This is a genomic window from Aliidiomarina sp. (assembly GCF_022565475.1).
In the GTDB taxonomy this organism is placed as follows: domain Bacteria; phylum Pseudomonadota; class Gammaproteobacteria; order Enterobacterales; family Alteromonadaceae; genus Aliidiomarina.
In genome coordinates, this window is sequence record NZ_JAIUMR010000005.1 from 115,344 (window position 1) to 173,014 (window position 57,671).

General features: G+C 49.7%; 51 protein-coding genes and 1 CRISPR repeat array (2 of these 52 cut by a window edge). Of the genes, 38 read left to right on the top strand and 13 right to left on the bottom strand.

The window, feature by feature from the left end; all coding sequences use genetic code 11:
- From htpG to LAT77_RS06230, 8 genes are all read left to right on the top strand, one after another.
- Positions 1-1,488, top strand: partial view of a molecular chaperone HtpG gene (gene htpG / locus LAT77_RS06195; protein WP_290563690.1) — the 3' portion only. Its footprint begins 429 nt before the window's first position; the window shows 1,488 of its 1,917 coding nt (coding positions 430-1,917); the start codon falls outside the window, past its left edge; the stop codon is at positions 1,486-1,488.
- A 149-nt stretch (positions 1,489-1,637) separates the two neighbouring features.
- Positions 1,638-2,282 (top strand): adenylate kinase, encoded by a 645-nt coding sequence (gene adk, locus LAT77_RS06200; RefSeq protein ID WP_290563691.1) that lies wholly within the window; start codon positions 1,638-1,640, stop codon positions 2,280-2,282.
- A 184-nt stretch (positions 2,283-2,466) separates the two neighbouring features.
- The gene (locus LAT77_RS06205) at positions 2,467-2,853 is read left to right on the top strand and encodes an MAPEG family protein (RefSeq protein WP_290563692.1); all 387 of its coding nucleotides are present in this window, start codon (positions 2,467-2,469) and stop codon (positions 2,851-2,853) included.
- A 12-nt stretch (positions 2,854-2,865) separates the two neighbouring features.
- The gene (locus tag LAT77_RS06210) at positions 2,866-3,642 is read left to right on the top strand and encodes an alpha/beta hydrolase (protein WP_290563693.1); all 777 of its coding nucleotides are present in this window, start codon (positions 2,866-2,868) and stop codon (positions 3,640-3,642) included.
- A gap of 3 nt (positions 3,643-3,645) precedes the next feature.
- On the top strand, positions 3,646-4,836 hold the full coding sequence (locus LAT77_RS06215) for an aminotransferase class V-fold PLP-dependent enzyme (protein ID WP_290563694.1): 1,191 nt from the start codon (positions 3,646-3,648) through the stop codon (positions 4,834-4,836).
- Positions 4,837-4,858: 22 nt separating this feature from the next.
- A complete protein-coding gene (locus tag LAT77_RS06220) occupies positions 4,859-6,241 on the top strand; it encodes an MATE family efflux transporter (RefSeq protein WP_290563695.1) in 1,383 nt (460 codons plus the stop codon).
- A gap of 131 nt (positions 6,242-6,372) precedes the next feature.
- Complete coding sequence (locus LAT77_RS06225; protein WP_290563696.1) at positions 6,373-8,901, top strand: DUF305 domain-containing protein; 2,529 nt, start codon at positions 6,373-6,375, stop codon at positions 8,899-8,901.
- Positions 8,902-9,014: 113 nt separating this feature from the next.
- On the top strand, positions 9,015-10,247 hold the full coding sequence (locus LAT77_RS06230) for a hypothetical protein (protein ID WP_290563697.1): 1,233 nt from the start codon (positions 9,015-9,017) through the stop codon (positions 10,245-10,247).
- 64 nt (positions 10,248-10,311) lie between these two features.
- On the opposite strand, the gene hisIE is transcribed toward LAT77_RS06230, so the two are convergent.
- From hisIE to LAT77_RS06275, 9 genes are all read right to left on the bottom strand, one after another.
- Positions 10,312-10,941: a bifunctional phosphoribosyl-AMP cyclohydrolase/phosphoribosyl-ATP diphosphatase HisIE gene (gene hisIE, locus LAT77_RS06235; RefSeq protein ID WP_290563698.1), complete on the bottom strand. Its 630-nt coding sequence runs from the start codon at positions 10,939-10,941 to the stop codon at positions 10,312-10,314.
- Between the two features lie 103 nt (positions 10,942-11,044).
- Positions 11,045-11,818: an imidazole glycerol phosphate synthase subunit HisF gene (gene hisF, locus LAT77_RS06240; RefSeq protein ID WP_290563699.1), complete on the bottom strand. Its 774-nt coding sequence runs from the start codon at positions 11,816-11,818 to the stop codon at positions 11,045-11,047.
- On the bottom strand, positions 11,800-12,537 hold the full coding sequence (gene hisA, locus LAT77_RS06245; RefSeq protein ID WP_290563700.1) for a 1-(5-phosphoribosyl)-5-[(5-phosphoribosylamino)methylideneamino]imidazole-4-carboxamide isomerase: 738 nt from the start codon (positions 12,535-12,537) through the stop codon (positions 11,800-11,802). Before hisA ends, hisF begins: the two co-directional genes overlap by 19 nt.
- Positions 12,531-13,154: an imidazole glycerol phosphate synthase subunit HisH gene (gene hisH / locus LAT77_RS06250; protein ID WP_290563701.1), complete on the bottom strand. Its 624-nt coding sequence runs from the start codon at positions 13,152-13,154 to the stop codon at positions 12,531-12,533. Before hisH ends, hisA begins: the two co-directional genes overlap by 7 nt.
- Complete coding sequence (hisB, locus tag LAT77_RS06255) at positions 13,151-14,224, bottom strand: bifunctional histidinol-phosphatase/imidazoleglycerol-phosphate dehydratase HisB (RefSeq protein WP_290563702.1); 1,074 nt, start codon at positions 14,222-14,224, stop codon at positions 13,151-13,153. The genes hisH and hisB overlap by 4 nt, the downstream gene beginning before the upstream one ends.
- A gap of 2 nt (positions 14,225-14,226) precedes the next feature.
- Positions 14,227-15,384, bottom strand: a complete 1,158-nt coding sequence (hisC, locus tag LAT77_RS06260; protein ID WP_290563703.1) for a histidinol-phosphate transaminase — start codon at positions 15,382-15,384, stop codon at positions 14,227-14,229.
- The gene (hisD, locus tag LAT77_RS06265; RefSeq protein WP_290563704.1) at positions 15,384-16,739 is read right to left on the bottom strand and encodes a histidinol dehydrogenase; all 1,356 of its coding nucleotides are present in this window, start codon (positions 16,737-16,739) and stop codon (positions 15,384-15,386) included. The genes hisC and hisD overlap by 1 nt, the downstream gene beginning before the upstream one ends.
- A gap of 3 nt (positions 16,740-16,742) precedes the next feature.
- On the bottom strand, positions 16,743-17,639 hold the full coding sequence (hisG, locus tag LAT77_RS06270) for an ATP phosphoribosyltransferase (RefSeq protein WP_290563705.1): 897 nt from the start codon (positions 17,637-17,639) through the stop codon (positions 16,743-16,745).
- Positions 17,640-17,976: 337 nt separating this feature from the next.
- A complete protein-coding gene (locus tag LAT77_RS06275; RefSeq protein WP_290563706.1) occupies positions 17,977-19,941 on the bottom strand; it encodes a YfiR/HmsC family protein in 1,965 nt (654 codons plus the stop codon).
- Positions 19,942-20,004: 63 nt separating this feature from the next.
- Here LAT77_RS06275 and LAT77_RS06280 point away from each other — a divergent pair, with 63 nt between their 5' ends.
- The 10 genes from LAT77_RS06280 (at position 20,005) to LAT77_RS06325 (ending at position 29,731) form a co-directional block, all read left to right on the top strand.
- Positions 20,005-21,930, top strand: a complete 1,926-nt coding sequence (locus tag LAT77_RS06280; RefSeq protein ID WP_290563707.1) for an ATP-dependent DNA helicase — start codon at positions 20,005-20,007, stop codon at positions 21,928-21,930.
- Positions 21,927-22,646 (top strand): tRNA (adenosine(37)-N6)-threonylcarbamoyltransferase complex dimerization subunit type 1 TsaB, encoded by a 720-nt coding sequence (gene tsaB, locus LAT77_RS06285; RefSeq protein ID WP_290563708.1) that lies wholly within the window; start codon positions 21,927-21,929, stop codon positions 22,644-22,646. Before LAT77_RS06280 ends, tsaB begins: the two co-directional genes overlap by 4 nt.
- A 50-nt stretch (positions 22,647-22,696) precedes the next feature.
- On the top strand, positions 22,697-23,368 hold the full coding sequence (locus LAT77_RS06290; protein ID WP_290563709.1) for a Slp family lipoprotein: 672 nt from the start codon (positions 22,697-22,699) through the stop codon (positions 23,366-23,368).
- On the top strand, positions 23,365-24,273 hold the full coding sequence (locus LAT77_RS06295; RefSeq protein ID WP_290563710.1) for an alpha/beta hydrolase: 909 nt from the start codon (positions 23,365-23,367) through the stop codon (positions 24,271-24,273). Before LAT77_RS06290 ends, LAT77_RS06295 begins: the two co-directional genes overlap by 4 nt.
- A gap of 109 nt (positions 24,274-24,382) precedes the next feature.
- Positions 24,383-26,038: a long-chain-fatty-acid--CoA ligase FadD gene (fadD, locus tag LAT77_RS06300; RefSeq protein WP_290563711.1), complete on the top strand. Its 1,656-nt coding sequence runs from the start codon at positions 24,383-24,385 to the stop codon at positions 26,036-26,038.
- Positions 26,038-27,213: a ribonuclease D gene (rnd, locus tag LAT77_RS06305; protein ID WP_290563712.1), complete on the top strand. Its 1,176-nt coding sequence runs from the start codon at positions 26,038-26,040 to the stop codon at positions 27,211-27,213. The genes fadD and rnd overlap by 1 nt, the downstream gene beginning before the upstream one ends.
- Positions 27,214-27,222: 9 nt before the next feature.
- On the top strand, positions 27,223-27,504 hold the full coding sequence (locus LAT77_RS06310; protein ID WP_290563713.1) for a YcgL domain-containing protein: 282 nt from the start codon (positions 27,223-27,225) through the stop codon (positions 27,502-27,504).
- A gap of 59 nt (positions 27,505-27,563) precedes the next feature.
- The gene (locus LAT77_RS06315; RefSeq protein ID WP_290563714.1) at positions 27,564-28,580 is read left to right on the top strand and encodes a lytic transglycosylase domain-containing protein; all 1,017 of its coding nucleotides are present in this window, start codon (positions 27,564-27,566) and stop codon (positions 28,578-28,580) included.
- A gap of 3 nt (positions 28,581-28,583) precedes the next feature.
- The gene (locus tag LAT77_RS06320) at positions 28,584-29,246 is read left to right on the top strand and encodes a fumarylacetoacetate hydrolase family protein (protein ID WP_290563715.1); all 663 of its coding nucleotides are present in this window, start codon (positions 28,584-28,586) and stop codon (positions 29,244-29,246) included.
- A 2-nt stretch (positions 29,247-29,248) separates the two neighbouring features.
- Positions 29,249-29,731: a YcgN family cysteine cluster protein gene (locus tag LAT77_RS06325; protein ID WP_290563716.1), complete on the top strand. Its 483-nt coding sequence runs from the start codon at positions 29,249-29,251 to the stop codon at positions 29,729-29,731.
- Between the two features lie 5 nt (positions 29,732-29,736).
- Here LAT77_RS06325 and LAT77_RS06330 read toward each other — a convergent pair whose 3' ends face one another.
- Positions 29,737-30,279, bottom strand: a complete 543-nt coding sequence (locus LAT77_RS06330) for a disulfide bond formation protein B (RefSeq protein ID WP_290563717.1) — start codon at positions 30,277-30,279, stop codon at positions 29,737-29,739.
- Between the two features lie 138 nt (positions 30,280-30,417).
- On the opposite strand from LAT77_RS06330, the gene fadR reads away from it, so the two are divergent.
- On the top strand, positions 30,418-31,128 hold the full coding sequence (gene fadR / locus LAT77_RS06335; RefSeq protein WP_290563718.1) for a fatty acid metabolism transcriptional regulator FadR: 711 nt from the start codon (positions 30,418-30,420) through the stop codon (positions 31,126-31,128).
- Between the two features lie 59 nt (positions 31,129-31,187).
- The gene (locus LAT77_RS06340) at positions 31,188-33,230 is read left to right on the top strand and encodes a S9 family peptidase (protein WP_290563719.1); all 2,043 of its coding nucleotides are present in this window, start codon (positions 31,188-31,190) and stop codon (positions 33,228-33,230) included.
- Between the two features lie 77 nt (positions 33,231-33,307).
- On the opposite strand, the gene sodB is transcribed toward LAT77_RS06340, so the two are convergent.
- Positions 33,308-33,889: a superoxide dismutase [Fe] gene (sodB, locus tag LAT77_RS06345; protein ID WP_290563720.1), complete on the bottom strand. Its 582-nt coding sequence runs from the start codon at positions 33,887-33,889 to the stop codon at positions 33,308-33,310.
- Positions 33,890-34,168: 279 nt separating this feature from the next.
- On the opposite strand from sodB, the gene grxD reads away from it, so the two are divergent.
- The 18 genes from grxD (at position 34,169) to LAT77_RS06435 (ending at position 56,695) form a co-directional block, all read left to right on the top strand.
- On the top strand, positions 34,169-34,534 hold the full coding sequence (grxD, locus tag LAT77_RS06350) for a Grx4 family monothiol glutaredoxin (RefSeq protein ID WP_290563721.1): 366 nt from the start codon (positions 34,169-34,171) through the stop codon (positions 34,532-34,534).
- Between the two features lie 127 nt (positions 34,535-34,661).
- Complete coding sequence (locus LAT77_RS06355; protein ID WP_290563722.1) at positions 34,662-35,267, top strand: peroxiredoxin; 606 nt, start codon at positions 34,662-34,664, stop codon at positions 35,265-35,267.
- A gap of 192 nt (positions 35,268-35,459) precedes the next feature.
- Positions 35,460-36,140 (top strand): GntR family transcriptional regulator, encoded by a 681-nt coding sequence (locus LAT77_RS06360; RefSeq protein WP_290563723.1) that lies wholly within the window; start codon positions 35,460-35,462, stop codon positions 36,138-36,140.
- A 1-nt stretch (position 36,141) separates the two neighbouring features.
- Positions 36,142-37,023 carry a methylisocitrate lyase gene (gene prpB / locus LAT77_RS06365; protein WP_290563724.1) on the top strand — a complete coding sequence of 294 codons (882 nt, stop codon included), beginning with the start codon at positions 36,142-36,144 and terminating at the stop codon, positions 37,021-37,023.
- A 12-nt stretch (positions 37,024-37,035) separates the two neighbouring features.
- A complete protein-coding gene (gene prpC / locus LAT77_RS06370) occupies positions 37,036-38,160 on the top strand; it encodes a 2-methylcitrate synthase (protein ID WP_290563725.1) in 1,125 nt (374 codons plus the stop codon).
- A 74-nt stretch (positions 38,161-38,234) separates the two neighbouring features.
- Positions 38,235-40,823, top strand: coding sequence for a Fe/S-dependent 2-methylisocitrate dehydratase AcnD (gene acnD, locus LAT77_RS06375; protein WP_290563726.1), 2,589 nt, complete (start codon positions 38,235-38,237; stop codon positions 40,821-40,823).
- 60 nt (positions 40,824-40,883) lie between these two features.
- On the top strand, positions 40,884-42,059 hold the full coding sequence (prpF, locus tag LAT77_RS06380; RefSeq protein ID WP_290563727.1) for a 2-methylaconitate cis-trans isomerase PrpF: 1,176 nt from the start codon (positions 40,884-40,886) through the stop codon (positions 42,057-42,059).
- Between the two features lie 145 nt (positions 42,060-42,204).
- A complete protein-coding gene (locus LAT77_RS06385) occupies positions 42,205-43,041 on the top strand; it encodes a WYL domain-containing protein (RefSeq protein ID WP_290563728.1) in 837 nt (278 codons plus the stop codon).
- A gap of 143 nt (positions 43,042-43,184) precedes the next feature.
- Positions 43,185-45,875 (top strand): CRISPR-associated helicase Cas3', encoded by a 2,691-nt coding sequence (cas3, locus tag LAT77_RS06390; RefSeq protein ID WP_290563729.1) that lies wholly within the window; start codon positions 43,185-43,187, stop codon positions 45,873-45,875.
- A 507-nt stretch (positions 45,876-46,382) separates the two neighbouring features.
- Positions 46,383-48,005: a type I-E CRISPR-associated protein Cse1/CasA gene (gene casA, locus LAT77_RS06395; protein ID WP_290563730.1), complete on the top strand. Its 1,623-nt coding sequence runs from the start codon at positions 46,383-46,385 to the stop codon at positions 48,003-48,005.
- Positions 48,002-48,574 carry a type I-E CRISPR-associated protein Cse2/CasB gene (gene casB / locus LAT77_RS06400; protein ID WP_290563731.1) on the top strand — a complete coding sequence of 191 codons (573 nt, stop codon included), beginning with the start codon at positions 48,002-48,004 and terminating at the stop codon, positions 48,572-48,574. Before casA ends, casB begins: the two co-directional genes overlap by 4 nt.
- A 33-nt stretch (positions 48,575-48,607) precedes the next feature.
- The gene (cas7e, locus tag LAT77_RS06405; RefSeq protein WP_290563732.1) at positions 48,608-49,642 is read left to right on the top strand and encodes a type I-E CRISPR-associated protein Cas7/Cse4/CasC; all 1,035 of its coding nucleotides are present in this window, start codon (positions 48,608-48,610) and stop codon (positions 49,640-49,642) included.
- Positions 49,643-49,654: 12 nt separating this feature from the next.
- The gene (gene cas5e, locus LAT77_RS06410; RefSeq protein WP_290563733.1) at positions 49,655-50,398 is read left to right on the top strand and encodes a type I-E CRISPR-associated protein Cas5/CasD; all 744 of its coding nucleotides are present in this window, start codon (positions 49,655-49,657) and stop codon (positions 50,396-50,398) included.
- A 2-nt stretch (positions 50,399-50,400) separates the two neighbouring features.
- Positions 50,401-51,102, top strand: a complete 702-nt coding sequence (cas6e, locus tag LAT77_RS06415; RefSeq protein WP_290563734.1) for a type I-E CRISPR-associated protein Cas6/Cse3/CasE — start codon at positions 50,401-50,403, stop codon at positions 51,100-51,102.
- A gap of 26 nt (positions 51,103-51,128) precedes the next feature.
- Complete coding sequence (locus LAT77_RS06420) at positions 51,129-51,962, top strand: KilA-N domain-containing protein (RefSeq protein ID WP_290563735.1); 834 nt, start codon at positions 51,129-51,131, stop codon at positions 51,960-51,962.
- On the top strand, positions 51,962-52,882 hold the full coding sequence (gene cas1e / locus LAT77_RS06425; RefSeq protein WP_290563736.1) for a type I-E CRISPR-associated endonuclease Cas1e: 921 nt from the start codon (positions 51,962-51,964) through the stop codon (positions 52,880-52,882). The genes LAT77_RS06420 and cas1e overlap by 1 nt, the downstream gene beginning before the upstream one ends.
- A 12-nt stretch (positions 52,883-52,894) precedes the next feature.
- A complete protein-coding gene (cas2e, locus tag LAT77_RS06430) occupies positions 52,895-53,173 on the top strand; it encodes a type I-E CRISPR-associated endoribonuclease Cas2e (RefSeq protein WP_367118135.1) in 279 nt (92 codons plus the stop codon).
- 83 nt (positions 53,174-53,256) lie between these two features.
- A CRISPR array of direct repeats spans positions 53,257-56,091; the repeat unit is 27 nt; unit sequence CCGTTCCCCGTACACACGGGGATAAAC.
- 403 nt (positions 56,092-56,494) lie between these two features.
- Positions 56,495-56,695, top strand: coding sequence for a hypothetical protein (locus LAT77_RS06435; protein WP_290563738.1), 201 nt, complete (start codon positions 56,495-56,497; stop codon positions 56,693-56,695).
- A gap of 76 nt (positions 56,696-56,771) precedes the next feature.
- On the opposite strand, the gene rnt is transcribed toward LAT77_RS06435, so the two are convergent.
- Positions 56,772-57,398: a ribonuclease T gene (rnt, locus tag LAT77_RS06440; RefSeq protein WP_290563739.1), complete on the bottom strand. Its 627-nt coding sequence runs from the start codon at positions 57,396-57,398 to the stop codon at positions 56,772-56,774.
- A protein-coding gene (gene nth / locus LAT77_RS06445) for an endonuclease III (protein WP_290563740.1) crosses the window boundary here: on the bottom strand, positions 57,398-57,671 show its 3' portion. 362 nt of this gene lie beyond the right edge of the window; only the last 274 of its 636 coding nucleotides appear in the window; its start codon lies off the right edge, out of view — the gene reads right to left on this strand; it ends in the stop codon at positions 57,398-57,400. The genes rnt and nth overlap by 1 nt, the downstream gene beginning before the upstream one ends.

Below are 57,671 nucleotides of genomic sequence, written 5' to 3' on the forward strand. Positions count from 1 at the left end.
ACTCGTACCGCCGGTGCAGCCGCAACCGATGGTGTTGAATGGCAGTCCGAGGGCGATGGGGAGTTTACCATTGCGGCACTGAATAAGCCGACACGGGGAACCGAAATTACTCTGCATCTGCGTGAAGGTGAAGACGAGTTCCTTGACGCATGGAAGTTGAGTTCGATTGTGACGACCTATTCGGATCACCTGAATATTCCGGTACAGATGTGGAAGGACGAAGTACCTGAACAAGAAGGTGAAGACGGCGAAAAGATCGCTGGCAAGCCGGGTGAATGGGAAACTGTAAACGCAGGTAAAGCGCTGTGGCTGCGAGAAAAAGCAGATATCAGTGACGACGAATATAAAGAATTCTATAAGTCAGTCGCTCATGATTTCGATGAACCACTACTGTGGTCGCACAACAAAGTTGAAGGTAAGCATGAGTACACGAGCTTGCTTTATATTCCCAAGCGTGCACCTTGGGATCTGTGGAACCGCGACAACCAAAAGGGCATTAAACTCTATGTTCAGCGCGTCTTCATTATGGACGACGCCGAGCAATTTATGCCGACATATTTGCGCTTTGTGCGTGGTCTGATTGACTCCAATGACCTGCCGCTCAACGTCTCACGAGAAATTTTGCAAGACAATAAAGTCACGCGTGCGATGCGCAGTGCCAGCACCAAGAAGGTCTTGCAAAGCCTAGCAAAGCTCGCCCGCGATGATCAGGAAGCCTATGCCAGCTTCTGGGACAACTTCGGTAACGTCTTAAAAGAAGGACCGGCTGAAGATCAAGGGAATATCGAGCGCATTTGTGAGCTGTTACGCTTTGCCAGTACGCACGAAGACAGTGATAAACAACGTGTATCACTCGACAGCTACATTGAGCGCATGAAAGAGGGTCAGGACAAGATTTACTATATTGTTGCCGACAGTTATGAAGCAGCGAAAAATAATCCGGCCCTGGAAATTTTCCGTAAGAAAGGCGTGGAAGTGTTATTGTTGTCCGACCGCATTGACGAGTGGTTGATGAGCCACTTGGACGAGTACCAAGAGAAGAAATTCCAATCGGTAACTCGCGGTGATCTTGATTTAGGCACGCTTGAAGACGAAGCCGAAAAGAAAGAGCAAGAGCAACTCGAACAAGATTTCGCCACGACGGTTGAGCGTTTTAGCAAAACCCTCGGCGATAAAGTCAAAAAGGTTCGCGTGACCCATCGCCTTACCGATTCACCAGCCTGTATTGTCACAGACGACAACGATATGTCGACGCAGATGGCGAAACTGATGGAAGCGGCCGGCCAAAAAGTACCTGAAACCAAGTACATTTTTGAGCTCAACCCAGAACATCCGTTAGTGCAACGGATTGCCAATGAGCAAGATGAAGCACGTTTTGGCGAGTGGGCGGAAGTTCTATTGGACCAAGCGACCTTGGCCGAACGGGGTAGCTTGAAGGACCCAAGCAGCTTTGTGCGCCGCTTAAACAAGTTGATGTTGGCAATGTAACTTTCCAGTTCATCTGATTAAGGCCGGCCAAGTCGGGGTTTTTAGCCCTATACGACGATGGTCGGCCTTGTTATTTGTGACCTTGAAAGGTAAAGTTGAGCGCATTATTTTTCAGTTTCATTTCATTTTGTAATAACAGGGGAATTACCATGCGGATCATCCTGCTGGGTGCGCCAGGCGCAGGGAAGGGCACGCAAGCCCAATTTCTGATGAATACTTATAATATTCCGCAAATTTCGACCGGTGATATGCTTCGGGCGGCAATCAAAGCGGGCACAGAACTTGGCCAAAAGGCGAAGGAAGTCATGGATGCCGGCCAACTGGTGTCAGACGACATTATGATTGGTTTGGTGCAGGAGCGGATTGCTCAGGACGACTGTAAAAATGGTTTCCTCTTAGACGGCTTTCCGCGCACGATTCCGCAAGCGGACGCAATGCAAGAAGCCGGTATTAAGATTGATTATGTGCTCGAATTTGATGTCGCTGATGACGTGATTGTTGAGCGTATGGCCGGACGTCGTGTTCATCCAGGCTCAGGTCGGGTTTACCATGTGGTTTATAACCCACCGAAAGAAGAAGGTAAAGACGACGTCAGTGGCGAAGACTTAGTGATTCGTGATGACGACAAAGAAGAAACTGTGCGAAAGCGTTTGGCGATTTATCATGAACAAACCGAACCATTGGTTGCCTACTATCAAGATCTGGCCAAGCAAGACGTGGTGAGCTATCACAAACTTGACGGTACCAAGAAAGTTGAAGCCGTAAGCGCGGAGTTAAAAACCTTACTCGGTTAGCAATGAAGGCGAAAATTTTCGCCTGTTAGGACGGTGGTAAGTCACGCTCGTCACTGGCGCCAAGAAAGCGTATTATAAAGCCCGAACAAGTCTTGATTTGTTCGGGTTTATTCTATGTATACGACCCTTGCTGCGGCTCAAATCGCGGCTTCATGCTCATTTAGCGCAAAAGGAAAACAGAACTATGTTGTCGATTACCAGTTTATTTGCCGGTTTACTGACGCTCTTGTTAATGGTGCTGTCGTATCGAATTATTCGACTGCGTTGGCGTGATCGCGTCGGCATTGGCACCGGCGAAAGCTTAGATTTAAAAGTGGCTGTGCGCATTCACGGTAACTTTATTGAGTATGTTCCGCTGGCACTGATTTTACTCGGTTTGTTAGAAATGAACGGCGTCAGCCCGCAATGGTTGTATGCGCTTGGTGGCCTGTTGTTTGTCGCCCGGATCAATCATGCGATTGGCTTGACCAAAACCGCAGGAGTCAGCATCTATCGCAGTATTGGTGTGCTGGGTACGTTTGCAATGCTGATCATTGCGGCCATTTATTTATTGGTGTTAGTTGTTGATTAAGTTGTGACCAAAATGAATATCGTCGCTTTACATAGTTCCCAAAGTCATTCAGGGCAGTGGCGTGCGTTGAGCAAAGCACTGGCCTTGGAACCTGACTTTACGCTGCACACGCCAGACCTAGTCGGTTATGGCCGTGCTCCAGCATTCGATCAACCGGCGGAGTCGTTTCGCTTTGCCGATGAACTTGCCGCTCTGCAACAACAACTTCCTGCTGACGTTGCGCCCGGTGGTGAGCCGGTTGTTTTAGTTGGGCATTCGTTTGGTGGCGCGGTGGCTTTGCATTGGGCATTACGTTATCCACAGCAAGTTCAAGGTTTGGTCTTGTACGAACCGGTGAGTTTCCATGTTTTACCGGCAGGACATGCGGCACGAGAAGAAATCGTGTCGATTGCGGAGAAAATGGACGCGCTTAGTCTTGAGCAAGCCGCGGCCTGCTTTGTTGATTATTGGAATCAGCCCGGCTATTTTTCACGTTTACCGGAAAAAGCTCGGGCCTTGATGATTGCGCAGCAAGCGAAAGTGAATGCAGACTTTCACGCATTGTTGGATCAGCCAACGCAGTTAGCTGAATACGCCGCTGTAACGGTTCCTGTGGTGCTGATTCATGGCACACAGTCACCGCTTTCGAGCCAGACTGTTGCGCAATTGCTTGCTGCAACCTTACCAAACTGTCTCCATTTAGACCTTGATGGTGGGCATATGGCCCCGTTAACTCAGTCGGCGCAAGTTAATCCGCTGATGTTGAATGGCATTCGCTACATTTGCGAGCAAATGCAGACGACGAGTTAAACCATGAATTTCCGTTCAGACTTTGCGTTATTTCAGCAACAGCCAGAGCTTGTCTACCTGGACAGTGCTTCCTCCTGCCAAGTTCCGGAGTCGGTTGTTGGCGCTATGAGCGATTATCTGCGCGGACATCATGCGAATGTCCATCGTGGTAACTATCGTTTGAGCCAAACTGCAACTGAGCGTTATGAGCAGTCACGACAACGCATCGCTGACTTTTTGGTGACAACCGCGCAACAAGTCGTGTTTACTCAGGGTACCACCGATGGTTTGAACCGACTTGCAGCGGGTCTAGCGGCAAGAGTCCAGCGCGGTGACAACGTTGTCGTGTCGTTGGCGGAGCATCATGCCAATTTGCTGCCTTGGCAACGTGTCTGCCAACAACGCGGTGCTGAGTTACGCGTACTGCCGCTGGATAGCAGAGGTCGAATTGTGGCGGGCACTGCGTTGATCGATGCCAAAACGAAAGTGGTGGCGCTCACCCATGCGAGTAATGTACTGGGGGTCGTGAACCCATTAGACGAGGTCACCTCACGGGCGCGCGAGGTTGGTGCTTTGGTGGTGATTGATGCAGCGCAAACAGCGGCACATTTGCCCTTAGCGCCTGACCGCATGAACATCGATGCCTTAGTGTTTTCTGCCCATAAGGTCTATGGACCGACCGGCGTCGGCGCGTTATGGATGACCCCAGAGTTGGCTGCAACCTTACCCCTATATCAAGTTGGCGGTGGCATTGTTACCCAAGTAACGACACAGCACAGCGACTATGTTAGCGGTATTCAACGCTTCGAGCCAGGCACACCGAATTTAGTTGGCATTGCCGGCTTTGTGGCGGCGTTGGATTACCTTGAACAGGCTCGAGCGCAGGGAAGTGCTGGCTACTTGCAGGGCTTGATGACGGATTTGTTCACTATGTTGAACGAATTTCCAATGCTTCGTTGTTTGCCGCACGGCGATGGACGTGTGCCGGTGGTGAGTGTGACGAGTGACGATCCGGACATGCATCCCAATGACATCGCCATGTTGCTGGATCAGCAGGACATCGCGGTTCGCAGCGGCCATCATTGTGCCCAACCGTTACTACACAGCTTAAGCCAACAAGGCTGCCTGCGCTTTTCCTTGGGTGTATATAATCAAACGGCGGATATCCAACGTTTACATGAGGGCCTCAGCAAGGCACTCGATTTACTTAGCTAGGTCCTTGAGGTAATTAGAACCGATGCGACATTTATGGCCAGAAACGAAAAAACTCGGTTTATTGACCGGTCCGATCCTGATTGCGCAGCTGACGCAAATGATGATGGGTGTGGTCGACACCTTGATGTCAGGCCGAGTGGGGCCGACCGATCTTGCCGCGGTGGCTGTAGGCGGCGCCATCTGGATTCCGCTGACCTTGATCATTTTCGGTTTTGGTTTGTCTTTGGCGCCTGTCGTTTCACATTGTGATGGTGCTGGTGACCGTTCCCAACTCGGTCGCCACCTGCAGCAGAATCTCTATACGTGTATCATTACCGCGCTACTCACCGGCCTACTGATGTATTTAGCACCGTCGGTGCTTGCCGTGATGGACGTCGAGCCAGAATTTCGACGCATGACCTTGGACTATTTGCACTATATTGTTTGGGGTTTACCGGCATTTGTTCTGTATGTGGTGCTGCGCAACTTCTGTGAAGGCTTGTCGCATACCATGCCGTCGTTAGTAATTGGCGTTATTGGCCTGCTCATCAACATCCCTGCAAACTATGTCTTTATCTACGGCAAGCTCGGCATGCCGGCATTAGGTGGTGCTGGTTCTGGTATTGCTTCGGCGCTTGTTCTGTGGGGGATGGCATTGAGCTTGTTGTTCTATGTGGTGTTGTCAAAGCGCTATCGTCCAGTGATGCCGTTTCGTCGCTTTTATCCACCGAATTGGGACGACATGTGGCACTTCACCCGGATCGGTTTTCCAATTTCAATGTCGTTGTTTTTCGAAACTTCATTGTTTGCTGCGGTGGCGATTCTCATCGCGCCATTAGGTGCGATTATGGTCTCTGGCCACCAGATTGCCTTAAACGTATCGTCGATTGTGTATATGTTCCCGCTCAGTTTAAGTATGGCGGTAACCTTGCGGGTGGGCTTTGCACTCGGTTCGCGGCAGCCGGACGATGCCATGAATGCCTATAAAGTGGCTATGCTGCTTGGGCTCAGTTTTGCGACGATTAATGGTCTCGGCATGTGGCTCGGCGGACGTTGGCTGGCAAGCTTTTACACTGAAAACATGGAAATTATCCAGTTAGCGGGAACTTTGCTTGGTTTAGCGGCGATTTTCACCATTTCCGACACCTTCCAAGCGATTTCGATTGGCGCACTGCGTGGTTATAAAGATACCCGTGCGGCGATGGTCGTCACGCTGATTGCCTATTGGCCGTTTGGCTTGACGGTCGGGATCATCTTGGCTTTGACCGATTTGATTGTGCCGCGCATGGGCGCAGCCGGCTTCTGGATTGGCTTTATTTCCGGCTTAAGTGTCGCGGCCGTGCTATTAACCTTGCGCTTGTTCCGCGTCCACTCTGCTTGGGTGGCGAAAAATAATAAGCAGCACGCTCTTACGGATGGCTCTTAATGTTCATGATTCGAATGACTAAAGTCTAAATCATTTTCATCCTGAACTTTCGTTATTTAAACGCAATGTTTTTGGCCTTCTGGCGCACACCCCGTATATTAAATTTTTGTTAAATTTACGGGTCAAGTCTCATGCCACAAAATCGTCGTTCTCGACTACGTTTATCTCCGCTGGTGCTCGCGCTCGCAGCGGCCTCTTGTGTGACAGTCGCAATTGCTGATGTCCCACTTGTGCAACCGGGTGCCCCCGGGCAGTCCAGTCGTCAAATCAGTGCTGAAGATGCAATTCAGCTGGTGTCTGCGCGGTTCACGACTGCCGACGTGAAGTTCATGCAAGACATGATTCCACATCACCAGCAAGCGTTGGATATGACGGCTCTCCTTGTAGAACGAACCAGCAGTAATGCCATGGTCGAGTTGGCTTCGCGGATCGAGCGTACGCAAGTCGATGAAATTGAATACATGACGCAATGGCTTACAGAGCGCGGACAAACTGTGCCGAGTCGCGATTGGAGTGAACATACGGATCACGGTCATCATGGTCACCACGGACATCACGGTCATGAAGAGCACAGCGGCCAGCAAATGATGGAAGGGATGGCAACACCCGAGCAAATGGAGGCGTTAGCCGCTTCGACTGGGCCTGATTTCGATCGGATGTTCCTTGAACTCATGATCAAACACCACGAAGGTGCATTGACCATGGTGGGTGACTTGTTACGCCATCGAGGTGCTGCGGAAGAAGCCGAGCTATTTGAGTTTGTCAATGAAGTTAAAAACGAGCAAGAAGCTGAAATCGGGCGAATGCTTGTCATGCTTGCTGGTTATTCGCCTGATCCACGGGCCGGCCTCGCCGCGGGATTCCGTGATGCTGGTGAAGCCATTTGGAACATGGAATTACTTGCTGCCTTACCGAAGCCAACGGGCTTCTATGATCCAGAAAATCCAGCCGGCCTGCCTGCAAGCCGCTTACGTGAACTTGCCAAAGTCGCTGAAGACAATGATACCGAGAGCACTGAAGCAGCTGCCGAAGTAAATGCTGAAGGAGAAACGCCAACGCGTTCAGGAGGTCCAAGCAATCGCCCGACGTTACTCGATTTCGCGAACACGGACATGGCATTCTCGGATAACACGCTTGTCGTGGGTAGCTATCACGGCTTCAAAATTTATGACATTAGTCGCCATGGTGCACCCGAGCTCATCAGTGCCGTCGTTTGTCCAGGTGGCCAAGGTGACGTATCAGTCGTCGGTGACTTGCTGATTATGTCGGTTGAACAAGGCAGTGGTCGTTTAGATTGCGGATTACGTGGTGTTGCAGGGCAAGTGAGTGAAGAGCGCTTCCGCGGTCTGCGTATTTTCGACATCAGTGACTTGACCATGCCGGTGCAAGTGGGCGCGGTGCAAACCTGCCGTGGTTCACACACCCACACGGTTGTTGCGAACGATGATAATCGTTTGATTGTTTATAACTCAGCCACCAGCTTTGTGCGTGAAGATGAAGAGCTCGAAGGATGTCTGAATAAAGACCCATTCCGCGATGATCGCACAGCGTTGTTCCGCATTGATGTCATCGAGATTCCAATCGATCGCCCACAAGACTCACGCATTATTCATAGTCCAGCAGTTTTTGCGGACCCTAACACCGGTAACCTCGCAGGTCTATGGGAGCGTGGTGACCATGGTCCGGGCACGCAAACGACAAATGAAACGAATCATTGCCATGATATCACCGTATTCCCAGCAGCGAACCTCGCCGCAGGTGCGTGCTCAGGGAATGGTATTCTCTTTGATATCACTGACCCAGTGAATCCAGTGCGTATTGACGATGTGGTTGACCCAGGCTTTGCTTATTGGCACTCAGCAACGTTCAGTAACGACGGCAGTAAAGTGATCTTCACGGATGAGTGGGGTGGTGGCACACGTCCTCGTTGTCGTGCATCCGACCCGATGCACTGGGGCGCGAATGCAATCTACGACATTGTCGACAATCAGCTCGTGTTCCGCAGCTATTACAAACTGCCAGCACCGCAAAGCGACACCGAAAACTGTGTTGCGCACAATGGTTCGCTGTTGCCGGTACCTGGTCGCGACGTCATGGTTCAAGCCTGGTATCAAGGTGGTGTCTCGGTGTTTGACTTCACAGATTCGTCGAACCCGTTTGAGATTGCTTATTTTGATCGCGGCCCTGTTGACGAGAAGACCTTGGTGACCGGTGGCTATTGGTCAACCTACTGGTATCGTGGCCTTGTTTACGGTACTGAAATTGTCCGTGGTTTGGATGTTCTTGAACTGGTACCGAGTGATTACATCAGCGCGAACGAGCTTGCTGCAGCTCTGTTGGTTGATAAGGGCAAGGAGTTTAATCCACAGTTGCAAGAAACGCTGAGCTGGCCGGCTGAACCAGTGATTGCACTCGCTTACAGAGACCAGCTGCAACGTGCTAACCGTCTTAGCGAAGCACAAGTGACGCAACTGACCAGCATGCTTGAAGAAACCGAGCAAGCGCTTGAGCGGGGTCGTCGTAATCGCGGATTATCTAATCGTCTGAATAGTATGGCCGCGGACATGAAGCGTGAGGCAAATTCCCGTGAAGGAATTGATCGCCAACGTTTGAATGGCTTGGGTGAGACTCTAGAAGGGCTTGCTGCTCGCTTACGTTAATCACTAGCGCGGTGCGATGCACCGCGAAGAGTTCTTTTACTCTAAAAAATGCCGAGCAATGCCCTAATGCTTGTCAGTGAAGCATTAGGCGTTGGGTTTAGATGGAGGATAGTTTGAAATCACTACTGTTGATTATCGCTGTACTTGCCAGTTTTAATACCTTTGCCAGTACTCAATCCGCGGAAGAGTATATCGAGGAAGTTAACAAAGCATTTGGTCGCTTTTTTGAAGCAACAAACGGTAAGAGCTTTAGTCAGCAGGTCATAGCTATCGAAGCGCTTTATTTAGAGTTTGAGGATAATGAAGCTGTACAAGATGTTCTTCTACAAAGCCTCGGCGACGTGTATTCGTTTCTAGGCCTGCATCAGCGGGCTTTAATGACAGTTGATAGCCGAGTCATTGAATCCGGAACGTTCTATGATGAAATAAAGCGCTTTGAAGTACATGATGCCATCGCCGCGATTTTGGAAAGATCTTCGGTGCATCAATTCGTGATGATAAATGAAGCACATCATGTTCCTAAACATAGGGTCTTAACGTATCAGTTACTTGCAGGCTTGTGGGAGCAGGGTTATCGCTATTTAGCTTTGGAAGCGTTGGCCGAAAATGCTGAGCAAAATATTACGATAGAGCATATTCCTCTTAATGCTGGTCATTATACGAAGGAGCCAATTTTCGCGAACTTGTTGCTCTATGCGCAAGAGCTTGGCTTCCAATTGGTCTCATATGATTATGGCTTTGAAATTCAAGGCACTATTGCAGAAAGAGAAAAGAGTGGCGCGAGCAACCTCCGTGAAAAGATATTCACTCAAAATCCTGATGCGAAAGTGATCATCCATGTTGGCTATAACCACATCAACGAAGAAAGTAGGCTCGCCCATTATCTGAAAGAGTCACTTGGACTTGACCCTTTAACGATTAACCAAACGGATATTGGCGAAAAAAGCGAGCAACAATATGAATCTGAAAGTTATGCATGGATGATTGCTAACCACGCTTTTGATTTACCAATTGTACTATTGAACGAAGCGGGCGAGCTTTGGTCAGCAAGCAGCAATAAATATGACGTGAATGTAATTTGGCCGAGGACTGTATACATTCAAAACCGCCCTGACTGGGCTTATCTAGGCCGGGTTTTGAAGCTAACTGACCTTGCTTGGTGCCAAGAAATATTCCCCTGTACCGTCGAGGTCTATAACTCGAAATCGGAGGGGGCAGTTCCAACTGATCGCATCTTAATCTTATCGGAGAATGATACCACTGGTGTTTTTATCTCACCTTCGAGTCGTAAAATAAAAGTAACCAACGCGGCTGGCGATAGGTTGCATACCGAGATAATTGATTAAAATGCTGGTGTATCGGTTAGCAAAATCCCGCGTGAATCATACCCATAAAAGGAAGCGCGCAGCGCTATTTTTTGCGTGCGCGCAGTACATCGATGACATCACTTAACTGCAGGTCGCGGGCTTGCAACACCACGGTTAAGTGGTAGAGCAGGTCCGCGCTTTCGTTAAGTAGGGCATCGTCGTCTTGAGCGACCGCAGCGAGAGCCACTTCGACGCCTTCTTCACCAACTTTTTGTGCGCAGCGGCGAATACCGCTCGCGAGTAGCTCGGCGGTGTAGCTGCTGCCCGCATCGCCGTTGGCGAGTTCTGCTTTACGCTGTTTGACGGTGTTTTCCAGCTCGATCAGTTCACTGATGGCTGGAATCTCCGGCGGTAACCAACAGCTTTCAGTGCCTAAGTGGCAGGTCGGGCCGTGTGGCTTGGCCAACACCAACAGCGAGTCTTGATCGCAGTCAGCCGTGACGGATACTAGCTCAAGTACGTGTCCGGAGCTTTCCCCTTTGGTCCACAAGCGTTGCTTGCTGCGGCTGAAGAAAGTAACGTGACCACTCTGCATGGTATGGCTCAGTGCCTCACGGTTCATGTAGCCTTGCATGAGGACACGGCCACTGATGCTGTCTTGCACCACAGCAGGCAAGAGGTCATCCATTTTTTGCCAAGCGAGTTGGTCGAGGTTATTGCCATCAACAATCATGTTGGATCCCTATTAAAGTGAATTCTATTCAGGTTAGGCTCAATATAAAGTGAATCGTATTCATGTTGAGCCTAACTAAGTGTGATCGAGTCGGGCGAATCGACTAAGGCCGAATAATCACGCCGGAGCTGCGCAGCTCAGTTTTTAAATCCGGAATTGCAATCACGCCTTTATGAAAGACCGAAGCGGCGAGCGCACCGTCGACGTTGGCTTGTTGAAACACCTCGATAAAATGTTCAACCGAACCGGCACCGCCTGAGGCGATGAGTGGTACGTTGCAGGCTGCGCGAATCGCTTTTAACTGCTGAATATCATAGCCATTGCGTACGCCGTCTTGATTCATACAGTTCAGCACGATTTCACCGGCACCGCGCGCGATCACTTCTTGCACCCAGTCGGCGGTTTGCCAACTGGTTTTCTGCGTGCGAGTCTCGTCACCAGTGAATTGATAGACGTCGTAGGTTCCGGTCTCTTGGTTATAAAAGCTGTCGATGCCAATGACAACGCACTGTTGACCAAACTCAGAAACCAGTTCGTTAATTAGCTCAGGGCGGCGCAGAGCCGGTGAATTGACCGATATTTTATCCGCGCCCATGGCCAGAATTTCGCGCGCTTGCTCAATCGACTGAATGCCACCCGCAACGGCGAATGGGATGTTAATCACTTCGGCAACGCGGCTGACCCAGGACTTGTCGACCACGCGACCATCGGACGATGCGGTGATGTCATAAAAGACTAATTCATCGGCACCTTCTTCGGCGTAGCGTTTCGCCAGAGGCACAATGTCACCAACAATTTCGTGATTACGGAACTGCACGCCTTTGACGACTTGACCGTCACGAACGTCGAGGCACGGAATTATGCGTTTTGCCAGCATGTGAGTGCCTCCGGTAAGGTGAATTGGCCGGTCAGCAGTGACTTGCCGAGAATGACACTATCGCAATTGGCGCTTTTTAATGTTTCCAGCTCAGCTAAGCTAGCAACACCGCCGGACGCTTGCCAGATAATGCTCGGATAGGCGCGTTTGAGAACGCGGTAAAGCTCGACATTGCTACCCGCTAAGGTGCCGTCGCGGCTGATATCGGTGCAAAGTACATGCTTCAAACCACGTGCTTGGTAGCGGTCGAGCACGTCTTCTAGACGCACTTCACTGGTGCTTTGCCAGCCATGGGTGGCAAGCCAGCGGTTGCCTTGCTCGTCAATATTGATGTCGAGCGCTAAGACAATTGCTTCCGGCCCAAACTCGTCGAGCCAACCTAAGACTTCGTCAACAGCGGTGACGGCTTTTGAGCCAATTACAGCGCGCTGAACACCAGCGGCTAATAAGTTAGCGACGTCGTCGCGGCTGCGAATACCGCCGCCGGTTTGAATCGGTAAGCCAGTGACGGTGACAATTTCGGTGAGTAAGTTCAGCTGGCGCTTGCTCGTATCGCGAGCGCCGTCAAGGTCGACTAAATGAAGAAATTCTGCGCCTTCATCACGATACTGCAGTGCAACAGCCACCGGATTGCTGTGGTAGGTGGTTTGCTGGTTAAAGTCACCTTTGAGCAGGCGAACGACGTTACCGTCAATTAAATCGAGAGCTGGAATTAGCATGTAAACTCCAAGAAATTCTGTAAAACACGCGCACCGTCGGCGCCAGAGCGTTCAGGGTGAAATTGCACACCGAGGAAATTGCCATTGGCGATCGCAGCGGCAAACGGTTGGCCATAGTCACAACTGGCAATGGTGGCGCCGTCAACCGGTGCGGCAAAGCTGTGGACAAAGTAAAACCATGGCTGTTCGAGATCTTGAAACAGCGGGTGATCGCTGACTTCCGTACGGTTCCAACCCATGTGCGGTAATGGCAAACCGACTTGGCTGCGCAGCCGCTCAATGTGCGTCGGAATGACACCAAGGGCAGGCACTGGCTCCGCGGCACGAGTTTCAGTTGAATAACGCGTCAGCATTTGCATCCCCAAACAAATCCCCAATACCGGCTGCGTTAACCCTTGCAAGGTGCTGACTAAGTCGATCTCGTGCAAGGCGCGCATTGCGGCTTCAGCAGTGCCTACGCCGGGTAAAACCACGCGTTCAGCATTGCGGATGATTTCAGGGTCAGCACTAATGACTGGCTCAACGCCGAGGCGACGAAAGGCGAAGGCCACTGAAGCTAGGTTGGCAACCCGGGTATTGACGATGACTAGATTGTTGTTTGCAGCGGACGTACTCATGCCAAAACACCCTTGCTTGACGGCATTTCATTGCCTTGACGCCGAATCGCCTGACGCAGGGCGCGGCCAAAGACTTTAAACAGGCCCTCCACTTGGTGGTGCGCGTTGCCTTCGGTGGTGCTTAAGTGCAGCGAGATTTTCATGCTGTCGCACAGTGAACGGAAGAAATGTGGCACCATTTGGGTCGCCAATTGACCCACGTTCTCGGCGCTAAAGTCAGCGTCGAAGACCAAATAGGGACGACCCGAAATATCGAGCACACACTCGGCGCGGCATTCGTCCATTGGTAAGACAAAACCGAAGCGGCCAATGCCACGTTTGTCACCAAGGGCTTTGTGTAATGCTTCGCCCAACGCTAATGCAGTGTCTTCGACACTGTGGTGATCGTCGATGTGGAGGTCGCCGTCGACGGTGACTTGTAAGGAAAAGCCGCCGTGGGTGGCAATTTGCTCAAGCATGTGGTCGAAGAAGCCAATGCCGGTCGCAAGTTTCACCGGACCCGCTTCGTCGAGGTTTACTTGTACACGAATGTCGGTCTCGCGGGTGGTACGAACAACTTCAGCAGTGCGCGGCTTGGTGGTCAATTGCTTAACGATTTGCGCCCAACCATTGACGCCACGCTCATAGCGAATACCGGCGATACCCATGTTTTCTGCTAATTCAAGGTCAGTTTGACGGTCGCCAATGACAGCGGACGTGGTGAAGTCGACTTTACCTTGTTGCAAGTAGTCTTTCACCAAACCGAGCTTGGGTTTACGGCAGGTGCAGTTGTCTTCTGGGAAGTGCGGACAAATCAGCACATCGTCAAAGCGAATGCCATGGGCGGTAAAAAGATCCATCATGGCGTTGTGGGGGGGATCAAAGTCCGCCTGCGGAAAGCTGTCGGTGCCAAGTCCGTCTTGATTGCTGACCATGACAAGACGATAGCCGGCAGCTTGGAGGTCTTGCAGGGCGTTAATCACGCCCGGTTCGTAAACAAGTTTTGCGAGGCTATCGAGTTGTTTGTCGACCGCTGGCTCTTCCACTAAGGTGCCGTCACGATCGATAAAGAGAATTTTTTGCTGACTCATGGTTATGCTCCTGCCTTGTTGGCTTTAAAGTCATCAAGGACTGCCAGTAACTGTTGATTTTCGCTGGCGCTGCCGACGGTAATACGGACGCAATTGCTGAGGCCAACTTGCGACGATTGATTACGAATCAGAACACCGGCTTGAATGCAGTGTTGCATCAGGGCGTCGGCGTCGGACACTGCCAGTAAAATAAAGTTAGTGACCGAGTTGTAGACCTGTTTGACCCATGAATAACCTTGCAATGCGACCGCAAGTTTAGCGCGCTCAGCGATGGTTTGCGCGGTGTTTTCGCGCACCCGTGCTTGTTCTTTCGAGCTCAACGCCTGCTGCGCCACCTGAATGCTTAAATCTGGCAACGGGTACGGCGCGAGAACCGGTAATAAGGCCTGAACTAAATCCGCGTTAGTCAGCGTAAAGCCGACTCGAATCCCGGCCAAGCCAAAGGCTTTGGATAAGGTGCGCATGACAATCACGTGGGGATTCTGGTCAATCGCGCTGATCATGGATACGTTCGAGTTACCCTGCAAAGTATTTGAATTCGCATAGGCGGCCGGTGACCGTGCTTGGGCAAATTCAATGTAGGCTTCGTCGATGACGACCAGTGCACGGTTCTGACAGAGTTTAATCACCCGTTGCATGTCATCTCGATTCAACGCGTTACCGAGTGGGTTTGACGGATTGCACAAAAATACCACTTTAATACCCGGCTCATTCGCTAATGCCTGTTCGATGCCGGCAAGATCGAGCTGCCAGTTGTCAGCGCGTAACGGCACAGCAACGGCTTCGTTATTGTTAATCGCGGCGCTAATCGCATACATGCCGTAGGTTGGCGGGCAAATCAAAATTTTATCGCGACCCGGCTCACAGAAGGTGCGAATTAACAGCTCAATGCTTTCGTCACTGCCACGGTGGCTGATCACTTGATTGCCGGCCACACCGGCATAGTGGGCATAGGACTGATTCAGCGCCTGATTTTGAAAATCCGGATAGCGGTTCAAGCCTTCTGTTTTTACGCTGTAGCTCTGAGAGTAGGGTGATTCATTCGCATTGAGCCAGACATTACCGCCGGACATGCTGCGACGCGCTGACGCGTAGGGCGTAAATGAACGCAAGTGCTCGCGCATGAGCGTATTGACTAAGTTGGCAACAGTAGTGCTCATTAACGTGTCTCCGAGGTGGTTTGTTCTTTGGCTAAATCGTTTTGCATTCGTGCGCTGTCTAAACGCAGCGACACAGCGCGTAAATGCGCATCAAGCTGTTCTTCAGCGGCTAAGTCAATTAAGGTTTTCCCCAAGTTTTGCAGGCCGCTGGCAGAGACCGTTTGCACGGTATAGCGACGATAAAAATCGAGAAGGCCAAGACTACTGTAGTTACGGGCGAAACCGTAGGTTGGCAACACGTGATTCGTACCTGTCGCATAGTCGCCGCCTGACTCTGGCGTGTAGTGCCCAACAAAAATCGAGCCTGCGTTGGTCAGTTGTGGCAAATAGGTATCGGTGTCGTCGAACTGCAGTAACAAGTGCTCGGGTGCGTACGCTTGGCTAATCGCCACTGCTTCGTCAAGGTCGCACGTGAGAATAAGCGCACTGGCACTTAATGCTTGGCTGGCAATGGATTGGCGTGGCAATGCAGCGAGTTGTGCAGTGAGTTCTGCTTGCACTTGCGCAATCAGGCTACGGCTCGGTGACAATAAAATCACTTGTGAGTCAGGGCCGTGCTCGGCTTGGGAAAGTAAGTCGGCAGCGACAAAAGCGGGCTCGGCGCTGTCATCGGCGATGACCAAAATTTCCGAGGGACCAGCAGGCATATCAATCGCTGGGCCGCCAGCAATCTGACTTACCTGCTGTTTCGCTTCGGTGACATAAGCGTTACCCGGACCAAAAATCTTGTCGACTTTGGCAATGCTGTCGGTGCCTAACGCGAGTGCGGCAATCGCTTGCGCGCCGCCGCCAAGGCAGACTTGCGTGACGCCACATTTTACGGCGGCATAGCAAATCGCTGGGGAAAGCTCGCCACTAGCGCTCGGCGGGCTAATTAGAATGCGCTCTTGGCAACCGGCGATTTGCGCTGGGATACCCAGCATCAAAACCGTGCTTGGTAAGCTAGCACTGCCGCCAGGAATGTATAAACCGACACGCTCAAGGGCCTGAAAACGCTGTTCGCAGACCACGCCTGGCATGGTTTCGACGCGAATATCCTGAGGTTGTTGAGCAAGGTGGAACTGGCGAATATTCGCGTAGGCTTGGTCGATAGCTCGTTTGACTTGCTCTGGTGCCTGCGCAGCTAGCGCTTCAACGGTTGCCATGGCGAGCACAGGGCTGGCAAGGCTCACGCCGTCGAATTGTGCTGTGTAGTCGAGTAATGCTTGGTCGCCACCGTTTGCCACGGCATCAATAATCGCGGCGACTTGTTGTTGTAAACGCTCACTCACCGCCTGTGTCGGGCGGGCAAGGGCGTCATTCCGTTGTTGTAGCGTCAGAGCTTGCCAATCAAGCACTTGCACATCAGTTGCCATGGTTTACCCCATCATCTTCTCAATTGGCATGACTAGAATTGAGCTACAGCCCAATGCTTTCAGCTGTTCCATGGTTTCCCAGAACAGGTTTTCGGTGCTGACGACGTGGACAGCAACTTGCTCGTCCGTGTGGCTCAGAGCCAAAACCGTTGGCCGTTCAGCGCCGGGAAGAATTGCTTCAACTTCAGCGAGTTTATCTTTCGGTGCGTGTAGCATGATGTATTTGCTTTCTTTCGCCAGCTGAACACCGTCAAGGCGAGCAAGCAGTTTGCTAACCAGTGATTGCTTTTCCTCGCTGAGTGATTCCGCGCGCTGAATCAATTGTACTTGTGAGCGGAAAATAACGTCCTTCTCAACGAGGCCGTTCGCTTCTAACGTTGCGCCGGTGGAAACTAAGTCACAAATAGCGTCCGCTAAACCAGCGCGCGGAGCGACTTCGACTGAACCAGTGAGCATCACTGGCTTGGCATCGACGCCTTGTTGCTGCAGATAGTTTTCTAAAATTCGTGGGTAGGTCGTAGCAATTTTACAACCGTTTAAATCATTTAAGCCTTGGTAGTTGCCTTCTTTTGGCACGGCAACGCTGAGGCGACAATAACCGAAGTCGAGTCGACGCAGCTGTTGAAATTGATTCGGCTGCTTCTTAATCGCGCGCTCGAGGCGCTCTTCTTCCAGCACGTTTTCGCCGACGAGTCCTAAATCGACCACACCGTCCATAACCAAGCCGGGAATATCGTCGTCGCGCACGCGCAGAAGATCAATCGGGTGGCTGGTGCTGTGTGCCATCAAACGCTGCTCGTGTAAGTTAAATTTAACGCCACAGGCTTCTAATAACTTCATCGATTCTTTGCTGAGACGCCCTGATTTCTGCACGGCAATCGTTAAACGGCTGTTATTCATAGTGGTTACCTTTATTGAAAATTTAAAAACTAGCAAATTAAAAGCGCAAAATTGAATAGGTAAAAGCAAGTACGTAAAAGCCCCGGAAGGTACGCTTCCGGGGCTTCAATAGATGACAGCTTAGGAAGGTACCAAACGACCTCCCTCAAGCGAAAGGCCACTAGAGGAAATGGTGATGATGACCCACAGCAGACGCAGAGCGTAAGCCCTGAACGTTCAAGTTGTCTGCTAAGTTGTCTAGAAAAGTCATCATCTAAGCCTTATAAATTAAACAATTTGCGAAAAGTTGTATGAATTCTATCGTCCTAAGCTCAAATTGCAAGCATTTTCTTCCGACTTATACTTTACGTGGTAGCAACAGTGTGAAGGTTGTCCCTTCACCTTCAGTGCTTGCTACCGTGATATCACCTTTCAGTTTCTGTCGGACCAAGTTATAGACAATCGGCATGCCTAAACCTGTGCCGCCTTCATTACGCTTGGTAGTGAAGAAGGGATCAAATATTTTGCTTAAGGTGACTTCGTCCATGCCGGCGCCATTATCGATGAACCGCAAACGGATTTGGTCGCCCTCAATACGATCCGCTTGGAGGGTAATTAATGCTTTGTCATTGCCTTGGCGACCATAAAACGCGTGCCGGATCGCATTGGTGACAAGGTTTGTGATGATCTGTGCCATCGCACCTGGAATCGTCGTCATCGGTATGTCATCAGCAATGTCGACTTTATAGACAATACCTGCACGGCGAAGCTCGATCGAAAGCGTCGACATGACTTCTTCGAGATAGGTTTTTAAATTTATCTCACGTTTCTCGGCGACCATTTGGTCAACCGCGATTTGTTTAAAGTTACTAATCAGTTCACCAACGCGTGCCAAGTTTTTCTGCGTTAAGCTTAAACTGTCACTGCCACGCTCAATGAAACCACTGAGTTGATCGCGGGTTAGCTGACCTTGTTCAAGTTGTTCTTTAAGAATTGCCATGCGGTCATGCACCATGCTGGTGCCGGTAATCGCAACGCCCAGCGGGGTATTGACTTCATGGGCAACGCCCGCGACTAAGTTTCCGAGTGCAGCCATCTTCTCCGACTCGACGAGTTTGTCTTGAGCGTCACGTAACTCATCGAGAGCGAGCAACAACTTCCCAGCCGTTTTTCGTTTATTTAGGAACATCACCACCGTCGTGAAGGCTAAGATCAACGCGACCAAGAATGCCACGCCAATCGCCCAGAGATAAAGCCGTTGCCGATCAATGGTCCGCTCACGTGACTCCAGTAACGCCAGTTGTTCGTCAATCGCCGCACGCTGATCACGCAATTGTTGTTGCTGCACAGCGAGAACGTTCCGGTTCGCCAAAATGCGCTCGGCGAGCTCGTCACTTTCTTGCTGTTTTTGCCGCAGTTGTGCTTCTTTTTGAGTTAATTGCACTTGCTGAGCCGCGAGCGCCTCTTCACTCCGGCGCAACGTATTCTGAATTTGGCGTAATTGTTCTTCACGCTCAAATAAGATGCGTCGTTGTTCATCAAGTTCGCTTAACAACTCTTGCAAGGCCGATTGTTGCGACTCCATCAGTTGCTGTTTATCTTCGAGTGTTCCTTGCTGCGCGCGCAGCACGTTGTCGCGTTCGCGGACCGTTTGCTCGAGCATGTCAATGCGACTGAGTAGTTGTTGATTGTCGTCACGATTTTGCTCAAGCTCACTTTCCAACGTGCGCACTTGAATTTGCAGCTCAGCAGCTCGGGTTTGCGCGCGCCGGGCCATCACCGCCATTTCTAGCTCATTGCCTCGAAGGGTCAATAAATCCGCGGTTAAGCGCAGGCCTGCACTTTCAATGCGATCGGTATTCACTTGGAAGCCCAGTCGATTCTGACTGGTGGCGACTAAATTGATCATCATTTCTTCACGGGCTGGCGAGTGTTCAGTAATCATTAAAATAGGACGCGAACGCACTTGGCCAAATGTACTGTTTAATAAATGCGATGCTGCGGGTGCAATATAGAGAATGTCGACTTCACTAGCGTTACTTGGGCGAGTCAGCTCAACAACTTCAATATTGAGACCGCGGATGGTGCCAAGTGGAGCTGATTGTAGTTGGCGATAAACTTGTGGGCTGCCTAACACACCGATGGTCAGCGTTTGTCGCACAGATTCATTCGGCCAGGTGACGTAATGAATCACGTTGGCAAGATAAGCAGCGCGCAATTCTTCCGGAGTAATTGCATCATTCGCTTGTGCGTGACCGAAAATCAGCAGTGCACAGGCGAGCAAAAGGAAATTGCGTAATTGACGAGAAAATTTCACCCGCATATTAGTCGGCATCCACAGCTAGATATGAAATAATGAGCTTAGCATATCGTAAAGGACAGCATGATGTCAGAGGTAACTGCAGTTTTTGCACCGGACGGCGCATTGAGTAAAGCGCTACCGGGTTTTCAACCACGACCCGCACAATTAGAAATGGCAGAGGCGATTACCCGCTTAAAGACTGCTGGCGAACAACTTGTGGTAGAAGCGGAAACAGGGACAGGTAAGACGTTTGCATATTTAGCCCCAGCGTTATTGCGCTCAGGGAAAGTTATTATTTCCACAGGAACCCGGAACCTACAGGAGCAATTGTTTCATCGTGACTTACCGCAGTTGCGTGAAGTGCTGGCGCCGCGAAAAGTCGCTGCACTGCTCAAAGGCCGGAGTAATTACCTGTGTTTAAATCGGCTGGAACAAACCATTCGCTATCCGGGCGAAGTCGATGGTGATGCGCTGACACATTTACAATTAATTCGGGACTGGGCAAATCGAACAAAAACCGGAGACTTAGGCGAACTTTCCGAGTTACCGGAGGACACGCAAGTATTGGCGCGGGTGACGAGTACGATTGATAATTGTTTGGGGCGTGAATGTCCGCAATATGAAGACTGCTATTTAGTTCAAGCGCGGAAAGAGGCACTTGAAGCCGATATTGTCGTCGTCAATCATCACCTTTTTTGCGCGGACTTAGTTCTCAAAGACACTGGCTTTGGTGAGCTCATTCCAGCTGCCGATCTGATTGTTTTCGATGAAGCCCACCAACTGCCTGACATTGCCAGTCAGTACTTCAGCGAAACCGTTTCGACGCGCATGATTGTCGAGCTCTGCAAAGACCTGCAATTACTCTATCGCACAGAAGTTCGTGACGCTCGCTCACTGTCGCAGATTGCTGACCAACTGGAGCGTTCAGCGCGCGATTTGCGCTTAACTTTTGCTGTCGATCCGGAACGAGGAAATTGGCGTGACGCGAGCGCTGCCGAACAGACCGGAGTTGCCATTCAGCGTTTGGCTGACATGTTGCAAAGAGCGCTCGATATTTGTCGCAACTTGCTTGGCCGCAGCAAAGACTTAGATCAATGTTATGAGCGCCTTGATCTCATCAATAAACGCTGGTCAGTGTTGCAAGCGACGCAGGTGACGGGTTACAGCTATTGGTTTGAAACCACACCACGGCATTTAAGTGTACACCGCACGCCCTTATCCGTGGCCGAACCTTTTGGTCGGCAGCTCGACGCACAAGAAGCACGTTGGGTGTTTACGTCCGCGACACTGACGGTGAATGGTTCATTTAATTTCTTTAATCAGCGACTTGGCCTCGGGCAACACCAACATCAATTACACTCGTTGATTCTCGATAGCCCGTTTAATTTTTCTGAACAAGCCTTGCTGTGCCTGCCGCGCTACCTGCCAGAACCCCATGCCCGAGAAATGGGGCCAGCGTTAGTGGCGTTGGTGGAAGACGTGGTGGCAGCGAACCATGGTGGCACGTTCGTGTTGTTTACCAGCCACCGCATGTTGCAACTGGTGGCAAAAGCATTAAATCAAGACACCGACCGACTTATTTTGGTCCAAGGTGAACTGAGTAAACGCGAATTACTCAGTCAGTTTGTTGCTGCAGAGAATGCAGTTTTGTTAGGAACTAGTTCATTTTGGGAAGGGGTCGATGTGCGCGGTGATGCGTTACGTTGTGTCATCATTGATAAACTACCGTTTAGTTCACCGGATGAGCCACTGCTGCAATCCCGGGTTGAAGATTGCCGGATGCGCGGCGAAGATCCATTTGCAACCATTCAAATCCCACAGGCAGTCATCGCCATGAAGCAGGGCGCTGGTCGTTTAGTACGCGATGTGCATGATCGCGGGGTGTTGATTATCTGCGATAATCGGATGGTTACGAAACACTATGGGCAAACGTTTTTGGCAAGCCTACCACCCATGCAGCGAACACGTTCATTGCAACAGGCTTTAGAATTTTTGAGGAAGGAAACATGACCGAGCCGAAATTATTGGCGATTGATAGTGCAACTGAATTTTGTTCAGTCGCGTATAGTGATGGACAGCAGTTGATTGTTCGGGGTGAAGAAGCGCCTCGTCGGCATGCTGACTTGTTGCTACCCTGCGTCGAAGCGGTTTTGGCCGAAGCGCAAGTCGCATTAGCGGATTTAGATGCCGTTATTGTCGGTCGCGGCCCTGGAAGTTTTACTGGCGTTCGCATTGCTGCCGGTATTGCCCAAGGCTTAGCATTTAGTCAAAACCTGCCGCTCGTGGGAATTTCTAGTTTGCAAGCCATGGCGCAGCAAGCGTGGCGATTGCATGGCGTGCCGCGCGTGATTGCAGCCATTGATGCGCGGATGGGTGAAGTTTATGCTGGAACCTGTCGGCAAGTTGATGGTCTGATGATACAGGAACAAGCCGATGTGGTGTGCGCGCCGTCGTTGGTCTTGTCGACCTTGCAGCTGTCGCTGAGTGACAATGAGACTTTAGCTGGCGTCGGTACTGGTTTTGAAACCTACACCAGCGAATTAATTAACGCGCTGCAGCCTGCTGAGGTGAAGCATTTAAACGATATTCGCTTCCCGCATGCGCAAGATATGCTGGTACTCGGTCGCGCAAAATTTTTAGCGGGCGAAGCCGTGAAAGCAACGGAATTTGATTTAGATTACGTACGTAATGAAGTGACTTGGCAGAAATTACCTGGCCGAGGTTAATCGAAATTGGTGAATTTGATAGGGTTTTCACCCTGTCATGGAGGTGCCGAATGAAGTTCTTAACCGCAACATGGTTTCGCAGTCTGCTGCTCGCGGGCGTGAGTCTCGCCGTAGCGAGTGGTTGTGCGTCACGTTTACCCGAGTCAATTCAGGCCGACAAAAGTGAACTGACAAGTTTCGCCCAAGTCATGACAAATCCAACTGCGACCGAAGGTAGCTTGGTGCGTTGGGGAGGTATTATTGCCGAAGTTCGCAATCGCGCCGACCATTCCGAAATTGAAGTGGTTGCGTTTGAATTGCGCGGAACTGGTCGTCCGTATGTCAGTGACAACACGCCGGGACGTTTTCGTGTCCGACTTGAAGGCTTTGCGGACCCAGAAATTTATGCCAAAGGACGGACATTAACCGTGCTTGGCACTTACCAAGGCCTCGTCGTCGATACCATCGACGAGTTTGAGTATAGTTTCCCTACGGTGGTGTCGCGTGGCGTCCAATTGTGGTCAGAAGAACCGCAGCGTGTGGATGTTTGGCACCATGACATGTACTCACCTTGGTATCGCCACCGCCTCTATGGCACTGGCCCTTATCGAGTGCACCCGTACTATTTCCCCTATGGCGTACGCGCCGATGGCGATAACCGGGACATTCGTCCACCCGTGCAACAGCGTCCGCAACAAGAGCGTCCGCAAATGCAGCGAGAACCGGTGCGGCAACAACATTGATTCCGGTTACATTTGAACTCCCATATCTAACCCTCGCGGGGATACGCACACGTATCTCCGCGAGCAATTCTGCCGCCGATCGTGATGATAAAAAGCCGCCATTGACGGTACTTGCCTTGCATGGTTGGCTCGATAATGCAGCCAGTTTCCAACCAATAATTCAAGCCTTGCAAGAACGGGCTCAGAAGGATCCACTCGGGATCCATCGCGACATCGATTTTATCGCGCTCGATTTTGCTGGTCATGGGCATTCCGAGCATCGACCAAAGGGTGCTTGGTATTATTTCACCGAATACGTCGCAGATGTGGCAACCCTGATGGACATGCAAGATTGGTCTAATGTTCACTTGCTCGGCCATAGTATGGGCGGTTATGTCGCGCAAATGCTTGCGGCTGCGAAACCAGAACAGGTTCAGCAGTTGACCGTAATTGAGGCTATGGGATTGTGGTTCGGTGCAGAAGGTAACCTCGTCACTCATCTGCAAAAAGCGCTCGAACATCGCAGCGAGTTGCGCAGCAAAGCACCTCCTTGCTATAAAGACTTACAACGATTAGTGAGGATGCGCGCGGAATTAAACGATCTGAGTCTTGATTTGGCGCGTTTATTAATTGAGCGCAGCGTTGTAGAGACCCCATCAGGGTTCCAATGGCGAGTTGACCCGCGTGTGCGGTTAGCGTCACCAATTCGCTTTACAGAAATGCATGCGGTCGATATGTTAAAGAGTATCAAGTGCCCAATGGAGGTGGTATTGGGCGACCGAGGCCATGAAAATCTGTTGCAGGCAGTCAACAACTGGCAACATTATGTACAGAACTTCTCACAAATCACGATCAAAGGTGGGCATCACGCTCACATGCAAGAACCTGAGGTGATTGCGCGAATTTTAGCCGATTGTGCTCGATAATGGTGCGAACGAGCCTGATTTTCGCTTTGAACCACTGGTCGGATATGAGAAGATGAACTGTTTTTCATGATGATTTTTTTAAAAAAATAAGCAATCAGGAGCGTTCACGGTGGAGAAGATTTGGCTTGAACGGTATCCAAATGGGGTGCCAAAAGAAATCGATCCGGATCACTATGCTTCGTTGGTCGAAATCTTCGAAGAAAGTGTCAAAAAATATCGGGACCACGTTGCCTTTAGCAATATGGATACTGAAATTACCTACGGTCAACTTGACGAATTAACCACAAAGTTTGCGGCGTACTTGCAAGGGATCGGCCTGAAAAAAGGTGACCCAGTTGCAGTGATGATGCCGAACTTGCTGCAGTATCCAGTTGCTTTGTTCGGGATCTTACGCGCGGGTATGACCGTGGTGAATGTCAATCCACTTTATACCGCACGAGAATTAAAGCATCAGCTGACTGACTCGAAAAGCCGCGCGATTGTGATTCTGAAGAACTTCGCGCACACGCTGGAGAAAATTGAAAAAGACGTCGAACTCGACAAAGTCATCGTCACCGGCATCGGTGATATGTTGCCTGTGCCGAAGCGTTGGATTGTCAACCTCGTCGTTAAGCACGTGAAGAAAATGGTGCCAAGTTATTCGTTGTCGAAAACCATCGAGTTTAACGATGTACTTGCAGAAGGAGCGAAGAAGTCATATACGCGTCCGCAAGTGGCGGGTGAGGATTTAGCCTTCTTGCAATATACCGGTGGAACCACTGGGGTATCAAAAGGCGCAATGCTAACGCACCGCAATATGGTGGCGAACCTCGACCAAATTTCAGCCTTTATTTTGCCGCGTTTAAGCGATGGCAAAGAGGTCGTGATTACCGCATTGCCGCTCTATCATATCTTCGCCTTAACCGCGAATTGCTTGGCCTTTTTGAAGTTTGGTGGCAAGAATATCTTGATCACCAACCCGCGTGACATGCCTGCCTTTATTAAAGAGCTCGGCAAGCACAAGTTCACCATGATCTCCGGCGTGAATACTTTGTTTAACGGGCTTCTACACACCCCGGGCTTTAAAGATCTCGACTTTTCACATCTGAAAATCGCTCTTGGTGGCGGTATGGCCGTGCAACGTGCAGTAGCTGAAAACTGGGAGAAAGTAACCGGTGCAGCGCTGTTGGAAGGCTATGGTCTGACCGAGTGTTCGCCAGTAGTGACCGCCAATCCGTTCGATATCGAACATTACACCGGCTCGATTGGTATTCCATTGCCATCAACGGAATGTAAAATTGTTGATGAAGACGGTAACGAAGTGCCGATGGGTGAACCTGGTGAGCTGTTAGTGAAAGGCCCGCAGGTTATGGCAGGTTATCTCGGCCGTCCAGAAGATACGGATAAGGCCATTCAAGATGGCTGGTTTGCCACTGGCGATATGGCGACTGTTGACGAGCATGGTTTCTTCCGTATCGTTGATCGGAAGAAAGACATGATTTTGGTGTCGGGTTTTAACGTGTATCCTAACGAAATCGAAGACGTTGTCGCCAGCCATCCGAAAGTTCTGGAAGTCGCCGCAGTCGGCGTTGCTAATGAATCTTCAGGTGAAGTGGTGAAGATCGTTGTCGTCAAGAAAGACCAATCGTTAGCAGAAAAAGAGTTAATTGATTTCTGCCGCGAAAACCTGACGGCATATAAAGTACCGAAACTGGTAGAATTCCGTGATGAGTTGCCGAAAACAAATGTCGGTAAAATTCTCCGTCGCGAACTACGGGATGATTAATGACTGTTGACTCAAGTGACTCAGTTAAGGCTCAGTCCAGTGTCCACTATCGTGTGATAAACGCCACCGGGGAACTGGTGGCGTTTTGCGATCGTGCACGCGAAAGCGGCTATGTGGTTGTCGACACTGAGTTTGTCCGCACCCGGACATTTTATGCCCAGCTCGGTTTGTTCCAAGCCAGCAGCGGTGGTGATGCAATTTTGATCGACCCGTTAAATGGTGTGGATCTAACGCCGTTGTGGCAGCTCATGCGCGATGACATTGAGGTTATTTTGCATGCTGGTGGCGAAGATTTAGAGATATTTCAGCGCTACAACGCCTTACCGCAACGACTTTTCGATACACAAATTGCCCATGCCTTTCTGACCGATGGGAGCCAAATTGGCTATGCCGGGTTAATTGAGCAGCGTCTTGGCATAACATTGGACAAAAGCCAAAGCCGGACCGATTGGTTGCAGCGTCCGTTGTCGAAAGCGCAATTAGATTATGCCGCCGCTGATGTGGTTTATCTCGAACAAATAGCAGCAACCATGCAAGCAGAAGTGGCAGCGTTGCCTTTTGCCGATATCGTTCTTCAAGAGTGTACGGAACAAGTGCAAAAGCGTGCTCGTGAGTTGAATCCGCGTTTGGCTTGGCGAGAGATTGGCGGTGTTAGCCTCCTCGACGGCAGCGGTCGAGCAATTTTACGTGAACTGGCTGCTTGGCGGCTGCAGCTTGCGCGCGATAATGATGTTGCGTTGCCGTTTGTATTTCGTGACCATGTGCTGGTTGAAATTGCCCGCCAACGACCACAGAATCGCCATCAACTTGGCCTGCTTGCGGATGTTCATCCGCGTTCTTTGCGCCTGTATGGCAACGCGGCACTTGACTGTATTGAGGTAGGATTGGCGGTACCGGTTGCCGAACAGCCAGAAGAGATCCCACGTTATGACCAGTTGCCGGCTTACAAACGCTTTTTTAAAGCGGCAAAAGCTCTAATGTCCGAGGTTGCGGAAGCGCAAGGGATTCCGGCGTCGTTGTTGGGCTCACGAAAGCAAATCAATGACGTGTTTGTTTATCAAAATTACACCAGTGAAGCGTCGAAGGCGTTGATTTGGACCCCAGATTTACTCTCGGGTTGGCGCGCAAGGTTACTTGCAGAACCGCTATTGCAATTATTGAATGACACGCGTTAAGGAAAAGACATGTCGACTGTGTTTTGTCGCATTTTGAAATCGCCGCGCAAGGCGGACACCTATTTATATTTACCTCTGGAAGCCCATGTTGGTGATTTACCACTTGAGCTGCAACAGCTTTTCATACCAGAAATCGAAGTAACACGGATGGCAATTAAGCCAAGTCGTCAGTTTGCCCGAATCAGCGGTGTAAAGTTGCTGGAACACCTTGAAGACCCCGGGTACTATTTGCAATTACCGCTGCCGGTTGAGAATCTGCTGGATACATTAAAAAACGGTCGCGAGTCATAGACAACGCGATCAACAAGAACAGGCAAGCCATCACACTATTTGCTGCAAGGGGAACGTTTATGAAGTCGGTTTTTACTCAATTGGGTCATGTGATTCGCCATAGTTTGCTGTTGGTCTTATTCACGCTACTCATTTTTGCCGCTAAATTTGCCCAAGCCAACGAGGTTGATACGGCTGGATACCCAGCGTATATCGAGCAGTTGAAAGTGGAAGCAAAGGAACATGGTATTTCTACCGAGGCGATTGAGCGTGCCTTTACCGATGTGGAGTTTTATCAACGTGCGGTCAGTGCAGATCGTAATCAGCCTGAATTCACCATCACGCTAGACACCTATTTGCCGCGCGCGGTCCCCGACTGGAAAGTGCAACAGGGCATCCGCAAGTACAACGAACATCGCGAGTTACTGGAGCGGATTGGTGCCGAATATGGCGTGCAACCGCGTTTCATTGTTGCGCTGTGGGGAATCGAGACCAATTACGGTGGTTATACCGGTAACTTCAAAGTGGTTTCAGCATTAGCAACCTTGGCTTATGAAGGCCGCCGCGAAGAATTCTTTAAGCGTCAACTGATGCAGGCATTAGAAATCATCGACGCAGGTCATATTGAGCCGGAACAAATGCGCGGCTCATGGGCTGGCGCAATGGGGCAGACTCAGTTTATGCCGAGCTCCTTCTTGTCGTATGCGGTCGACGGTGACGGCGACGGCAAAATTGATATTTGGAACAGCTTTCCCGACGTCTTCGCCTCCGCAGCGAACTATCTTGCCAATGTGGGTTGGGACGATAGCAAAACTTGGGGGCGTCAGGTTCGGCTCCCGGCTGACTTTGACACCGACTTGACCGGTTTGAATACGAAAAAGTCGTTAGCGGAATGGCAAGACATTGGCATTCGTCGCTACGACGGCAGCGCTTTGCCAACGCGTGACATCAATGCGTCGGTGATCATTCCTGATGGCGTTGAAGGTCGAGCGTACCTTGCTTACCACAACTGGGATGTGCTCATGCGTTGGAACCGTTCGAACTACTTTGTTGCTGCCGTAGGTACCTTAGCCGACCGCATTCAAATGGGTCGCTAAACCATGCTCGTTCCGGCAACGATTAGCAAGTTGGTGTGCGTGGGCCGTAACTATGGTGCTCACGCTGCTGAATTAGGCAATGCAATTCCTGAATCTCCGCTCTTATTCATCAAGCCCGCGAGTGCGGTTCAGCCACTTGCACTTGGTCAAAACAATCCGGTGTTTATGCCGACTGAATTAGGTGCTTGTCATCATGAGCTTGAGTTAACGGTGATGATTGGCACTGAATTGACACAATGTACCGCTGAGCAAGCTCGACAAGCCATTGCTGGCATTGGGTTAGGTTTAGATTTAACTCTGCGCGACGTGCAAGAGCAGCTGAAGAAAGACGGTCATCCATGGGAGCGTGCGAAAGCCTTTACCGGCAGTGCGCCATTGACTGAATTCATTCCATTGTCCGATCTCGGCGGTGAGCTTGAGCAATTGACCTTCAGTTTGCATCGGAATGGTCAGTTGCAACAACAAGGTCGTGTGCAGGACATGCTTTTTACCATCGTTGACTTGATCGTTGAAATTGCATCGACCTTCAGTTTACAGCCGGGCGATGTGATTTTTACCGGTACACCCGCCGGCGTCAGTGCCTTGCACGTTGGCGATGAGCTCACCCTAACGCTGCCAACGCCAACGGGATCCTATGAATGGCAAGTGGCTGTGGTTGGAAGGTAATCGTGACGGCATTTTGGCAAGTCAAATCGTTAGCAGAAATGAGCGACGCTGAGTGGGAATCACTGTGTGACGGTTGTGGTAAGTGCTGCTTACATAAATTACTCGATGAACGGGATGACTTAGCCGCCGATGCACCGATGCAGCTTGGTGAAGACTTGCATTACACCAATGTCGCCTGCCAGCTGCTGGACTGTCAGACCGGCCGTTGCAGTGATTATGCCAATCGCCACCAGTTTGTGCCGGATTGCGTGCAGCTCACTGCCGCCGATCTGCCGCAGATTCATTTCATGCCGCCCAGTTGTGCCTACCGGCGATTACATGAAGGGCGAGGGCTGCCGAGTTGGCACCCACTTTTACATAACGGCTCACGTGCGGCGATGATCGCCGCTGGAATGTCAGTGGCGACTCATCAGATATTTTCAGAACGTGTGAAACACGCGGAAGAGGGCGATATCGTGCACTGGCCATTGCACGATACCGACTAGTAGGACTAAATACGGCGTGTCGTGATCAGTCGGATCGCTAACATGAAAACGCCAAGGCCAAAGAAAGTCGCAAAAATAATTTGCATCCACTCCGGCATATTCAAGCCCATCAACCGCCAACCATCGTCACCGCACATACCGGTAATCGCAAACACGTTCGGAAGCCATTCGTGCAGCGGTGCCCAACTCGGAAAATTCGGGATCGCTGAACAACTGGTAAACAGTGGATTGGCTTCGCGTTGAAACCATAAATGGTAATTCGCGGCAGCTAAACCTGCCCAAGACGTCCATAACCAACCGGCAAAGGCAATCAGACGAATGCCGAGGCGCTGGGGTGCGAGTACACCGAACCATGCAAAAAGAGCAATGCCCAGCATCGCAGTGCGCTGATAAATACATTGTTCGCAAGGCCCCTGATCGTTGACATGCTGCATCCACAGCGCAATGATGATAAAGCTTGTCGCGGCACTGGCAAGAAGCACCCAAGGCCAGCGTTGTTGCGGCCATTGGCCGATGTTACTGAAGAAAGATCTCGAGCTTGAATTCATATCTGTTATCTTCGTTAATTAACTCAGCGGATATTCGCTGAATCATGCTATCATAAAACTTGTCCGACCATTACTGGCAAGTTACAATCCCACTTTGGCCCTAATGTATTCTGAAATTTGTAGCAAAGAAAGGCACTTATGTTTATTAAAGCAAAAAGTCCTGCAGGGTTTGCAGAGGAATTTATCGTAAAGTCAATCTGGAAAGGTGACTTTGCGCCAGGCTCGATCCTGCCGGCTGAACGTGAGTTGTCTGAACTCATTGGCGTTACGCGCACCACCTTGCGTGAAGTATTGCAGCGCCTCGCTCGTGATGGTTGGTTGACCATTCAACATGGCAAACCAACACGAGTGAATAATTTTTGGGAAACCTCAGGCTTAAACATTCTCGAGACGTTAGCACGCCTTGACGAAGAAGGTATGCCAGATTTGGTCGACCACTTATTGTCAGCGCGGACTAATATTAGTGCGATCTACATTCGCCAAGCGATTCGTCAAAACTCGGAGCGCGCAGCAGAAGTCTTGCGTGCCGCGCAGACACTCGAAGACAGTCCCAAGGCGTTTGCCGATTTTGACTATCAACTCAACCATGAATTGGCACTTGCCTCTGGCAATCCGATTTATGTACTGGTATTAAATGGTTTTAAAGGACTCTACGCGCGCATTGGTCAGTTTTATTTCTCGGAAGGGAAAGGCCGTGAATTGGCGCGCAATTACTATGCAGCACTTTTGAAACTGGTTGAAGCAAAAGACTATAACGGCGCGTTAGGCTTAGTGCGTCAGTATGGCTATGATTCAGCCGCGATTTGGAAAGATCTTCGCGATTCGATTCCTGAGAACTTGGTCGACTAGCACGAACCCGAAATACATCGTGCGACTCGACTGCCACAGTCAACAACAAGAGACGCACGATGCTAACCCTAAAAAAATCCTGTCTTTATTCGCTGACCTTTGCAGCAACTGCCTTGAGCGCGGCTGCATGGGCTGAAACCAGCACACCGTCCGCATTGCAATATGATGATGTCTTCCTACTGGAATTTGCGGCAGAGCCGGCACCGCGCCCACAGTCGGAACAAATTGTTTTTGTTCGCAACTGGATGGACCGACAAACTGACCGCCGTCGCACGCGCCTATGGCAAATGCAGCACGACGGGAGTCAGCTACAGCCTTTGACTCCACTCGAACAGAACGCCAGCCAACCGGTATGGTCACCGGACGGTTCGCGCCTTGCCTACAATGCCGATGGCCAATTGCACATGTATTGGGCCGACTCTGGTCGCAGTGGGCAGTTGAGCCAGCTACCGAGCAGTCCAAGCAATGTGAGCTGGTCTCCCGACGGTGAGTGGTTGGCCTTTATCATGTTTACGCCAGAACAGCGTTCAGCACCAGTGAGCTTGCCAGGCAAACCACCAGGTGCAAGTTGGGCAGACGCGCCGATTTATATCGACAGCCGCCAATATCGCGCAGACGGTGCCGGTTATTTACCAGCCGGTTACCGTCATATTTACTTGATGCCAGCTGACGGTGGTACGCCGATTCAGCTCACCAAAGGCGCTTATAATCATAGTGGGCCACTGTCTTGGGCTCCAGACGGCAGTGCCCTGTATTTTTCCGCCAATCGCCGTGAAGACGAGCATAAACAGCCACTGAATACGGAAATCTATCGGCTCGACCTCGAGTCACAAACGGTTACGCAATTGACCGATCGCTATGGCCCTGACAACAATCCACGCTTATCGCCAAACGGTGAATGGATAGCCTTTACCGGCGTTGATGATCGTAAACTTGCGCATCAGAATCACGGCTTGTATGTGATGCGCCGCGACGGATCTGGCGTACGCGCTCTAACGGCGAACCTTGATCAGCACATCAGTCACTTTGAATGGGCACCGAATGGTAACGGTTTGTTTATTAGTTATGACGACCGTGGCGAGGGTAAAATTGCGTATCAGCCACTGCAAGGCGACCGTCGAGAATTGACTGCTGATTTCGGTGGCTTAGCCTACAGTCGTCCGTATTCAGGCGGCCAGTTTGCCGTGTTGGATAACGAGCGCGTGGTGTACACCCAAGCTAGCACGCAACGACCGGCCGAATTAGCGACAGTCACATTAAATGGTGAATCACAGCAGCTCACGCATCTAAACCGAGACTTGCTGCGCAAGCGTACACCGGGCAAGGTGGAAGAAATCTGGTATGCGTCGTCCGTGGACAATCGCGACATTCACGGTTGGATTATTTATCCACCGAACTTCGATCCAAGTCAGAAATATCCATTAATTCTCGAAATTCATGGCGGACCACACACAGCCTATGGCCCTTACTTTGCCATGGAGCTACAACTGATGGCAGCGCAGGGTTATGTGGTGCTGTATACCAACCCACGCGGGTCGACCAGTTATGGTGAAGACTTTGCCAACTTGATTCATCACAACTACCCAAGTCATGATTACGACGACCTGATGGATGGCGTCGATGCAGTGATTGCCAAGGGTTTTATTAACGAAGACGAGTCATTTATTACCGGTGGCAGTGGTGGCGGGGTGCTCACCACTTGGTCGATTGGCCATACGGATCGGTTCCGCGCAGCCGCGGCGATTAACCCAGTGATTAATTGGTATAGTTTTGTGCTCAATGCCGACATGTATAACTACTTCAGTCAGTATTGGTTCCCAGACTTGCCGTGGGAAAACCCTGAGCATTACTTGAAGCACTCGCCAATTTCGTACGTGGGTAATGTTAACACGCCAACCTTATTGTTCACGGGTGAGGCCGACCATCGGACACCGATTTCGGAAACCGAGCAGTATTATCAGGCGCTGCAGTTGCGTGGTGTCGACACCGCTATGGTGCGGGTACCGGGTGCGTCGCATGCGCTGCATACACGGCCTAGTAACCACATGGCAAAACCGGCGTATGTGATTTATTGGTTTGAGAAGTATCGCAACAAAGAATAAACGCAGGTGAGAGCTCACCAACAAAAAAGGCACTGTCGATGACAGTGCCTTTTGTTTGGGAGGTCTAAAACAGCGAATTAACCGAAGTTTTTGCTGGCGAATTCCCAGTTCACTAACGCCCAGAAGCCGTCCATGTATTTTGGACGCGCGTTGCGATAGTCGATGTAATACGCGTGTTCCCACAGGTCAACGGTCAATACTGGCGTCAAGCTGTCATCGGTAAGCGGGGTTGCAGCATTGCTGGTGTTGACGATGTCGAGGCTACCGTCAGACTTCTTCACTAACCAAGTCCAGCTAGAGCCAAAGTTGTTAATAGCGCTGGTGGTGAAGGCTTCTTTAAACTTGTCGAAAGAACCCCACTTGGCGTTGATCGCGTCAGCTAAAGCGCCCGTTGGCTCACCGCCACCATTTGGGCTTAAGCAATGCCAGTAGAATGTGTGGTTCCAAACTTGTGCTGCGTTGTTGAACACACCGCCACTTGAAGTTTTCACGATCTCTTCAAGCGATTTACCCGCGAACTCAGAACCTTCAACCAAACCGTTAAGCTTGTCGACATACGTTTGGTGATGCTTGCCATAATGATACTCAAGCGTTTCAGCAGAAATGTGTGGCTCAAGTGCATTTTTCTCATAAGGCAGTGCAGGTAATTCAAAAGCCATAATGTGCTTCTCCATTGGTTGTCATGTGGTGACACTAGCAAAAGAAATTAAGATGGACGCTAATGTCAAAGATCGATTCATTATAGCGGACTTCAGTGGAAATGAAATGCTTTCACCGCTGTGTCCTATATACATGGAGGTAGTCCATTTGGATTTCAAGGGGTAGAAGTTGAGAGAATTACTCGGGAATTTCGGTTTGGGCTTCAACCCGATTTTCTAGCTGTGATACAATAGCGTTTTGTTAATGAGTTGATTGACCTTTGCGTCGAGGAGTTTTTCATGCAAGAGAACCAAACTGAACAAACTTTAGATACAGAAACTAGGATCCGTCAGCAAATCGCTGAAAATCCAGTGTTGTTGTACATGAAAGGCTCTCCTAAACTACCAAGCTGCGGTTTCTCAGCGCAAGCATCACAAGCGCTTATGGCGTGTGGTAAACCGTTTGCCTATGTCGACATTCTGCAAAACCCAGACATTCGTGCTGAGTTGCCAAAAATTGCCAACTGGCCAACGTTCCCGCAGCTTTGGGTGAACGGCGAATTGATCGGCGGTTGTGACATCATTCTCGAAATGTTCCAGCAAGGCGAATTACAACCGATCATTGCTGAAGCTTCACCGGAAGTTGATGAAAAAGAAAGCGATTAATCTGCTTGAGGGTTGAAAAGTTTTTTTTCATCCCCATCATAGTCTTGAACAAAACAATTAAAGCCAGCTAGGCGGGGAAACTTCCTAGCTGGCTTGTTTTAATATTAACTATTAATCGGAGAGAACAATGGCTGTACTAGTAGGTCGTCAAGCCCCTGATTTTACTGCTGCCGCAGTATTGGGTAATGGTGAGATTGTTGAAAATTTTACCCTGAGCGAAGAAATTAAAGGTAAAAAAGCGGTTCTGTTTTTCTATCCATTAGACTTTACCTTTGTTTGCCCGTCAGAATTGATCGCATTCGACAAGCGTTTAGCTGAATTCGAAAGCCGTGGTGTAAAAGTGATCGGTGTTTCTATTGATTCTCAGTTCTCACACCACGCTTGGCGTGCAATGCCAGTGGACAAAGGCGGTATTGGCGAAGTGAAATACCCACTTGTGGCTGACGTGAAGCACGAAATCTGTAAAGCATACGACGTCGAGCACCCTGAAGCGGGCGTAGCTTTCCGTGGTTCTTTCTTAATTGACGAAGACGGTTTAGTGCGTCACCAAGTTGTCAACGACCTGCCACTTGGTCGTAACGTTGATGAAATGCTGCGCATGGTTGACGCGTTAGCGTTCCACCAAGAGCACGGCGAAGTTTGTCCTGCAGGTTGGACTGCTGGTCAAGAAGGTATGAAAGCAGACGCGAAAGGCGTTGCTGACTACCTGTCAAAGAACAGCGATAAACTGTAAGTCGCGGTTTTATAACCGAGTACTGAACAGTAAAAACCCAGTCCTTCGTGGCTGGGTTTTTTGATCCCAATTTGTTCAATGTCAAAGTTTCAACAACTTAGCAGATTGTCGACAATTATAATTTAAGAACGCCTTGAAGTTGTCTAAAATCCCATCTAAAATTGTTTTTCCATTTTTGCTGTCGACAATTTTATGATTCAAAGCCCCGTTTGGCGTTCACCCATTACCGCTTCTGATCGCGTTTTAGCGGAAATTCAACAAGCTATCGTAGCGGGTGAAATTCCGGCTGGCAGTAAGATCAGTGAGCCTGAGCTTGCGCGCCGTTTTGCGGTGAGCCGAGCGCCACTGCGTGAAGCATTGGCGCGACTCGAGCGATGTCATTTAATTGAGCGCACGCCAAATGCTGGGGCGCGCGTGGTGACCCTGTCGACAGCTGGGCTGCGTTCGCTCTATGAAATTCGTGAGGAGCTTGAAGGCTTGGCCTGTCGCCTTGCGGCGGAGCACATGGCCGACGAAGAGATTGCCGACATGCGCCGCTTACTCGATCAGCATCTGCAAGAGCAACGGGTGCGGGAAGGCGAGAGCTATTACCAAGAAGCGGGCGACTTAGACTTTCATTACCGGATTATTTTTGGCAGCAAAAATCAGTATTTGATCAATATTCTTTGCGATGAGCTGTACTACTTGATGCGCATGTATCGCGTACAGCTAGGCATGAACGGACCGCGGGTGTCGCGGGCGTTTGACGAACACAAGGCAATTATCCAAGCGATAGCGAATCGTGATGGTGAACTTGCTGACTTATTGATGCGCCGGCATGTGTCCGCGTCGCGTCACCATATTGAAATACAATTGCAACAGATGGGGAAATAACATGACACAAATGCACAGTGCTGGCGCCAAATTACGCCAAGCGATTCAGTCAGAAAAGCCATTACAAATCGTCGGTACCATTAATGCGTACACAGCGATGATGGCCGAGCGCGTTGGCCACAAAGCGCTCTATTTGTCGGGTGCTGGTGTGGCGAATGCCTCATTTGGTTTACCTGACTTGGGCATGACTTCTCTGAATGACGTCTGCGAAGACATTCGCCGAATTACTGCTGCAACTGACGTGCCTTTATTAGTGGACGCGGATACCGGTTGGGGTGGTGCATTTAACATTGCCCGGACCGTGAAAGAAATGACCCGCGCTGGAGCAGCTGGTTTTCACATTGAAGACCAAGTTGCGCAAAAACGCTGTGGTCACCGCCCAAATAAAGAAATTGTGTCACAAGGTGAAATGGTTGACCGGGTAAAAGCCGCGGTGGATGCCCGTATTGACGATCAGTTTTTAATTATGGCGCGCACCGACGCTCTGCAACAAGAAGGTTTAGAAGCCGCCATTGAGCGTGCTCAAGCCTGTGTTGAAGCCGGTGCCGATGCAATTTTTGCCGAAGCGGTACATACCTTAGAACAGTATCAAGCGTTTACCAACGCACTGAATGTACCGGTACTAGCGAATATTACTGAGTTTGGTGCTACGCCACTATTCAACAAAGATGAGCTCGCTGGCGTCGGCGTCGAAATGGTGTTGTATCCATTGAGTGCTTTCCGTGCCATGAACAAAGCGGCATTGAATGTGTATGAAAATATTTTGGCGAAGGGCGATCAGAAAGACGTGGTCGAAACCATGCAAACCCGCGCCGAGCTGTATGACTTTTTAAACTATCACTCGTTTGAAGAAAAATTAGACGCCCTGTTTTCGAAAAAATAAGAGGAACGAATTATGTCTGAGAAAAAATTAGGTGGCGCAGGTTTGCGCGGACAAGTGGCTGGCGAAACAGCGTTATGTACCGTTGGTAAAAGCGGCTCTGGTCTTACGTATTATGGCTACGACATTAAAGAGCTAGCCGACAAAGTTAGTTTTGAAGAAGTGGCTTATTTGTTGGCGAAAGGTGAGTTACCGAACGCAGCGCAACTTGCTGACTACAAAGCACGCTTGAAGCAACAACGTGGCTTGCCACAAGCATTGAAAGACGTGCTTGAGCGTATTCCTGCTGACGCACACCCGATGGACGTCATGCGTACCGGTTGTTCATTCCTTGGCAACATTGAGCCAGAAGAAGACTTTAGCCAAGCTGATGCGAAAATCGAGCGTTTGTTAGCAGCATTCCCAAGCATCTTGTTGTATTGGTACCGTTTCAGTCACGACGGCGTGCGCATTGAAACGCAAACGGACGACGATTCAATTGGTGCACACTTCCTGCATTTGTTGCATGACAAAGCGCCCAACGAGCTGCATACAGCAGTGATGAATACCTCGTTGATTCTATACGCAGAGCATGAGTTCAATGCGTCGACCTTTACGGCGCGCGTTTGTGCGTCGACCTTGTCGGATATCTTTTCGTGTGTGACCGGCGCGATTGGTTCACTACGTGGGCCATTGCACGGCGGTGCTAACGAAGCCGCGATGGAATTGATTGAGAACATGAAAGACGCGGACGACGCGGAGCAAACTCTGATGGGCATGCTTGAGCGCAAAGAGAAAATCATGGGCTTCGGACACGCCATTTACAGTGAATTCGATCCGCGTAACGACATTATTAAAGAGTGGTCTGAAAAACTCTCGAAAGAGTTTGGTGACAGCCGTTTGTACGACGTGTCTGTGCGCTGTGAAGAAGTGATGTGGCGCGAGAAGAAGCTCTTCCCAAATGCGGACTTCTTCCACGCTTCGGCGTATCACTACATGGGCATTCCAACCAAATTATTTACGCCGATTTTCGTGATGTCGCGCGTGACAGGTTGGACGGCACACGTGAAAGAGCAGCGTGCGAACAACCGGATTATCCGCCCGAGTGCGGACTACACCGGCCCAGGTCCACGCCCAGTGCCTGCACTTAACGAGCGCTAAAATAGCCAAGGGAGAAGCGAGCGCTTCTCCCTTTTTTCGCTACATTCAATTCAACGACGAGTTAGTGGTTCATTATGAATACTGAATATCGCAAACAGCTTCCTGGCACGAATCTTGAGTACTTCGATACCCGCGCAGCGGTCGAAGCGATTCAGCCAGGCGCTTATGAAAAACTCCCGTACACTTCGCGGATTTTGGCGGAAAACTTAGTTCGCCGCTGCGAACCAAGCCGCTTAACCGCGTCTTTGCAGCAGATTATCGAGCGCAAGCGCGACTTAGATTTCCCATGGTTCCCTGCACGCGTCGTGTGCCATGACATTCTGGGTCAAACCGCATTGGTCGACTTGGCCGGATTGCGTGATGCCATTGCTGCTAAAGGCGGTGATCCAGCCAAAGTAAACCCTGTAGTGCCGACCCAGTTAATTGTCGACCACTCGTTGGCTGTTGAACATGCGGGTTTTGAAAAAGACGCATTTGAGAAAAACCGTGCGATTGAAGATCGCCGTAACGATGACCGTTTCCATTTTATTAACTGGACAAAAACGGCCTTTAAAAACGTTGACGTGATTCCGCCGGGTAACGGCATCATGCACCAAATCAACTTAGAGAAAATGTCGCCGGTGGTGCAGATTCGTGACGGTATCGCTTTCCCAGATACCTGTGTGGGTACCGATAGTCACACGCCAATGGTTGACGCACTGGGTGTTATTTCCGTTGGTGTCGGCGGCTTAGAAGCCGAAAGCGTAATGCTTGGCCGTGCCTCGTATATGCGTTTACCGGACATTATTGGTGTTGAGCTGACTGGTAAATTGCAGCCAGGCATTACCAGCACCGACTTAGTCCTCGCCATGACCGAATTTTTGCGTCGCGAGCGGGTGGTTGGCGCTTACCTCGAGTTTTACGGTGAAGGCGCAGACAAACTGACCGTTGGTGATCGCGCGACAATTTCCAATATGACGCCAGAGTATGGTGCCACTGCCGCAATGTTCTACATTGACCAGCAAACCATCGATTACTTAACCCTGACAGGTCGTGACGAGAAGCAAGTCGCGTTAGTGGAAGCTTACGCAAAAGAAACCGGTTTGTGGGCAGACAGCCTGAAAACGGCCGAGTACGAGCGCGTTTTGACCTTTGATCTCAGCAAAGTACGTCGTAATTTAGCGGGCCCTTCGAATCCGCACGCATTGCTGCCTGCGTCAGAACTCGCAGCTCGCGGCATTTCGGGTACAGTTGAGAACGAAGAAGGCAAAATGCCCGACGGTGCTTGTATTATTGCGGCGATTACCAGCTGTACCAATACCTCGAACCCACGCAATATGATTGCCGCTGGTTTGATTGCCCGTAACGCCAATAAATTAGGTTTAACCCGCAAGCCATGGGTGAAAACCTCGTTAGCACCGGGTTCGAAAACCGTAAAAATGTATTTGGAAGATGCGGAGCTACTGCCAGAACTTGAGCAATTGGGCTTCGGTGTCGTCGCCTTTGCATGTACCACCTGTAACGGTATGAGCGGTGCCTTAGACCCGAAAATCCAAGAAGAAATAATCGAGCGTGACCTTTACGCAACGGCTGTATTGTCGGGTAACCGTAACTTCGACGGCCGTATTCATCCGTATGCCAAACAAGCGTTCTTGGCGTCGCCACCGCTGGTGGTGGCCTATGCGATTGCCGGTACTATTCGTTTTGACATCGAAAAAGATGCATTGGGCTATGACCAGAATGGCAACCCAGTAACCTTGAAGGATATTTGGCCGAGCGACGAAGAAATCGACGCGATTGTGAAGCAAGCAGTGAAGCCAGAGCAGTTCCGTAAGGTCTACGACCCGATGTTTAATATCTCGGTCGACATGGGTGAGAAAACGAACCCGTTGTACGACTGGCGTCCACAAAGCACTTACATTCGTCGTCCACCGTATTGGGAAGGTGCATTGGCGAGTGCGAATAGCTTAAAGGGCCTGCGTCCGTTGGCTGTGCTTGGTGACAATATCACCACCGATCATTTGTCGCCGTCGAATGCGATTATGGCGGACAGTGCGGCTGGTGAATACCTAACGAAAATGGGTGTACCGGAAGAAGACTTTAACTCGTATGCGACCCACCGTGGTGATCATTTAACCGCACAGCGCGCAACTTTTGCCAACCCGAAACTGTTTAATGAAATGGTGAAGGACGAGGGCGGCAAAGTGGTGCAAGGTTCGTTAGCGCGAGTTGAGCCAGAAGGCAAAGTGATGCGCATGTGGGAAGCGATTGAAACCTACATGGAACGCAAACAGCCGTTGATTATCATTGCTGGCGCTGACTATGGTCAGGGATCGTCACGGGACTGGGCGGCCAAAGGTGTGCGCTTAGCCGGTGTCGAAGCGATTGTTGCCGAAGGTTTCGAGCGGATTCACCGCACCAACTTGATTGGTATGGGTGTGTTGCCATTGGAATTCTTGCCGGGTACCACACGCTTAACCCTAAACATCGATGGCACCGAAACCTACGATGTGGAAGGTGAGATTGCGCCGGGTGCGGAAATGACCTTGATTATTCATCGTGCCAATGGTGAGCGAGTTGAAGTGCAAGTGAAATGTCGTCTCGACACTGGCGAAGAAGTCTCAATTTATGAGGCAGGCGGTGTGTTGCAACGCTTTGCACAAGACTTCTTAGCAAACGCTTAAAACGTAAGACTAGGCAATGGGAGCAGGCGACTGCTCCCATTTTTTAGCGTTGGAGTAACTATGTTTAAACCACAGATTAAGATTCCTGCCACGTATATGCGTGGTGGCACCAGTAAAGGGGTGTTCTTTCGGTTGGATGATTTACCGGCCGAAGCGCAGCAACCAGGAGCCGCGCGCGACGCTATCTTATTGCGTGTAATTGGCTCGCCAGACCCATACGGCAAACACACTGACGGCATGGGCGGAGCAACCTCAAGTACGAGTAAAACCGTTATTTTGTCGAAGAGTCAGCAAGCGGATCATGACGTTGATTACCTGTTTGGTCAGGTCGCAATCGACAAGCCGTTTATTGATTGGAGTGGCAACTGCGGCAACTTGACTTCAGCAGTCGGTTCGTTTGCCGTGAGTGCGGGTCTCGTACCAGCCGATCGTATTCCAGAAAATGGCACGGCGGTGGTCCGCATTTGGCAAGTGAACATTCAGAAAACCATTATTGCCCATGTGCCGATTACGAACGGTGAAGTGCAAGAAACCGGTGACTTTGAACTGGACGGTGTGACCTTCCCAGCTGCCGAAGTGCCCATTGAGTTTCTTGACCCAGCCGACGGCGAGGGCGCCATGTTCCCGACCGGTAACGTGGTTGATGAGCTTGAAGTTCCGGGCGTTGGGGTGTTTCCTGCGACCTTGATTAACGCAGGTATCCCGACCATTTTTGTCAATGCCGCAGACATCGGTTACAGCGGTACTGAGCTGCAAGGCGCGATTAATGAAGATCCGAAAGCATTGGCGATGTTTGAAACCATTCGCGCCTATGGTGCAGTGAAAATGGGTTTAATTAACGACATCGCTGAAGCGGAAAGTCGCCAACACACACCGAAAGTTGCTTTTGTGGCGCCGCCAGCAAGTTACAGCGCGTCGAGCGGAAAGGCTGTCGAAGCGAACGACATCGACTTGAACGTACGTGCGCTGTCGATGGGTAAGCTGCATCATGCCATGATGGGCACCGCAGCGGTTGCTATTGGCACTGCTGCCGCGATTCCGGGCACCTTAGTGAACTTAGCTGCCGGTGGTGGCGAACGTACGGCAGTGACCTTTGGCCACCCGTCCGGCACGCTCCGCGTTGGCGCTGAAGCTGCACTCGTTGATGGCGAGTGGGTAGTGAAGAAAGCCCTGATGAGCCGCAGTGCTCGCGTACTGATGGAAGGCTGGGTACGAGTGCCAGGTGATTGTTTTTAAACGATTACTGACACGGCGTCAGCTGTTAGAAAAACTCCCGCATTTGCGGGAGTTTTTGTTTGGGGCTCGTTGTAATAAAGGAATTGTTGTTCTGCACACCACTGTGTTATAAAACTGTTGTAAAGGAGTACGCACAGGAGGTGGAATGCTCAAGTTAGACCAACACAGCAGATTAGCGTTTATTGAATTTATTTTGTATTGGGAAGCAGAGATACAAAGCAGAACGCTAACTTCCCAGTTTGCCATTAGTCGTCAACAAGCTTGGCAAGACTTGCGAATCTACTGTGAGAGATTCCCAAAGAACTGCCTACTTGACGGACTAACGAAGGCATACCGAGTACTTCCAACTTTTTGTCCTCAAATTGTGCGACCCAATTTAGATGATTATCTGAATTGGGTGGCAAACCCCTCGTGCATACCGCAATTCACATGTGAGAAAACTTCGCCAACCGCAAGTTTGAAACTTCCACAGCGACAAGTAAACCTGCCCACTATACGTCAACTTGTTAAAGCAAAGCGCGCCTCTCAACGAGCTGAGGTTGACTATGTGTCGCTTAAAAATCCTAATCGTGAAGGTCGGATAATAACTCCACACTCTTTTTTCAATACCGGACTTCGCTGGCACCTGCGTGCTTGGTGCGAAAAACATCGAGAATATAGAGACTTTGTCTTGAGTAGATTTCGTGGAGATGTTGAGTTGTTAGGCAGAAGTGAAATGACAGGAGAAAACGATTCGAATTGGCACAAGGAGATTGAGCTTATTTTTGTTCCAGATCGACGATTAAGTCCTGAGCAGAGGGCTGTTATTGCACATGATTACGCGATGGAAGACGGCGAGCTGTGTGTAAATACTCGAGCTGCATTAGCGCATTACCTGTTACAGCAAATGCAAGTAAACGTTACAACACTTCATGCAAATCCCGAGGCTCAGCAGTTGGAGTTGGTAAATATAAATGACGTTAAAGAATGGCTTTTTCATTGATTCGATAGATTTTTGAGTTGATAGGTAAAGTTACTTTACGAGCTAATGTGCGCAGGGGTTGAACAGTTTTTGAACTGGTGTAGGGTGGAGTGTGAGCGAGGGACTTGTGGAATGGAAATAACATGAACAATTTACAAGGTGACTTGAGTTACTTTGGCTACTGGGGTAAAGCCAAAAAAGACTCCAAGTCAGACGGTCCAGATTACCATTTACTGGCTTACCATAGTTTGGATGTGGCAGCCGTTGGATGGAGTTTGCTGAACCCTAACAATAAATCATGTCAAGAGTTGTCCTCATTTCTTGAGCTTACTCCCAAGCAACTACAACACATATTTACATTCGCTTTGGCATTGCATGATTTGGGAAAGTTTAGCGGTGCTTTTCAGGCATTAAAGCTGTTTGATACCAAGGCTTTGCATCAGTTTAAAGTGCGCAAGCCTTATGATGGTGCGAAAGCGAGACACGATATGTTGGGTTGGGTACTGTGGCAACTAGCTTTAGACGAAGGTTTAGACTTGCCATTCATAACAAAACAATCACTTCCATCCGATATCTTAGAGAAAACACTTTGTACATTATTGGATACCACTTGGGGACATCATGGAAAACCTATCCGCCCCGGTCGCTTAACTGAACTGGAAGACCATTTGGTTGAAGCCAATATTCGGCATACCAAAAGCTTTATTGAAGATGCTGCGAACTTATTCCAGCCAGAGTGGCCAGCCAGTTTCTTTACCGCAGACGTACAGCGTTGTTTTCGTCAAATAAGTTGGCACCTAGCTGGTGTTGCAATTTTGGCTGATTGGTTGGGCTCAGATACCCGATATTTCCCTTATAAAACAGATTTTTTAAGTCTAGCTGAATATTGGCCAGATGCTTTGAATCGGGCAGAGAAGGCCATTGCTGCAACCGATTTATTTAAAGTCTTTTACGTGCAACCTTTTGCTGGGTTTCAGCCGCAGTTTGGTTTTAAGCCCACGCCATTACAGCAGTGGGCAGCCACAGTGCCAATTGCTGAGGGGCCGCAGCTGTTTATTCTGGAAGATATAACCGGCTCGGGTAAAACGGAGGCAGCTTTAACGCTGACTCAGCGGATTATGGCAGCAGGCGAGGCTGATGGTTTTTATTTTGGTTTACCTTCAATGGCAACGTCGAATGCGATGTTTAAGCGGGTAACTTCACACTACCAGCAGATGTATCAGCAAGATGCACCTAGCATAGTGCTGGCGCACGGTGCCCGTGATATGGAGCAAAGTTTCAGGGATATTCTTTTACCAAATAGATCAGCAGATGCCAGCTATCAGCCGGATGAGCAAACAGCTACCGTAGTATGTAATGAATGGTTTGCTGATTCGCGGAAGAAAGCCTTACTGGCACCAGTTGGTGTGGGCACTTTAGATCAGGCTTTATTGGCTGTCTTACCAAGGCGGCATCAGGCATTACGAATGGTTGGCTTGCATCGTAAGGTGCTAATTTTTGATGAAGTACATGCAGCTGATGAATATATGTTGGTGCTATTAGAGGATTTATTGCAGCACCATGCCAGACAGGGCGGTAGCGTGATTTTATTAACCGCAACGTTGGCACAACAACAGCGACAACAGCTGGTTACACGCTGGCTAGAGGTTCTAGGCCAGCCAACTAATTGTGAGTATAACAATGCTTTTCCACTCGCAAGCCAAGTTAGCAGCGCAGGTTTACACCAGGTTGCTTTAGCCTCCCGCCCAGATGTATGTCGTACACTGAATGTCGCTTTTTTGCATGCAACCTCCGATTGTGTTGCCACAATAGTTGCTGCGGTAGCAAAAGGGCAGTCGGTGGTGTGGATATGTAATTCGGTTGCTGATGCTTTGGCCGCTTACAAATTAGTCTCAGCTGCAATACCGAACCCTGCGAAGTGCTTATTGTTTCATAGCCGTTTTGCACTAATAGACCGGCAGCGCATTGAACAACAAGTGCTGTGCACTTTAGGCAAGCAATCAGCCGCAGCAGAACGTAAAGGCAAGGTAGTGATCTCAACCCAGGTATTTCAGGAAAGCCTCGATGCCGATGCAGATTTAATGATTTCTGATTTATGTGCGATTGATGACTTAATTCAGCGGGCAGGTCGTTTGCATCGTCATACCCGTGATGTGAATGGCTGTTACAAGGCTGGTATAAAAGACCAAAGGCCAGAACCACTGCTCTTTGTGCATTGCCCGGAATTTACTGACGCACCCAAAGCAGACTGGCTATCGGCGCAGTTTCGCAATACCCAGCTAGTGTATCGTTCAGCAGGTAAATTATGGCTGGGACTCCGGGTGTTAACCCGACAACAAGCCATACGAATGCCGGAAGATGCCAGGTTGCTGATTGAGTCCGTGTACGGCGAACATGCCAGCAAAGAGATCCCAGAAGCGTTGTGGCAAGACGAGCTGATGCATCATGGTGAAATTCAGCGAAAAACTAACAAGGCCATGCAGCAAACAATTGATTGGTCTCAAGGTTACTGTGCAGACAGCGCCGTAAAGTGGTACGAAGATGAAACCGATATTAGTACCCGTTACAGCGATATGGAAACAGTAGAAGTTGTACTGTTAAAACGTAACGCTGCTGGGCAAATCGTGCTATGGGCAGATGGGCAGGCCTACGCATTGGCGCTAAGCAAACTAAAACTACCAAAACATCATGCAGATAAGTTAATTGATTTTGCTGCACAGTACCCGGCGCAAGCTGAGCAATTTAAACAGCAATATCGTCAGGCAAAATTTACCCGCTTTTGGTTGGCTGAAGATGACTTAAACTTTGAGTATTCCACTCAGATAGGTTTCAGCCCTAAAGAAAACCCCGCATAGGCGGGGAACATCTTTCATGTTTAACACGATGCATTGCATCAATGCGGTTTATCTCTGCGCGGCAGAGAAGCGACAAGGATACGCTGACTAACAGATGTTTTCAATAAGACAGAATATTAATGATGCTTTGCATCAATGCTTATTTATTTGTTGATTTGCTTGTTTTTTGGGCGTATAGTGGCTCGGTGCCTAGGAGGTGGAGCGTAAATGAGGCAGCTTCCCCCCAAGAACGCTCACGAGTCGAACCGTTGATACTACTTGGTTTAGGTATGGCTTGCAATATGGCCTAGTCAGAGTCCTCTATCATCTTTTGAGGGCAATAAAATGCTGAAATCAGATGTTGATGATTACATAGTTATTTTTAGGCGCTATAGAAAAGACAAGTCTGGTCAGTTGTTAGACGCCAGAAAATATGGATTAAAGGCATGGCCTATAAAAATCCGTAAGTCTGTTTAACCAATATAAGGTGTGGCGTTAATACCGTCACACCTTTCATCAGGAGGATGGATGAACTTACTTTTTGATCCGTGGATACCGGTGCGTTCGCACAACGGCGAGCAGCAGATTATCTGCTTTAACCAACTGACCGATACTAATATTGCCGACTTTGCTTTTCCAAGAGCAGACTTTCAAGGCGCGGCTTATCAGTTTGCTATTGGTGTAATGCAAACCTTGTTTGCTCCGCAAAATGAAGAGCAATGGCTTTTAAGCTATCAACAGGCTCCAGATTTACCATTACTGACCAGTGCGCTGGAAAAAGGGCGTCACGCTTTTGAATTGATTTCTGACAATGCTAAAGCAGCGCGTTTTATGCAGGACTACGATGCGCTGGAGCAAGCCGAAGCAGGCCCAATAGCTGGGCTGCTAATAGAGGCACCGGGCGGCAATACCCTAAAGTTGAATACTGATCATTTCGTAAAGCGAGGTCTGTATAACCAGATATCATTACCTATGGCAGCGATAGCGCTCTTTACCTTGCAAATTAATGCGCCATCAGGTGGGCAAGGGCATCGCACCGGCTTGCGCGGCGGCGGGCCGCTTACCACCTTGGTGTTGCCACATGATGCCACAGCGTCTTTATGGCAAAAGCTATGGCTAAACGTGTTAAGCCGCGAACAGTTTTCTTATAACGAGCCGGATTTACACAGCACTGCCGTTTTTCCGTGGCTTGGGCCCACTAAAGAGAGTAAGCAAAAAGGCACTGAAGTTTATGCCAAAGATGTACACCCGTTGCATATGTACTGGGCTATGCCAAGGCGGATAAGGTTGGAGGTACAACAGGGCGATGCAGTATGTGATTTAAATGGCTCGCATTGCCAGCAGTTTGTTAGCAGTTACCGTACACAAAACTATGGCTACAACTACAGTGGCAGTTGGTGGCATCCGCTCACCCATTATCGAATTAACCCGAAAAAGCCTGATGAAGATAATTTATCGACTAAAGGCCAGCCAGGTGGCGTAAGTTATAAACACTGGCAAGCACTGACGATGCTGGATGAGGAGGAAGGCAATATACCTGCAAAAGTTGTCAGTATTTATAACTTGGGTAGGTCGAGGCTAATTAGCGGACGCCGCAAAGGTGAATATCAGCGGCTGTGGGCCTTTGGCTATGATATGGACAATATGAAAGCCCGTGGTTGGTATTCAAGCGAGTTGCCATTATTTAACTTAACCACTAATCAGCGCGAAACCCTGCTAAAGCATATAAAAATAGTGCAGCAATTTGCTGCCGAGGCTTTATGGCAATGTCGTACTCAAATTAAATCAGCCTGGTTTAGTCACCCTAGTGATGTAAAAGGCGATACATCGTTTATTGATCTGCAGTTTTGGCAGCGCACAGAGCAGGCGTTTTATCACACTATAGCCACTATGCTGGCTGACGATAACAGTGGCGAGCCGTTACCGCCGGAAGCAGCATTACGTTGGTTGTTAGCGCTTAAGCATACGGCAACCGATATATTTGATGAATTGGTGTTGTCAGGTAATGACAGCCATAAACATATGGCGCGTTTTATTCAATCCCGTCGCGCCTTAACAGGCTGGTTTGCCAATGGCAAAGCAGTAAAAAGTTACAAGCAGTTTTATCACATTCCTACCGCCGTTGATACCGAGCAGGAGGCTTTAGCATGAATGAGCAACAACGTGACCTAACGCGCCAGGCAGTGCAGCAGGCCGAATACTGGTGGCAGCAAATGGCTTTGCCTACTGAACAAGTAAAAGGCATGAAAGCGCCAAGTCGCTATCGAGCGGAGCTTCGACGCTGTAATAGTGCTGATGCAGCCATGCTGACAGAAGGCTTCAGAGTGTTATGGCTGGCACTACCTGAAAGTGTGCGACAGCACCGGGCATACAGTATTGAAGCCTGGGCTACGGTAGCGGCTGTGCTGGCCCATATTACCGAAACACAAAGTTGTAGTTTTGGCAGCAGCCTCGGCCAGTGGGATAGCAAAACAGATAAAGCGGTTGTGAGTGAATTACGTTTGCAGCAGCTACAAGGTGCCCGTAGTAGCCAGGATTTTTTCCGGCGTTTACATCGCCTGGTTAAACAGTTGGGTGGTAAAGCCAACCTCAAAATGCTGACTCAGGACATTCTTGACTGGTTTGACGAGCATTATTCACAGCAACCACGCCGGGCAGATAAACGCGTTGCTGTACGCTGGGCACTGGATTACTACAGTCAACAACCGAAAAAAGTTTAAAACTCAAATTGATAATGAATTAAGGAAAATATCATGAGCAAATTTATTCAAATGCATTTACTAACTTCTTATGCGCCGTCTAATTTAAACCGCGATGACTTGGGACGGCCAAAAACTGCTCGTATGGGAGGCTCTGAGCGGTTGCGGGTGAGTTCGCAAAGTTTAAAACGTAACTGGCGCTGCTCTGATTTATTTGAGCAGGCATTGGCCGGCCATATTGGTACACGTAGCAAACGTTTTGGTGAGCAATTACGCCTTCAGTTAGAAGCAAAAGGGGTTAGTGACAAAAAAGCGATTGAGTGGGCATCGGCTATTGCTAGCCAGTTCGGTAAGTTAAAAAAGGGCTCGGTTGAAATCGAGCAATTGGCACATATTAGCCCAACTGAACAGCAAGCTGCTTTTGACTTGCTGGATACATTGGTTGCAGAAGACCGAGCGCCATCCAATGAAGAATTGGCTTTGCTCACCAATACGACAACAGCAGTGGATATTGCCATGTTTGGCCGTATGCTGGCATCTAGCCCTGAGTTTAACATTGAAGCCGCTTGTCAGGTGGCACATGCCATTAGTGTCCACAGTGTTGCGGTGGAAGATGATTACTTTACTGCTGTAGACGATTTAAATGATGGCCTCGAAGATCGTGGAGCATCACACATTGGCGAATCAGGATTCGCCGCTGCGTTGTTTTACAGCTATATCTGCATCGACAAAGAGCTGTTGGTTGAGAATCTGGCTGGTGATATTGAACTGGCAAATAAAGCCATCGCGGCGTTAACAGAAGCGGCAGTAAAAGTATCGCCCAAAGGTAAGCAGAACTCTTTTGCCTCTCGTGCTTATGCTAGTTATGTGATGTTGGAAAAAGGTAACCAACAACCTCGTTCATTATCAGTGGCGTTTTTAAAGCCAGTTTTTGGCGATGATCAGGCCTCTGAAGCGATCAATAAGTTACAGCGTCAAGCAGCTATTTTTGATCAGGTATATGGCCCTTGCGCTGATAGTCGCGCAGAACTTAATGCGGTTACCGGTGAGGGCAGTTTTAATGAATTAGTCGCCTTTATTGCTGATTAATGAGGAGGCGATATGCAATATCTGGTTTTTCGGTTGTATGGTGCTATGGCCAGTTGGGGCGAGGCCGCTGTGGGGGGCGATCGTCCCTCGGCAACACACCCTGGCCGCTCTGCGATACTGGGTTTATTGGCCGCAGCACTTGGTATTAAACGTACCGAGCAAGCAAAGCTAAATGAGCTGTATCAATCAATGCAGTTCGCGGTAAAAGAATATAGCGCAGGTGTTTTAGTGCGCGATTATCATACAGTGCAAGTGCCATCGACAGATAAGAAGCGGGTACACCGGCATAGAAAAAGCGAGCTGGCCGCACCAGGTTATAAACTAAATACCGTGTTATCAAGCCGTGATTACAGGGATGATGGTGTTTGGTTAGTAGCCATTTGGTTAACGGATTCCGCGACAGTGACGCTGCCTGAGCTAGCAGATGCACTGTTAAAACCGCGTTTTACGCTGTATTTGGGCCGAAAGTCTTGCCCATTGGCGGCACCATTAAACCCCAGGGTTTTAGATGCCGATTGCTTACAGCAGGCCTTGGATAGTGATGTCTTACCTTTGCTTGGCTCAACTGAGCAGGACAGCATTTGGTTACGCTACCCAAGACAGAGTGTTTACTACTGGCAGGGTGCTTCTGAACTCATGCAGGTTTCTGGCGCTACAGTACAAAGTCGGCAGTTATGGGATGAACCAGGTGACCGGATCAAGTGGCAATTCTCCAGTCGGATTGAACACCAGTTAACGGTAAGCAGGGAGCGTTAAATATGTATCTTTCCAGAGTCCGCTTTTTACCGGGTAACACGGCACATAATGCGCTGCTGGCCGTTCAACGTAAGGGCAGTTATGCCAGCCACCAATTGTTGTGGCAACTTTTCACCGAGCAGCAGCAACGAAACTTTTTGTTTCGTGAAGAGCAGGCCAATGGTTTGTCCGGGCAACAAGGTATGCCGGAGTATTTAGTGCTATCGCAAACCGCCCCCATACTGAACTCTGAATTATTTCAGGTTGAAACCAAGCTGTTTGCTCCTAAGCTGTCTGCAGGTGACAAATTGGCGTTTCGGTTACGAGCCAACCCTACGGTATCCAGCAAAACCGCAGAGAATACAGACAAAAGAGGGCGGCGGCATGACGTTATGATGCATGCCAAAAAGTGTGCACAGGCTGAGGGTGTTAAAGATCCGCTAATCATACAGCAGCATATGGAGCAGGCAGCGTTAAACTGGTTGTTGAAAGATGAACGGGTCGCCCGTTTGGGTATTCGTTTTGATACGCAACCTAGCGTAATGACTTACAGCCAACACAAAACCAGCAAAAAAGCGCAGCAGCCGGTTATCAGTTACAGCACTGTTGATTATGAGGGCGTATTCACCGTAACCGAGCCTGAGCTGTTATTAAGCCAAATTGCTCAGGGCATTGGTCGGGCCAAAGCCTTCGGCTGCGGCCTGATGCTACTGCGCCGGGTGTAATAACTTTAAGTCACGGAGGATAACCAATGGCATCAAAAATAGAGGTACTAGATCAGAAGATAACTACTTTTACCCAACACGGAATCGAATACATCTGTATTACCGACATGGCACGTTTTAAGCACGCAGAAAGGACTGGAGTTATTATCGGTAACTGGATGCGCAATCGCAATACTATTGAGTTTTTAGGGATTTGGGAGCAACTGAATAATCCGGGTTTTAAAGTCATCGAATTCGATGACTTTAAAAAGCAAGCTGGGTTAAACAGTTTTACCTTAACGCCCAAACAATGGATTGAGCAGACAGGTGCTATAGGGTTTGTTTCCAAAGCAGGCCGCTATGGTGGTACCTATGCGCAAAAAGATATTGCTTTTGAATTTGCCAGTTGGATCTCGGTTGAATTTAAGCTGTATTTAATTAAAGAGTTTCAACGCTTAAAAGAGCAAGAATTCCAGCAGCTTGGCTGGGATATCCGGCGTAATCTGGCTAAGATAAATTACCTTATTCATACCGATGCTATTAAACAAAACCTGATCCCTGACACCTTAACCCCAGCTCAAATCAGCCATGTTTATGCTGATGAGGCTGATATACTGAATGTGGCGCTGTTTGGCGTTACAGCTAGGCAGTGGCGCGAGCAAAATCCAGGTGCAAAAGGAAATATGCGCGATCACGCCAATGTTCAACAGTTGGTGTGCCTGGCTAATCTGGAAACGATGAATGCCTATCTTATCCAACAAGGAGTTACCGCAGGAGAACGCTTGCAGCAATTAAATGCACTGGCAATTTCGCAAATGACAATATTAAGCCGACAGGCGTTACCTTTCACGGGGCTGCAAAACATTGATGGCGGTAACTAATGGCTTTTATTCCACTTAAACCTATACCGTTGAAAGAACGGAATTCAATGATCTTTATTGGTATGGGACGCATTGATGTTAAAGATGGTGCTTTTGTTGTTATCGATGAAGTTAACGGTGAGCGAATGCACATTCCGGTTGGCTCTATTGCTTGTTTAATGCTCGAGCCAGGCACCAGAATTTCACATGCGGCTATGAAACTGGCAGCAGAAGTAGGCACTTTGATTACGTGGGTTGGTGTTGGCGGAGTGAGGTTTTATTCCGCCGGTCAGCCAGGAGGAGCTCGTTCTGACAAGTTACTTTACCAAGCAAAACTCGCACTAGATGAACAATTGCGCTTAAAAGTAGTGCGTAAAATGTTTGAACTTCGTTTTGGCGAAGAAGCCCCGCAGCGGCGCAGTGTAGATCAGCTTCGCGGAATTGAGGGCGCGCGAGTACGGCAAACTTATCAGCTACTTGCCAAACAATACGGGGTAAATTGGAAGGGGCGCAAGTATGACCCCAAAGACTGGGAAGCCGGAGATATTGCTAACCAGTGCATTAGTGCAGCCACAGCATGCCTTTATGGGATAACCGAAGCAGCAATACTGGCAGCAGGTTATGCACCTGCTATAGGTTATCTACATACCGGGAAGCCACTTAGTTTTGTTTATGACATTGCAGATATAATAAAATTCGATACCGTTATTCCTTTAGCCTTTCGTATAGCGGCAAAAAATCCATTCGCGCCGGAAAAAGAAATTCGCTTAGCTTGCCGAGACTTATTCCGTTCCGATAAAACACTAAAACGCCTAATTCCGTTAATAGAAGAAATACTGGCCTCAGGAGAAATTACTCCACCCAAACCATACCCAGATGCACAGCCACCAGCCTTACCAGAGCCAGTAACAATTGGAGATGATGGTCATCGGAGTAGTTAAATGAGTATGTGTATGATCGTGACAGAAGCAGTACCACCAAGATTACGCGGGCGTTTGGCTGTATGGCTGTTAGAGGTAAGGGCCGGTGTGTATGTTGGAGACGTCGGTCAGCGTGTGCGCGAAATGTTGTGGCAACAGGTTCTAGCTTTGGCAGAGGACGGAAACGTCGTTTTGGCTTGGGCGACAAATAATGAATCTGGCTTTGATTTTGTAACTTACGGAGAAAATCGACGGCAGCCAATCGATTTTGACGGCTTAAGGCTAGTTACATTTTTACCAGATAAAAGTTGAATTCTAGGGTTATTGCTCTTTAAAAAGTTGGTAGAATTTATAAGAGAGTTTTTTCTTATAAAAATCAATGCTATATTTTTAGACCGTTCCCCGTACACACGGGGATAAACCGGTTTATCAGCCCAACGATCTTCCTCAGTACATCCGTTCCCCGTACACACGGGGATAAACCGCTCTCCAACAATACTCTTGCCAATCCACCATTCCGTTCCCCGTACACACGGGGATAAACCGGTGAGGATAATGCTGGCGTAACACACACTCTGCCGTTCCCCGTACACACGGGGATAAACCGATTAAGATTTGATGATGTTAATGGTGATCAAACCGTTCCCCGTACACACGGGGATAAACCGCCAGAGTATAGCCGCTTTCTTGAACACATGATCCGTTCCCCGTACACACGGGGATAAACCGGCATGTCGCGGCACCAAGAATCACCATCACCCCCGTTCCCCGTACACACGGGGATAAACCGCTGCCTCGGCCTATATGGGGTTAGATCGCAACCCGTTCCCCGTACACACGGGGATAAACCGCGAACTGGCGTCAACGTGAAGTAGTTTTCTTCCCGTTCCCCGTACACACGGGGATAAACCGAACAACTCCGCTGAGTGGCTTCTCAGGTATTGCCGTTCCCCGTACACACGGGGATAAACCGATACATACCGTCCGCCGCCTCATGAAGCGCTGCCGTTCCCCGTACACACGGGGATAAACCGTCCGTTGGTTGGTCAGAATCTTCAACCCGTTCCCGTTCCCCGTACACACGGGGATAAACCGCATTTCCCAATATTTAGGGTTATCCGGATAGTCCGTTCCCCGTACACACGGGGATAAACCGTTAGACTGGTCATGCTGACCGACGGATCTGTTCCGTTCCCCGTACACACGGGGATAAACCGCTGCTGCAGTATGCTTGCTGTGCTCTACGTTTCCGTTCCCCGTACACACGGGGATAAACCGCGCAATCAACGGCTGACGGCGCTGTCGAGAGCCCGTTCCCCGTACACACGGGGATAAACAGCACTGAGCCTGTCTTGACCGAGCCTGTACCTGCCGTTCCCCGTACACACGGGGATAAACCGCCGAGAATGCGGAGTTGCGACGAATTAAGTCACCGTTCCCCGTACACACGGGGATAAACCGGCTTGGAAACTACAGATGATAACTCAAGCGGCCCGTTCCCCGTACACACGGGGATAAACCGCAGGCACATTCACGGGCGAAGTGATTGCCGCTCCGTTCCCCGTACACACGGGGATAAACCGCCTACTTCAACGAGGGCGGCATTGGTGCGCGGCCGTTCCCCGTACACACGGGGATAAACCGAAGAACTTTATGAGCGCATGGACGAAGATCAACCGTTCCCCGTACACACGGGGATAAACCGTGGACTACATTCGAGTGCGCCTACCGCGACTCCCGTTCCCCGTACACACGGGGATAAACCGCAGAAGCAATCGCTCTCACCACACTAGGAGAACCGTTCCCCGTACACACGGGGATAAACCGCTGTCAGACCAAACCGTTTGACTCGTATCTGTCCGTTCCCCGTACACACGGGGATAAACCGTTTGCTGACTCTGATGGCGCTGTAGTATTAGCCCGTTCCCCGTACACACGGGGATAAACCGTCGAGGCAGTGCTGCGAGGTTACGAATATCGCCCGTTCCCCGTACACACGGGGATAAACCGCGCGGATGCTTAAAGACGGTTGGTGTGAAATTCCGTTCCCCGTACACACGGGGATAAACCGTCGAGCAAGCCAACGACGCCATGAGCCGTATCCCGTTCCCCGTACACACGGGGATAAACCGTTAGATTTTTTACAACCATTGATGGTGCATTACCGTTCCCCGTACACACGGGGATAAACCGTATGCGACAGGGCAGACACGGTATTTCGTGTTCCGTTCCCCGTACACACGGGGATAAACCGCAAAACTTGCGCGGAATTTTCACAAATCCTACCCGTTCCCCGTACACACGGGGATAAACCGTCTGATGAGGTGGCGGAGTTGGAAAGCCTGTGCCGTTCCCCGTACACACGGGGATAAACCGCCCATTTATTTGCCGATAATCCAATGGACTCACCGTTCCCCGTACACACGGGGATAAACCGCGCGAGGTGAGTTATGACGACTATTAAGAATGCCGTTCCCCGTACACACGGGGATAAACCGCCGGAAGCCGCAGGTCTGACCGATACACACAACCGTTCCCCGTACACACGGGGATAAACCGATAGCTTGGTTAGTAATTTACCGGCAGGGCGTCCGTTCCCCGTACACACGGGGATAAACCGTTGGCGTTAAATGACGATTTGAGCAACCTACACCGTTCCCCGTACACACGGGGATAAACCGCAGAGCGGGAACGGTTGGGAAACGAAAATGACCCGTTCCCCGTACACACGGGGATAAACCGCAGAGCGGGAACGGTTGGGAAACGAAAATGACCCGTTCCCCGTACACACGGGGATAAACCGCATCAAACTGAATAGCTACTCAAGCTCAAGACCCGTTCCCCGTACACACGGGGATAAACCGTCGTAACAGCGCTGTCGCTTCGTTGTCTGTACCCGTTCCCCGTACACACGGGGATAAACCGCGAATATCACAGGTACAGTAACAGGTTCTGATCCGTTCCCCGTACACACGGGGATAAACCGCATCTATTTTATCGGTGATATTCACGGTGACACCGTTCCCCGTACACACGGGGATAAACCGTAATGGCATACGACCTCGCAGCCACAGTCTTCCCGTTCCCCGTACACACGGGGATAAACCGCCTAACAAATACTACGCAATCGAGCTGGTCAACCGTTCCCCGTACACACGGGGATAAACCGTCAGTCTGACGGAGATACTATCTTGGATGCTACCGTTCCCCGTACACACGGGGATAAACCGAACGAATTAACGGGGTCGAGCGAAAACATGATCCGTTCTCGTGGGAACGATTAAAATCAACCATAGATATGGTTGACTTTAGAATGATACCTGCTCTTCTGTGCGAGCGATGTACTGAGGGGATTTTTAAGTATACTTTAGTCAATGGAAAAAACGGTTATATGAAAGGAGTAACGGTTAAATAACAATTAAAATTAGCTGCGATTAGAAGATATTCATCGGTGTAGATATCTTGGCGCATTCAAGCATGTCGACGGGCAAACTACATCATGCCCTGATGAGCCGCAGTGCACGAGTACTGATGGATGGCTGGGTACGAGTACCAGGTGATTGCTTGTAAGGGCATGAGGAAAAGGCGATACTGCGGTATCCAATACTGAGGTTAAAAATTTAAGGGATTATTATGGAAATAAACACTGGACTACTCATTCCGACGTTATTTTTATATGTGCTTTGGGCAGTGATTAATTATGCCTTGGCTAAAGCTGGAAATAAGCCTCCCGTGTTATTTGGTGCTTTATCGCTCATTCCGGGTTTGAATATATTTATAACCTTGTATTTAGTCGTGGTTCTAGCAATGAAGAACGAAAAAACCGCGACTTAAGAAATGCATCAGGCATCAAATAGCAAAACCCATCGAATTCGATGGGTTTTGCTTTTATGCATAATCACTTTACAAATTATTTCTTTAGCGGCCAGCCACCCAAACTCTGATAACGATTAACCATCCAACAGAATAGCTCGGCCGTGCGTTCGGTGTCATACACTGCGCTGTGGGCTTCTTTGCCATCAAAAGCGATGCCAGCGGCGTGACAGGCTTTCACAAGCACGGTTTGGCCGAGTGTGAGTGCTGCCATGGAAGCAGTGTCAAAGCTGACGAACGGATGAAACGGGTTGCGTTTTAGGTTGGCCCGCTCGGCTGCGGCCATCACGAAGCTGTGGTCGAAATTGGCGTTGTGACCAACGAGCACTGAGCGTTGGCAGCCGGCTGCTTTTTGCGCTTTGCGAATGGCTTTAAAGATCACGCGTAAGCCTTCTTCTTCGGAGACAGCACCGCGCAGGGGGTTGAACGGATCAATACCATTAAAGTCGATGGCCGCTTGTTCAATATTGCTACCTTCAAACGGCTCGATATGGGCATGGTGAGTGGCGACTGGCACCAGTTCGCCGTCGTCGTTGAAGTCAACGATCACCGCCGCGATCTCGAGTAGCGCATCCGTTTTCGGATTAAAGCCAGCCGTTTCAACGTCAATGACCACTGGCAAATAGCCGCGAAAGCGATCTTTAATCTCAGGTTTTTCAGTCATCAAATTTCCGTTTTCTCTTTATACTCACAAAGATCTTCAATTAAGCAGGAGCCACAGCGCGGCTTGCGAGCAATACAGGTATAGCGACCGTGAAGAATGAGCCAGTGATGCACGTCGACTTTGAATTCTGCTGGAACAACCTTTAACAGTCGCTGTTCGACGGCGTCAACGGTCTTTCCCGGTGCAAACTTAGTGCGATTGCTCACGCGGTAAATATGGGTGTCGACCGCAATCGTCGGCCAACCAAATGCGGTATTGAGCACGACATTCGCG

Excerpts from the sequence above, each read along its gene's own strand:
- prpB (WP_290563724.1), top strand. The coding sequence starts at position 36,142 with ATGACACAAATGCACAGTGCTGGCGCCAAATTACGCCAAGCGATTCAG.
- cas1e (WP_290563736.1), top strand. The coding sequence starts at position 51,962 with ATGGCTTTTATTCCACTTAAACCTATACCGTTGAAAGAACGGAATTCA.
- LAT77_RS06360 (WP_290563723.1), top strand. The coding sequence starts at position 35,460 with ATGATTCAAAGCCCCGTTTGGCGTTCACCCATTACCGCTTCTGATCGC.
- fadR (WP_290563718.1), top strand. The coding sequence starts at position 30,418 with ATGTTTATTAAAGCAAAAAGTCCTGCAGGGTTTGCAGAGGAATTTATC.
- LAT77_RS06435 (WP_290563738.1), top strand. The coding sequence starts at position 56,495 with ATGGAAATAAACACTGGACTACTCATTCCGACGTTATTTTTATATGTG.
- LAT77_RS06315 (WP_290563714.1), top strand. The coding sequence starts at position 27,564 with ATGAAGTCGGTTTTTACTCAATTGGGTCATGTGATTCGCCATAGTTTG.
- rnt (WP_290563739.1), bottom strand. The coding sequence starts at position 57,398 with ATGACTGAAAAACCTGAGATTAAAGATCGCTTTCGCGGCTATTTGCCA.
- hisH (WP_290563701.1), bottom strand. The coding sequence starts at position 13,154 with ATGAGTACGTCCGCTGCAAACAACAATCTAGTCATCGTCAATACCCGG.
- prpC (WP_290563725.1), top strand. The coding sequence starts at position 37,036 with ATGTCTGAGAAAAAATTAGGTGGCGCAGGTTTGCGCGGACAAGTGGCT.
- LAT77_RS06340 (WP_290563719.1), top strand. The coding sequence starts at position 31,188 with ATGCTAACCCTAAAAAAATCCTGTCTTTATTCGCTGACCTTTGCAGCA.
- hisF (WP_290563699.1), bottom strand. The coding sequence starts at position 11,818 with ATGCTGGCAAAACGCATAATTCCGTGCCTCGACGTTCGTGACGGTCAA.
- hisC (WP_290563703.1), bottom strand. The coding sequence starts at position 15,384 with ATGAGCACTACTGTTGCCAACTTAGTCAATACGCTCATGCGCGAGCAC.
- LAT77_RS06215 (WP_290563694.1), top strand. The coding sequence starts at position 3,646 with ATGAATTTCCGTTCAGACTTTGCGTTATTTCAGCAACAGCCAGAGCTT.
- sodB (WP_290563720.1), bottom strand. The coding sequence starts at position 33,889 with ATGGCTTTTGAATTACCTGCACTGCCTTATGAGAAAAATGCACTTGAG.
- cas7e (WP_290563732.1), top strand. The coding sequence starts at position 48,608 with ATGAGCAAATTTATTCAAATGCATTTACTAACTTCTTATGCGCCGTCT.
- LAT77_RS06210 (WP_290563693.1), top strand. The coding sequence starts at position 2,866 with ATGAATATCGTCGCTTTACATAGTTCCCAAAGTCATTCAGGGCAGTGG.
- hisIE (WP_290563698.1), bottom strand. The coding sequence starts at position 10,941 with ATGATTGTTGATGGCAATAACCTCGACCAACTCGCTTGGCAAAAAATG.
- casB (WP_290563731.1), top strand. The coding sequence starts at position 48,002 with ATGAATGAGCAACAACGTGACCTAACGCGCCAGGCAGTGCAGCAGGCC.
- LAT77_RS06385 (WP_290563728.1), top strand. The coding sequence starts at position 42,205 with ATGCTCAAGTTAGACCAACACAGCAGATTAGCGTTTATTGAATTTATT.
- LAT77_RS06220 (WP_290563695.1), top strand. The coding sequence starts at position 4,859 with ATGCGACATTTATGGCCAGAAACGAAAAAACTCGGTTTATTGACCGGT.
- LAT77_RS06280 (WP_290563707.1), top strand. The coding sequence starts at position 20,005 with ATGTCAGAGGTAACTGCAGTTTTTGCACCGGACGGCGCATTGAGTAAA.
- LAT77_RS06275 (WP_290563706.1), bottom strand. The coding sequence starts at position 19,941 with ATGCGGGTGAAATTTTCTCGTCAATTACGCAATTTCCTTTTGCTCGCC.
- LAT77_RS06205 (WP_290563692.1), top strand. The coding sequence starts at position 2,467 with ATGTTGTCGATTACCAGTTTATTTGCCGGTTTACTGACGCTCTTGTTA.
- rnd (WP_290563712.1), top strand. The coding sequence starts at position 26,038 with ATGACTGTTGACTCAAGTGACTCAGTTAAGGCTCAGTCCAGTGTCCAC.
- cas5e (WP_290563733.1), top strand. The coding sequence starts at position 49,655 with ATGCAATATCTGGTTTTTCGGTTGTATGGTGCTATGGCCAGTTGGGGC.
- acnD (WP_290563726.1), top strand. The coding sequence starts at position 38,235 with ATGAATACTGAATATCGCAAACAGCTTCCTGGCACGAATCTTGAGTAC.
- prpF (WP_290563727.1), top strand. The coding sequence starts at position 40,884 with ATGTTTAAACCACAGATTAAGATTCCTGCCACGTATATGCGTGGTGGC.
- LAT77_RS06355 (WP_290563722.1), top strand. The coding sequence starts at position 34,662 with ATGGCTGTACTAGTAGGTCGTCAAGCCCCTGATTTTACTGCTGCCGCA.
- LAT77_RS06225 (WP_290563696.1), top strand. The coding sequence starts at position 6,373 with ATGCCACAAAATCGTCGTTCTCGACTACGTTTATCTCCGCTGGTGCTC.
- grxD (WP_290563721.1), top strand. The coding sequence starts at position 34,169 with ATGCAAGAGAACCAAACTGAACAAACTTTAGATACAGAAACTAGGATC.
- adk (WP_290563691.1), top strand. The coding sequence starts at position 1,638 with ATGCGGATCATCCTGCTGGGTGCGCCAGGCGCAGGGAAGGGCACGCAA.
- LAT77_RS06290 (WP_290563709.1), top strand. The coding sequence starts at position 22,697 with ATGAAGTTCTTAACCGCAACATGGTTTCGCAGTCTGCTGCTCGCGGGC.
- LAT77_RS06330 (WP_290563717.1), bottom strand. The coding sequence starts at position 30,279 with ATGAATTCAAGCTCGAGATCTTTCTTCAGTAACATCGGCCAATGGCCG.
- hisA (WP_290563700.1), bottom strand. The coding sequence starts at position 12,537 with ATGCTAATTCCAGCTCTCGATTTAATTGACGGTAACGTCGTTCGCCTG.
- hisB (WP_290563702.1), bottom strand. The coding sequence starts at position 14,224 with ATGAGTCAGCAAAAAATTCTCTTTATCGATCGTGACGGCACCTTAGTG.
- hisG (WP_290563705.1), bottom strand. The coding sequence starts at position 17,639 with ATGAATAACAGCCGTTTAACGATTGCCGTGCAGAAATCAGGGCGTCTC.
- LAT77_RS06310 (WP_290563713.1), top strand. The coding sequence starts at position 27,223 with ATGTCGACTGTGTTTTGTCGCATTTTGAAATCGCCGCGCAAGGCGGAC.
- cas2e (WP_367118135.1), top strand. The coding sequence starts at position 52,895 with ATGATCGTGACAGAAGCAGTACCACCAAGATTACGCGGGCGTTTGGCT.
- LAT77_RS06320 (WP_290563715.1), top strand. The coding sequence starts at position 28,584 with ATGCTCGTTCCGGCAACGATTAGCAAGTTGGTGTGCGTGGGCCGTAAC.
- hisD (WP_290563704.1), bottom strand. The coding sequence starts at position 16,739 with ATGGCAACTGATGTGCAAGTGCTTGATTGGCAAGCTCTGACGCTACAA.
- cas6e (WP_290563734.1), top strand. The coding sequence starts at position 50,401 with ATGTATCTTTCCAGAGTCCGCTTTTTACCGGGTAACACGGCACATAAT.
- tsaB (WP_290563708.1), top strand. The coding sequence starts at position 21,927 with ATGACCGAGCCGAAATTATTGGCGATTGATAGTGCAACTGAATTTTGT.
- LAT77_RS06420 (WP_290563735.1), top strand. The coding sequence starts at position 51,129 with ATGGCATCAAAAATAGAGGTACTAGATCAGAAGATAACTACTTTTACC.
- casA (WP_290563730.1), top strand. The coding sequence starts at position 46,383 with ATGAACTTACTTTTTGATCCGTGGATACCGGTGCGTTCGCACAACGGC.